Genomic DNA, 57671 nt, shown 5'->3' with positions numbered 1-57671 from the left:
CTTTACCGCCGCAGCCGAAGACCGCCAGGAGAAGGACCCGTCGAGCAGCCCGCTCGCGGTGCGGATGCGTCCGCGCACGCTGGACGAGGTCGTCGGGCAGCGACACCTGCTCAAGCCGGGGTCGCCGCTGCGCCGGCTGGTCGGCGAGGGCGCGGGCGGACCGGCCGGGGCCTCGTCCGTGATCCTGTGGGGTCCGCCGGGCATCGGCAAGACGACCCTGGCGTACGTGGTGTCCAAGGCCACCAACAAGCGCTTCGTGGAGCTGTCCGCGATCACGGCCGGGGTCAAGGAGGTCCGCGCGGTCATCGACGGCGCCCGCCGGGCGGCCGGCGGCTTCGGCAAGGAGACCGTCCTGTTCCTGGACGAGATCCACCGCTTCAGCAAGGCCCAGCAGGACTCGCTGCTGCCGGCCGTCGAGAACCGCTGGGTCACGCTCATCGCGGCGACGACGGAGAACCCGTACTTCTCGGTGATCTCCCCGCTGCTCTCCCGCTCCCTGCTGCTGACGCTGGAGCCGCTCACCGACGACGACCTGCGCGGGCTGCTGGCGCGCGCGCTGACCGAGGAGCGCGGCCTGGCCGGCGCGGTCACCCTGCCCGAGGACGCGGAGGCGCACCTGCTGCGCATCGCCGGCGGTGACGCGCGGCGGGCGCTGACGGCGCTGGAGGCGGCGGCCGGGGCGGCCATGGCGAAGGACGAGCCGGAGATCACGCTCGCCACGCTGGAGGAGACCGTGGCCCGGGCCGCGGTCACCTACGACCGGGACGGCGACCAGCACTACGACGTGGCGAGTGCGCTGATCAAGTCGATCCGGGGCTCGGACGTGGACGCGGCGCTGCACTACCTGGCGCGGATGATCGAGGCGGGGGAGGACCCGCGGTTCATCGCCCGCCGGCTGATGATCTCCGCGAGCGAGGACATCGGGCTCGCGGACCCGACGGCGCTGCCCACGGCGGTGGCGGCGGCCCAGGCGGTCGCGATGATCGGCTTCCCCGAGGCGGCGCTGACGCTCGGCCACGCCACGATCGCGCTGGCCCTGGCGCCGAAGTCCAACGCGGCGACGCTGGCCGTCCAGGCCGCTCAGGCCGATGTGCGGGCGGGGCTCGCCGGACCGGTGCCGGCGCACCTGCGCGACGGCCACTACAAGGGCGCGGCCAAGCTGGGGCACGCGCAGGGGTACGTCTACCCGCACGACGTCCCGGGCGGGATCGCCGCCCAGCAGTACGCCCCGGACGCCGTGCAGGGGCGGCGCTACTACCAGCCGACCCGCTACGGCGCGGAGGCGCGGTACGCGGACGTGGTGGAGAAGGTGCGGGAGCGGCTGCGCGGGGACGGGACGGGCACGTCGCAGCAGCCGTCCTAGGGCCGGTGGTCGTCGGCCGCCTCGAAGAGGGCGTGCAGGGCGCGCCGCAGCCCGTGGACGTCCCGCACGGGCCGGGGGAAGTCGAAGCGCGCGTCGAACGTGCGGCGCTCGGCGCCTTGGCACCGCACCCGCAGCCCGAAGCGGTCCAGGGCCAGCGGCGCCACGTGGCGCACGGCGGTGGGGCCGGTGCCGGCGCGGTCGCCGAGCAGGGCGGTGAGGGCGAGCACCTGGGTCTCGTGGGCGGCCGCCAGGTGCTGGAGCAGCTCGGTCTCGTACCCGCGCAGCGGATCCGGCTCGGCCCGCGCGAACTCCTCGGGGTCGACGGGGCCGGCGCCCCACAGGTCGTCGACGTACAGGTCCCCGACCTCCAGCCGGAGCAGGGTGTGGCCGGCCTCGGCGACGGCGGGGGAGACGGTGAGCCAGCCGGAGACCCAGGCGCGGCCGCGGATGCGGTGGGGGACGGAGACGGGGGCGACGTCGGTGAGCTCCAGCACGGCCGGCAGTTCGTCGTCGTGGGCGGGGGCGGCGGCGCGCACGGCCGGGGAGTCGGAGGGGTACAGGAGCAGGATCTCGCCGTCGGGCCCCACGACGCGGGCGTCGGGGGAGAGCTGCTCGGGGCGGGGGGCGGCCGCTCCGGGAATCAGCAGGGCCGCGGAGCATGTACCCTGTACGAGAGTTCGTGTGCGCTCGGCTGCTGACGGCATCCGGGCGGTTTCCAGCCCGTCGGGACGCGGCTGACCATGAGCTGATCGGACCTCCGTCACATCGATGCTCTGTTGAGAGGCATCGTTCTTTGTGCTGCTGTCTGTGATGCGCGTGGTGTTCCCAGGGCGAGACATGCGATCTCCTTGAGTAAGGTGAGCCTAACCTAACCTATTTCGGAGGTCTGGAGAACGTGCCTAACCAGTCGCGTCCCAAGGTCAAGAAGTCCCGTGCGCTCGGCATCGCCCTGACGCCGAAGGCCGTCAAGTACTTCGAGGCCCGCCCGTACCCGCCGGGTGAGCACGGTCGTGGCCGCAAGCAGAACTCGGACTACAAGGTCCGTCTGCTCGAGAAGCAGCGTCTGCGCGCCCAGTACGACATCAGCGAGCGCCAGATGGCCCGTGCCTACGACCGCGCGAAGAAGGCCGAGGGCAAGACGGGCGAGGCGCTGGTCGTCGAGCTCGAGCGCCGCCTCGACGCCCTGGTCCTGCGTTCGGGCATCGCCCGCACCATCTACCAGGCCCGCCAGATGGTCGTCCACGGCCACATCGAGGTCAACGGCCAGAAGGTCGACAAGCCGTCCTTCCGCGTCCGCCCCGACGACGTCGTGATGGTCCGCGAGCGCTCCCGCAGCAAGACGCTGTTCCAGGTCGCCCGCGAGGGTGGCTTCGCCCCCGACGGCGAGACCCCGCGCTACCTGCAGGTCAACCTGAAGGCCCTGGCCTTCCGCCTCGACCGCGAGCCGAACCGCAAGGAGATCCCGGTCATCTGCGACGAGCAGCTCGTCGTCGAGTACTACGCCCGCTGACCCGGGCGCGGTACCCACACCACCGCGGTCCTCAGCCCGCCGCCTCCCCGCCCTTCCCGGTGGGGGAGCCGGCGGGCTTCCGCGTTCCCGGGGCCGGCGCCGACCCGTCGCGCGGCCGGTCCGCCGGCGCCGCGGACGCGCCCCCCGCCCGGCCAGCCAGCGCCCGCGCCACCGCCGCGTCCACCGACAGCCGGCCGCCCTCCGCCACGTACGCCCCGAACCGCTCCCCGCCCAGCACCTCACGCGCCCGGCGCTCGCACAGCGCCCTCGGCGCGCCGAAGTACGCCGAGCCGAACAGCGGCGGCCCCACCGCCTCCCACAGGGAGCCCGCCGCCCCCTGCAGCACCGCCGCCTCCGCCGGGTCGCCCTCGCTCGCCGTCACCAGCGCCAGCAGCTCGATCGCCAGCACCAGCCCCACCAGGTCGTGGAAGGCGTGGTCGATCCCCACGCACTCGGCCAGCAGGTCCCGCGCCTCCCCGTGGTCCCCGCGCGTCCACGCCGCGTACGCCAGCACGTACAGCGCGTACGCCCGCGTCCACCGCTCGCCGCGCTCCTCGCAGACCTCCCGGACGTCCTCGCACAGCGCGACGGCCGACTCCAGGTCCCCCCGGAACACCTTCGCCATCGCCAGCTCCACCTGCGCCATCAGCACCTGGCTGTTCAGCTCGCCCAGCTCCCGGTACGACGCCAGGGCCCCGTCCAGCAGCTCCTCCGCGCGCGGCACCTCGTCCGACAGCAGGGCCAGGCAGCCCAGGCGGTGCGTCGTGTACGCCAGCGCCAGCGCGTTGCGGCCGCGCGCGGCCCGCTCCCCGCACTCGTGCAGCGCCCGCACCGCGGCCGTCGCGTCGCCCTGCAGGATCGCCACGTAACCCAGCACCCACAGCGCCTTCAGCCGCGCCTCCTCGTGGCCCGGCCCCGACCCCGGCGCCAGCGCCCGGTCCAGCCAGTGCCGCCCCTCCGCGAGCCGGCCGCAGCCCACCCAGTAGAACCACAGCGTCCCCGCCATGTGCTGCGCCAGGTGCGCCTCGTCCGGCGTCTCCAGGCACAGCTCCAGCGCCGCCCGGAGGTTCGGCAGCGCGCCGTCCGCGCACGCCGCCACCTCCGCCTGCCGGGGGCTGAACCACTCCAGCTCGCACCAGGTCGCGAGCCCCATGTACCAGTCCCGGTGCCGCCGCCGCACCCGCTCCGCGTCCCCCAGGGCCGCCAGCCACTCCGCGCCGTACGCCGCCACCGTGTCCAGCATCCGGTACCGCGACCCCGCCGCGTCCGCCTCCCGCAGCACCACCGACTGGGCGATCAGCCCGCCGAGCACGTCCAGCACCCGGTCCGCCGGCAGCTGCGGACCGCCGCACACGTACTCCGCCGCGTCCAGGTCGAACGGGCCCGCGAACACCGACAGCCGCGCCCACAGCAACCGCTCCTGCGGCGTGCACAGCTCGTGGCTCCAGCCGATCGCCGTCCGCAGCGTCCGGTGGCGCGCCGGCGCCCCCCGCGTCCCGTGCGTCAGCAGCCGGAACCGGTCGTCCAGCCGGCTCAGCACCTGCTCCACGGTCAGCGCGGGCAGCCGCCCCGCCGCCAGCTCCAGCGCCAGCGGGATCCCGTCCAGCCGCCGGCACAGCTCCCGCACCGGCTCCCCCTCCTCCTCGGCGCGGAACCCCGGCCGCGCCGCCACCGCCCGGTCCGTGAACAGCCGTACGGCGTCCTCGTCCGACAGCGGCGGCAGCGGCAGCACCGCCTCGCCGTCCAGGCGCAGGGGCCGGCGCCCCGCCGCCAGCACCGTCAGCCCCGGCGCGCCGCACAGCAACCGCCGCACCAGGTCCGCACACGCGTCCACGAGGTGTTCGAACCCGTCGAGGACCAGCAGCAGGGTCCGGTCCGCGAGGTGGTCGACCAGCACCTCGCGCGGCGGCCTGCTCGTCTGGTCCGTCAGTCCCAGCGCCTCCACCAGCGCGTGCTCCACCAGCCCCGGGTCCCGCAGCCTCGCGAGGTCCGCCAGCCGCACCCCGTCGCAGTAGCGTTTCTGCGACGCGCGTGCGACGTTCACCGCCAGCCGGGACTTCCCCACCCCTCCCACGCCCACCACCGTGACGAGCCGGAACTCGGCCAGCAGTCCGTCCAGTTCCGCACGTTCCGCGTCGCGCCCGACGAACCGGTTCAGCTCGGCCGGGAGATTGCTCCGTCGCATGGGACACGGAGCGTACCGATGGCGCTGCTCTCCGTACAATCGGCCGGTACCGTGGCCGCCGGGCGGCGACAAATCCTGTTCGGGGAGTCATCACGGGCGCGATAGGCTCGGAGGACGACTTTCAGGTGCTGAAAATCAACGGGCTTCGACGAGCAGAGAGCGGTGCGCAGTGACCGGTGGAGAGGTTGCCGGGATCCTGGTGGCCGTCTTCTGGGCGATCCTGGTGTCCTTCCTGGCCGTGGTGCTGGTGAGGCTGGCCCAGACGCTCAGGGCGACCACCCGGCTCGTGGCGGACGTGACCGAGCAGGCGGTGCCCCTGCTGGCCGACGCCTCCGCGACCGTGCGCTCCGCGCAGACCCAGCTCGACCGGGTCGACGCCATCGCCTCGGACGTCCAGGAGGTCACCTCCAACGCGTCCGCGCTCTCCACGACCGTCGCCTCCACCTTCGGCGGTCCCCTCGTCAAGGTCGCGGCGTTCGGCTACGGCGTACGCCGGGCACTGAGCCGCGACAAGACCGAGCGGCCCGCCGAGCGGCAGCGGTCGCGGCGCACCGTCATCGTCGGCCGCACGGTGCCCAAGGCGCGCGGCGGCCGGAACCGGAAAGGCTGACGCGACACATGTTCCGCCGGGCATTCTGGTTCACCGCCGGCGCGGCAGCCGGTGTGTGGGCCACCACCAAGGTCAACCGCAAGCTCAAGCAGCTCACCCCCGAGAGCCTCGCCGCCCAGGCCGCCGACAAGGCGATCGAGACGGGCCACCGGCTCAAGGAATTCGCCCTCGACGTCCGCGCGGGAATGCTCCAGCGCGAGGCGGAGCTGGAAGAGGCACTGGGGCTGGACGCGCCGGCCGACCCGGCCCTCCCCGGACCCCGCCGCACGGCGCTCGGCCCGGCCGCCCCCGACCGCCGCGTCCCCCCGCACCCGTACCCCACCCACCCGCACAACCGGAATGAGGACCACTGATGGAGTCGGCTGAAATCCGCCGCCGCTGGCTGAGCTTCTTCGAGGAGCGCGGGCACACCGTCGTGCCTTCGGCGTCGCTCATCGCGGACGACCCGACTCTGCTCCTCGTCCCCGCCGGCATGGTCCCCTTCAAGCCGTACTTCCTCGGCGAGGTCAAGCCGCCCTTCCCGCGCGCCGCGAGCGTCCAGAAGTGCGTGCGCACGCCCGACATCGAAGAGGTCGGCAAGACCACCCGCCACGGCACGTTCTTCCAGATGTGCGGCAACTTCTCCTTCGGCGACTACTTCAAGGAAGGCGCCATCAAGCTCGCCTGGGAGCTGCTGACCTCCCCGGTGGAGCACGGCGGCTACGGGCTGGACCCGGAGAAGCTCTGGATCACCGTCTACGAGCAGGACGACGAGGCCGAGCGCATCTGGCGCGACGTCGTCGGCGTCCCCGCCGAGCGCATCCAGCGCCTGGGCATGGGCCCGAACTTCTGGTCCATGGGCGTCCCCGGCCCCTGCGGCCCCTGCTCCGAGATCAACTACGACCGCGGCCCCGAGTTCGGCGTCGAGGGCGGCCCGGCCGTCAACGACGAGCGGTACGTGGAGATCTGGAACCTCGTCTTCATGCAGTACGAGCGCGGCGCGGGCTCCGGCAAGGAGGACTTCCCGATCCTGGGCGACCTCCCCGCCAAGAACATCGACACGGGCCTCGGCCTGGAGCGCCTGGCGATGATCCTCCAGGGCGTGCGGAACATGTACGAGACCGACACCCTGAAGGTCGTCATCGACCAGGCCACCGAGCTGACCGGCGTCCGGTACGGCCAGGCCCACGACAGCGACGTCTCCCTGCGCGTGGTCGCCGACCACATGCGCACCTCCGTCATGCTCATCGGCGACGGCGTCACCCCCGGCAACGAGGGCCGCGGCTACGTCCTGCGCCGCATCATGCGCCGCGCCATCCGCAACATGCGCCTGCTCGGCGCCACCGGCCCGGTCGTCGGCCGGCTCGTCGACACGGTCATCCGCACGATGGGCGAGCAGTACCCCGAGCTGGAGACCGACCGCAAGCGCATCGAGACGGTCGCCCTCGCCGAGGAGGCCGCCTTCCTCAAGACGCTGAAGGCCGGCACCAACATCCTCGACACCGCCGTCACCGAGACCAAGGCCGGCGGGGGCAAGGTCCTCCCCGGCGACAAGGCGTTCCTCCTCCACGACACGTGGGGCTTCCCCATCGACCTCACCCTGGAGATGGCCGCCGAGCAGGGCCTGTCCGTGGACGAGGACGGCTTCCGGCGCCTGATGAAGGAGCAGCGGGAGCGCGCCAAGGCCGACGCCAAGGCCAAGAAGACCGGCCACGCCGACGTCACCGCGTACCGCGAGATCGCCGACACCGCCGGCGCCACCGAGTTCACCGGCTACACCAACACCGAGGGCGAGAGCACGGTCGTCGGCCTCCTCGTCAACGGCGTCCCCTCGCCGGCCGCCTCCGAGGGCGACGAGGTCGAGGTCGTCCTCGACCGCACGCCGTTCTACGCCGAGGGCGGCGGCCAGATCGGCGACCAGGGCCGCATCAAGCTGCACAGCGGCGCCGTCATCGACGTGCGCGACGTGCAGCAGCCGGTCCCGGGCGTGTCCGTGCACAAGGGCTCCGTCCAGGTCGGCGAGGTGACGGTCGGCGCCACCGCCTACGCCGCCATCGACGTCCGGCGCCGCCGCGCCATCGCCCGCGCCCACAGCGCCACCCACCTCACCCACCAGGCGCTGCGCGACGCCCTCGGCCCGACGGCCGCCCAGGCCGGTTCGGAGAACCAGCCCGGCCGCTTCCGCTTCGACTTCGGCTCCCCGTCCGCCGTGCCGCAGACGGTCATGACGGACGTCGAGCAGAAGATCAACGAGGTGCTGGCCCGTGAGCTCGACGTGCACGCCGAGGTCATGCCGATCGACGAGGCCAAGCGGCAGGGCGCCATCGCCGAGTTCGGCGAGAAGTACGGCGAGCGGGTCCGCGTCGTGACCATCGGCGACTTCTCCAAGGAGCTCTGCGGCGGCACGCACGTCCACAACACCGCCCAGCTCGGCCTGGTGAAGCTGCTCGGCGAGTCGTCGATCGGTTCCGGCGTGCGCCGCATCGAGGCCCTCGTCGGCGTCGACGCCTACCACTTCCTCGCCCGGGAGCACACGGTCGTCGCCCAGCTCCAGGAGCTGGTCAAGGGCCGTCCCGAGGAGCTGCCCGAGAAGATCTCCGGCATGCTCGCCAAGCTGAAGGACGCCGAGAAGGAGATCGAGAGGTTCCGCGCGGAGAAGGTCCTCCAGGCCGCCGCCGGACTCGCCGAGTCCGCCAAGGACGTCCGCGGCGTCGCCCTGGTCACCGGTCAGGTCCCGGACGGCACCGGCGCCGACGACCTGCGCAAGCTGGTCCTCGACGTGCGCGGCCGCATCCCGGGTGACCGCCCGGCCGTCGTCGCCCTGTTCGCCACGTCGGGCGGCCGCCCGCTGACCGTGATCGCCACCAACGAGGCCGCCCGCGAGCGCGGCCTCAAGGCCGGCGACCTGGTCCGCACCGCCGCCAAGACCCTCGGTGGAGGCGGCGGCGGCAAGCCGGACGTCGCCCAGGGCGGCGGCCAGGACCCGGAGGCCGTCGGCGCCGCCGTCGAGGCCGTCGAGCGCCTGGTCGCCGAGACCGCCTGATGAGCGGGATGCGACGCGGACGCCGGCTGGCGGTCGACGTCGGGGACGCCCGGATCGGGGTCGCCTCGTGCGACCCCGACGGGGTCCTCGCCACGCCGGTGGAGACCGTGCCGGGACGTGACGTCCCGGCCGCCCACCGGCGGCTGCGCCGACTGGTCGAGGAGTACGAGCCGATCGAGGTCGTCATCGGGCTGCCCCGCTCCCTCAACGGGGGCGAGGGGCCGGCGGCCGCGAAGGTCCGTGCCTTCGCCCGAGAGCTGGCCGGGGGCATCGCCCCCGTGCCGGTCCGGCTGGTCGACGAACGGATGACCACCGTCTCCGCGACGCAGGGGCTGCGCGCCTCGGGCGTGAAGGCGAAGAAGGGCCGGGCGGTCATCGACCAGGCGGCCGCCGTGATCATCCTTCAAAACGCTCTTGAGACCGAACGGGTATCGGGTGATCCGCCCGGCGAGGGCGTCGAAGTGGTCATCTGATCGCGATACGGTAACGTTCCGCGCGATGCGGTGGCATTCGAACAGCCGCCGTACGACGTAGAGGCGGACGTCCCGGAAGCCTCACGGCTGTTTGGGGATCGATGACTGAGTACGGCCGGAGCCCCGGCTCCCAGCCCTGGCACCCCGAGGACCCCTTGTACGGGGACCAGGGATGGGGAGGCCAGCAGGCCGGAGACGCCTACCACCAGCAGCAGCCGCAGTACGGCAGCGGTCACCACGACCCCTACCAGCAGGGGTACGACGGCGGGCAGTACGCGGCGGGCGGCCAGGAGTACGGCGCCGGGGCGACGGGTCAGGAGTGCGGCGCCGGGGCCCCCGGTCAGGGGTACGGCGGCGGGGCACCGGGCCAGGAGTACGGCGGCGGCTGGGACACCGGGACCGGGCAGCAGGCCGCCATGCCGTACGGGACGCCGCCGCCCGCCGACCCGTACGGAACGGGCCAGGGCGCCGACCCCTACAGCACCCCCGAGGCGTACCCGCCGCCGCAGCCCCCCGGCCGGCGCCACCAGGACCCGCACGGCCATGACCCGCACGGTCAGAACCAGCACGGCCATGACCCGCACGGTCAGAACCAGCACGGCCATGACCCGCACGGCCGGGTCCCGCACCCCGGCCACGGCCCCGACGAAGACCGCGGCCAGGGCGGGCAGTGGCAGGCCGAGGCCCCGGGCGACGAGCCCCACCCGTTCTTCGACGACTCCGCCGACGCCCCGCGCCCCGCCGACCGGGAGCAGCCCCCCGGTGACGACCGCGGACGCGGCGACCGCGCACCGCGCGGCGGCTCCCGGCGGCGCGGGGGCGACGACGGGTACGACGACGCGCAGGACGACGGGTACGACGACGAACCGGCCGAGTCGCGGCGCGACGCCGGGAACCGCCGCGGCAAGGCCAAGAAGCGCAAGAGCCGCAACGGCGTGGCCTGCCTCTTCGTCGCCCTGGTCCTCGCCGGCGGCCTGGGCGGTGTCGGCTACGTCGGATACCAGTTCTGGCAGGACCGTTTCGGCCCCGCCCCCGACTTCACCGGTTCCGGCACCGGCGAGACCGTCACCGTCGAGGTCCCCAAGGACGCGGTCGGCGCCGAGATCGGCGGCATCCTCGTCAAGGCCGGGATCGTCAAGAGCGTCGACGCCTTCGTCACCGCCCAGGAGAAGAACCCCAAGGGCCTCTCCATCCAGCCCGGCTTCTACACCCTGAGCAAGGAGATGTCCGGAGCCGCCGCCGTCGAGGCCATGCTCAGCCCCAAGAGCCGCAACGTCCTCATCATCCCCGAGGGACGCCGCAACGCCTGGGTGTACGAGCAGATCGACAAGCGCCTCGAACTGGCCCCCGGCACCACCCGCAAGGTCGCCGAGGCCGAGGCGAAGAACCTCGGCCTGCCCGCCTGGGCCACCGGCCACCCGGACGTGAAGGACCCGCTGGAGGGCTTCCTCTTCCCGGCCGACTACCCGGTCGCCAAGGGCAACAAGCCCGAGGACGTCCTGAGGAGGATGGTCACCCGCGCCAACGCCGAGTACGGCAAGCTCGACCTGGAGTCCAAGGCCCAGTCCCTCGGCCTGGAGGGCCCCTGGGAACTGGTCACCGTCGCCAGCCTCGTCCAGGCGGAGGGCAAGACCGAGGACGACTTCCGCAAGATGAGCGAGGTCGTCTACAACCGGCTCAAGCCCACCAACACCGAGACGAACCAGCTCCTCCAGTTCGACTCGGCCTTCAACTACCTGAAGGGCCAGAGCGAGATCCAGATCAGCGAGTCCGAGATCAACAAGAACCAGGACCCGTACAACACGTACACCCAGAGGGGCCTCACCCCCGGCCCGATCGGCAACCCCGGCAAGCAGGCGCTCGCGGCCGCGCTCGCCCCCACCTCGGACGGCTGGATGTACTTCGTGGCGACCGACGGCATGAACAAGACGGAGTTCGCCAAGACGCACGACGACTTCCTCAAGCTCAAGGACAAGTTCAATGACAACCAGGGGGGCTGACGCCCGCAGGGCCGCGGTCCTGGGCTCGCCGATCGCCCACTCGCTCTCCCCGGTCCTGCACCGGGCCGCCTACGCCGAGCTGGGCCTCACCGGCTGGACGTACGACCGGTTCGAGGTCGACGAGGACCGGCTGCCCGCCTTCCTCGACACCCTCGACGCGTCCTGGGCGGGGCTGTCCCTCACCATGCCGCTCAAGCGCGCGGTCATCCCGCTGCTCGACGGGATCAGCGACACCGCCCGCCGCGTCGAGGCCGTCAACACCGTCGTCCTCACCGGCGACGGCCGCCGCGTCGGCGACAACACCGACATCCCCGGCATGGTCGCCGCCCTGCGGGAGCGCGGCGTGGAGAAGGTCGACGCCGCGGCGGTCCTCGGTGCCGGCGCCACCGCCTCGTCCGCGCTCGCGGCCCTGGCCCGGATCTGCTCCGGGCCCGTCACCGCGTACGTGCGCAGCGAGGCGCGGGCCGAGGAGATGCGCGGCTGGGGCGAGCGCCTGGGCGTCGACCTGCGCACTGCCGACTGGGCCGACGCCGCCCGCGCCTTCGACGCGCCCCTGGTCGTCGCCACCACGCCGGCCGGGGCCACCGACGCCCTCGCCCCGTACGTGCCGAAGGACCCCGCCACGCTGTTCGACGTGCTGTACGACCCGTGGCCCACGCCCCTCGCGGCCGCCTGGTCGGGCCGCGGCGGCGCGGTCGTCGGCGGCCTCGACCTCCTCGTCCACCAGGCCGTCCTCCAGGTCGAGCAGATGACCGGCCGCTCCCCGGCGCCGCTCGCGGCGATGCGCGCCGCGGGGGAGGGCGCCCTCGGCTCCGCCGGCGCCTGACCCGCTCCCGCCGCCCCCGGCGTCCGGACCGCTGTCCGACAGCTGGGACGGCGGCCGGGCGAGCGTCCGGCCGTGGGAGGATCGGGGGTGAGGTCGGTCCGGACCGCGTACCGGGCCCGGCCGTCCGCAGAACCGGCCCCAGGAGAAGGAGCACCGTTGAGCAGGTTGCGCTGGCTTACGGCGGGGGAGTCCCATGGTCCCGCGCTGGTGGCGACGCTGGAGGGTCTTCCCGCCGGCGTCCCGGTCACCACGGAGATGGTGGCGGACCACCTCGCCCGGCGGCGCCTGGGCTATGGGCGTGGTGCGCGGATGAAGTTCGAACGGGACGAGGTCACCTTCCTCGGCGGCGTCCGGCACGGCCTCACCCTCGGCTCCCCGGTCGCCGTCATGGTCGGCAACACCGAGTGGCCCAAGTGGGAGAAGGTCATGGCGGCCGACCCGGTCGACCCGGCCGAGCTCGCCGAACTCGCCCGCAACGCGCCGCTGACCAGGCCGCGCCCCGGCCACGCGGACCTCGCCGGCATGCAGAAGTACGGCTTCGACGAGGCCCGGCCGATCCTGGAGCGGGCCAGCGCCCGCGAGACCGCCGCCCGCGTCGCCCTCGGCGCCATCGCCCGGTCGTACCTGAAGGAGACCGCCGGCATCGAGGTCGTCTCGCACGTCGTGGAGCTGGCCGCCGCCAAGGCGCCGTACGGGGTCCTCCCGACGCCCGCCGACGTGGAGCGGCTCGACGCCGATCCGGTGCGCTGCCTGGACGCCGACGCGTCGAAGGCGATGGTCGCCGAGATCGACCAGGCCCACAAGGACGGCGACACGCTCGGCGGCGTGGTCGAGGTCCTCGCCTACGGCGTGCCCGTCGGCCTCGGCTCGCACGTCCACTGGGACCGGCGCCTCGACGCCCGGCTCGCCGCCGCCCTCATGGGCATCCAGGCCATCAAGGGCGTCGAGGTCGGCGACGGCTTCGACCTGGCGCGCGTCCCCGGCTCCCGGGCCCACGACGAGATCGTCACCACCGACGAGGGCATCCGCCGCACCTCCGGCCGTTCCGGCGGTACCGAAGGGGGCCTGACCACCGGCGAACTGCTGCGGGTGCGGGCCGCGATGAAGCCGATCGCCACCGTGCCGCGCGCGCTGCGCACCGTCGACGTGGTGACGGGCGAGCCGGCGCAGGCGCACCACCAGCGCTCCGACGTGTGCGCGGTGCCCGCGGCCGGGATCGTCGCCGAGGCGATGGTCGCGCTCGTCCTGGCGGATGCCGTCGCGGAGAAGTTCGGCGGCGACAGCGTCGCCGAGACCCGCCGCAACGTCCGGTCCTACCTCGACCACCTGCACATCCGGTGAGCAGCGGTCCGCTGGTCGTCCTCGTCGGGCCGATGGGCTCCGGCAAGTCCACCGTGGGCGCGCTCCTCGCCGAGCGCCTGGGCGTGCCCTACCGGGACACGGACGCCGACATCGTCGCCGCCGAGGGCCGGGAGGTCTCCGACATCTTCGTCGAGGACGGCGAGCCGCGCTTCCGCGAACTGGAGCGGGCCGCCGTCCGCGCCGCCCTCGCCGAGCACACCGGCGTCCTCGCCCTCGGCGGGGGTGCCGTCCTCGACGACGGCACCCGCGCCCTGCTCGCCGGGCTGCCCGTCGCCTACCTGTCGATGGACGTCGAGGAGGCCGTCCGGCGCGTCGGCCTGGGCGCGGCCCGGCCGCTGCTGGCCGTCAACCCGCGCCGCCGGTGGCGCGAGCTGATGGAGGCCCGCCGCCACCTGTACACCGAAGTCGCGCGCGTCGTCGTCGCCACCGACGACCGCACCCCCGAAGAGGTCGCCGACGCGGTCCTCGACGCACTCGAGCTCTCGCATTCCCCGGGCCCCGGGCCCTCGGCGGCCGACGCCGCCGGCTCCCGGGAGCCCGGCCAGGAGGACACGTGACCGACATGCCCGTTACCCGTATCCACGTCGGCGCCAGTGCCGGCTCGGAGCCGTACGACGTCCTGGTCGGCCGGCAGCTGCTCGGCGAGCTGGCCGGACTCGTCGGCGACCGGGCCAAGCGCGTCGCCGTGATCCACCCCGAGGCGCTCGCCGAGACCGGCGAGGCGCTGCGCGCGGACCTCGCCGGCCAGGGCTACGAGGCCGTCGCCATCCAGGTGCCGAACGCGGAGGAGGCGAAGACCGTCGAGGTCGCCGCGTACTGCTGGAAGGCGCTCGGCCAGACCGGCTTCACCCGCACCGACGTGATCGTCGGCGTGGGCGGCGGCGCCACCACGGACCTCGCCGGGTTCGTCGCGGCGACCTGGCTGCGCGGAGTGCGCTGGATCGCCGTGCCGACGACCGTCCTCGCCATGGTCGACGCGGCGGTCGGCGGGAAGACCGGCATCAACACCGCCGAGGGCAAGAACCTCGTCGGCGCGTTCCACCCGCCCGCCGGCGTCCTGTGCGACCTGGCCGCGCTGGACTCGCTGCCCGTCCACGACTACGTCAGCGGCCTCGCCGAGGTCATCAAGGCCGGTTTCATCGCCGACCCGGTGATCCTCGACCTCGTCGAGTCCGACCCGGCCGCCGCCCGCACGCCCGCCGGGCCGCACACGGCCGAGCTGATCGTCCGCTCCATCAAGGTCAAGGCGGAGGTCGTCTCCTCCGACCTGAAGGAGTCCGGGCTCCGCGAGATCCTCAACTACGGGCACACCCTCGCCCACGCCATCGAGAAGAACGAGCGGTACAAGTGGCGGCACGGCGCGGCCGTGTCCGTCGGCATGGTCTTCGCCGCCGAGCTGGGCCGGCTCGCCGGGCGCCTCGACGACGCGACCGCCGACCGCCATCGCTCGGTCCTGGAGTCGGTCGGGCTGCCGCTGACGTACCGCGGCGACCAGTGGCCGAAGCTGCTGGAGACGATGAAGGTCGACAAGAAGTCCCGCGGCGACCTGCTGCGCTTCATCGTCCTCGACGGCCTGGCCAAGCCGACCGTGCTGGAGGGCCCCGACCCGGCCGTCCTGCTCGCGGCGTACGGGGAGGTGTCGGCGTGAAGGACCGCACGCGCGGCGACGTCCGCACGGTGTACGTCCTGAACGGGCCGAACCTCGGCCGGCTCGGCTCGCGCGAGCCCGACGTGTACGGCGCCACGTCCTACGCCGGCCTGGTGGAGACCTGCCGGACGCTCGGCAAGGGCCTCGGCTTCGACGTCGACGTGCGGGAGACGAACGACGAGGGCGAGCTGGTCCGCTGGCTGCACGAGGCGGCCGACCGCTCGATTCCGGTCGTTCTGAACCCGGGCGCCTTCACGCACTACTCGTACGCGCTGCGGGACGCGGCCGCCCAGCGGACGGCGCCGCTGATCGAGGTGCACATCTCGAACCCGTACGCCCGCGAGGAGTTCCGGCACACCTCGGTCGTCGCGGCGGTCGCCACGGGGACGGTCGCGGGCTTCGGCATCGGGTCGTACCGGCTCGCGCTGCGCGCCCTGGCCGACGAGTTGACGGACTGACGGACGTTCCGGAACCCTCCCGGCGCGTTCACCGTCCGACGGGCCGGGAGGGTACGGTTCGGTAGCGGCGCGCCGTCGAACGGCCGCCCGATCAGCGTCAGTCGTACGAGACGGAGTGGCACCGGATGCAGCACGCAGTGGGGGCCCCGCTGCCGCCGCCCCACCAGCCGGGGAACACGGCGGCCGGGTGGCCCCAGCAGGCACACCACCCCGGCCCGCCCCCGCACGCCCCGGCGCCGCAGGGCCCGCCCCCGCACGCGCCCGGGGGACAGGCGCCGCACCGGCAGCCGATGCCGCCGCAGGCCCCGCCGCCCGTGCCGCAGACGTCCGGCCCCGCCTGGCCGGCCCCGCACCACCCCCCGGCGGCGCCCCCCGCGCGCGACACGACGGGCCACATCCACCTGCCGCCGGTGGCCCCGGTCACGCCGCCGCCGGCCGCGGAGCCGGGGGCGGGACCGTCCCCGGGCACGGGCACCGCCACCCTGGCCGTCCTCCTCATAGGCCCCGCGGGAGCCGGGAAGACGACCGTCGCCCGGCACTGGGCGCGGCACCGCCGGGTGCCGACCGCCCACATCAGCCTCGACGACGTGCGCGAATGGGTGTGCGCCGGGTTCGCCGACCCGCAGTCGGGGTGGAACGACCAGTCCGAGGCCCAGTACCGGCTGGCCCGCCGCACCTGCGGCTTCGCCGCGCGCAACTTCCTGGCGAACGGCATCTCCTGCATCCTCGACGACGCGGTCTTCCCCGACCGCCCGGTCGTGGGCCTCGGCGGCTGGAAGCGGCACGTCGGCCCGGGCCTGCTGCCCGTGGTCCTGCTGCCCGGCCTGGAGATCGTCCTGGAGCGCAACGCCGAGCGCAGCGGCAACCGGCGCCTGTCCGACGAGGAGGTCGCGGGCATCCACGGCCGCATGGCCGGCTGGCACGCCTCGGGCCTGCCGATCATCGACAACTCGAACTACGACGTGGAGACGACGGCCCGGGTCCTCGACGAGGTGCTGGCCCGTTCCCTGACGAGCCCGCCGAGCTGGTGAGCGGCGGCGGCCCCCGCGGCGGGGCCGCCCGCCACACCGGCCGCCCGGCCTCCCGCACCACGGTCGGCCGTGCTGGAACTGCCGGGGCGCGCGTTCGCTCGTACGCTCGGGACATGTCCCAGGTGCATGCGGACCGCCGAGGGCGGCTGCGCGACCGGTGCGCGGCGGCCGGATCTGCGGCGGCGCTGGTCTCCCGCCCCGCCAACGTCCGCTACCTCACGGGCGCTTCACCGCCCGGTGCCGTGCTGCTGCTCGGCGGGGACGCGGACGGGGACGCGCTGTTGTGCCCCCAGCCCCCCACCGGCGACCCCGTCGAGGGGCGCGTCGACGAGGCGCTGCGGCTCACGGTCCTCCCGCCCTCCGGCGGCGACCCCGCCGTCACCGCCGCCGACCTCGCCCGCCGGGCGGACGCCGACGTCCTCGCGGTGGAGGAGCGGCACCTGAGCGTCGCCCGGTACCGCGCCATCGGCTCCGCCGCCCCGCGGCTGCGCCTGGAGGACCTCGGGACCTGCGTCGAGCAGGAGCGGCTCGTCAAGGACGACGAGGAGATCACCTGCCTGCGCATCGCCGCCGAGATCACCGACCAGGCCCTCGGCGAGCTCCTGGAGTCCATCCTCGTCGGCCGCACCGAACGCCACCTCGCCCTGGAGCTGGAGCGGCGCCTCGTCGACCACGGCGCCGACGGCCCCGCCTTCCCCACCTCGGTGGCCACCGGCCCCCACTCCGGCCGCGGTCGCCACCGCCCCTCCGACCGCCGCGTCGAGGAGGGCGACTTCCTCTCCGTCTGCCTGGGCGCCAACTACCGCGGGTACCGCTGCGAGATCGGCCGCACGTTCGTCATCGGCACGGCCCCCGCCGACTGGCAGATCGAGCTGTACGACCTCGTCTTCACCGCGCAGCGCGCCGCGCGCGAGGCGCTCGCGCCCGGCACCGCCTACCGGGACGTCGACCGGGCCGCCCGCCAGCTCCTGGACTCCGCGGGCTACGGCGACGGCCTCGCGCCGTCCCTCGGGCACGGCGTCGGCCTCGAAATCGAGGAGGACCCGCAGCTGTCCCCCTCGGCCATGGGTAAACTGGACGCTTGCGTGCCGGTCACCGTCGAACCGGGGGTCCACCTCCCGGGACGGGGCGGAGTCCGGATCGATGACACGCTCGTCGTACGCCAGGAGGCGGACGGCGGACCCGAGCTACTCACCATCACGACCAAGGAGCTGCTCGCGCTCTAGCGCGTACCGTGCCTTCCTCGGTCGTCCACCAGCGTCAGTCCAGGAGATTCCGCAACCGTGGCCACCACGAACGACCTCAAGAACGGCATGGTGCTCAAGCTCGACAACGACCAGCTGTGGTCCGTCGTCGAGTTCCAGCACGTCAAGCCCGGCAAGGGCCCGGCCTTCGTGCGCACCAAGCTCAAGAACGTGCTCTCCGGGAAGATCGTCGACAAGACCTTCAACGCCGGTGTCAAGGTCGAGACGGCCACCGTCGACCGCCGTGACATGCAGTTCTCGTACATGGACGGCGACTACTTCGTCTTCATGGACATGCAGACGTACGACCAGCTGCACGTCTCCCGCCCCGCCGTCGGCGACGCCGCGAACTTCCTGATCGAGGGCTTCACCGCCACCGTCGCCACCCACGAGGGCGAGGTGCTGTACGTCGAGCTGCCCGCCGCCGTCGAGCTGACGATCCAGGAGACCGAGCCGGGCGTCCAGGGCGACCGCTCCACCGGCGGCACCAAGCCCGCCACGCTGGAGACCGGCCACCAGATCCAGGTCCCGCTCTTCATCACCACCGGTGAGAAGATCAAGGTCGACACCCGCACGAGCGACTACCTCGGCCGGGTGAACAGCTAACCGTGGCTGCCCGCAACAAGGCCCGCAAGCGCGCCTTCCAGATCCTCTTCGAGGCCGACCAGCGCGGTGCGTCCGTGCAGGAGGTGCTCGCGGACTGGATCCGGCACGCCCGGTCCGACGACCGGCAGCCGCCGGTCAACGAGTACACGATGGAGCTCGTGGAGGGGTACGCGCAGTACTCCGAGCGCATCGACGAGCTCATCGCCACCTACGCGGTGGGCTGGACACTCGACCGGATGCCGGTCGTCGACCGGAACATCCTGCGCCTCGGCGCGTACGAGCTGCTCTGGGTCGACGCCACGCCCGACGCGGTGGCCATCGACGAGGCGGTCCAGCTCGCCAAGGAGTTCTCCACGGACGACTCGCCGTCGTTCGTCAACGGTCTGCTGGCCCGCTTCAAGGACCTGAAGCCGAGCCTCCGCCGGAACTGACGAGGAAAGGGCCCGCAGCATCCGCTGCGGGCCCTTCCTTCTGCGCGCTCCCGGCCGCCGGCGCGGACCGTGTCCTCGCCCCGCCGGCGCGGACGGGTGGGAGGGCGGCCCCGGCCGGCGGGACCGCCCTCCGGCGGCAACGTTTCTGCGGGGGTCAGCCCTCCTCGTGGGCGACCGCGCGGCGGGCGTCGGCGTCCAGGACGCCCCAGCTGATCAGCTGCTCGGTCAGGACCGAGGGGGACTGGTCGTAGATGACCGCCAGCGTGCGCAGGTCGTCCTGGCGGATCGACAGCACCTTGCCGTTGTAGTCGCCGCGCTGCGACTGGATCGTCGCCGCGTAGCGCTGCAGCGGGCCCGCCTTCTCCTGCGGGACGTGGGCCAGGCGCTCCAGGTCCAGGACCAGCTTCGGCGGCGGCTCGGCGGCGCCGCCCGGCGTGGTCCCCGGCAGCAGCTCCTGCACCGGGACGCCGTAGAAGTCGGCCAGCTCGGCGAGACGCTGCACGGTCACGGCACGGTCGCCGCGCTCGTACGAACCGACCACGACGGCCTTCCAGCGGCCCTGGGACTTCTCCTCCACACCGTGGAGGGACAGGCCCTGCTGGGTGCGGATGGCACGGAGCTTGGCCCCGAGCTGTTTTGCGTATTCGCTGGACATATAGCTCCCTGGACACTGTTACAACGTGCGGCTCCGCCGCGTGGCTGGTAACTCACTGTGAGGTTACGCAGCGTTACGGGGGTGCGTCAAGCCGAACGGTCCGTACCGGGCCCCCTCCGGACCCTGGTACGGTTGAAGACGCAATTCCGACGTCCTTTAAGATCCGTCCCGTGAGGCGGAGAAGGAGGTCCGTTCCGTATGGACGCCCCTCAGCAGTCCGATGCCCGCCCCGTCCTCGAGGGTCCGGACATCGCGCGGGTCCTGACCCGCATCGCCCACGAGATCGTCGAACGCGCCAAGGGCGCCGACGACGTCGTCCTCCTCGGCATCCCCACGCGCGGCGTGTTCCTCGCCCGGCGCCTGGCCGAGAAGCTGGAGCAGATCACCGGCCGCGCCACGCCGGTCGGCTCCCTCGACATCACGATGTACCGCGACGACCTGCGCCTGCGCCCGGCACGCGCCCTGGCCCGCACCGACATCCCCGGTGACGGCATCGACCGCTGCCTGGTGGTCCTCGTCGACGACGTGCTGTTCTCCGGCCGCACCATCCGCGCCGCGCTCGACGCGCTCGGCGACCTCGGCCGCCCCCGCGCCGTACAGCTCGCCGTCCTGGTCGACCGCGGCCACCGGGAGCTGCCCATCCGCGCCGACTACGTCGGCAAGAACCTCCCCACGTCGCTGCGCGAGACGGTCAAGGTCCAGCTCTCCGAGGAGGACGGCCGCGACGCCGTGCTGCTCGGCGTCCGCGAGCCCGCCCCGACCGGCGAGAAGTAGCCACCGGCGCGGCCCGCCCGCGTGTCCCGCGCCCCCGCGGCCCGTCCCGCGGTACGGGCTCCGGCGCCCGCGCGGGCCCCGGGCCGCCCGCGGCACGGCGGCGCACCGGCCCCCGGCCGGCGCCCGCCCGCGCCCGGCCGCCCGGCACGCCGCGCCCCCGCCCGGCACGCCCGGAACCGACCTCCACACCCCACGGAGAACACCCAGATGAAGCGCCACCTCATCTCGGCCGCCGACCTCACCAGGGACGACGCCGTCCTCGTCCTCGACACCGCCGAGGAAATGGCCCGCATGGCCGACCGGCCGATCAAGAAGCTGCCCACCCTCCGCGGCCGGACGATCTGCAACCTCTTCTTCGAGGACTCGACCCGTACCCGGATCTCCTTCGAGGCCGCCGAGAAGCGCCTCTCCGCCGACGTCATCAACTTCTCCGCCAAGGGCTCCAGCGTCTCCAAGGGGGAGTCCCTCAAGGACACCGCCCAGACCCTCGCCGCCATGGGCGTCGACGCCGTCGTCATCCGGCACAGCGCCTCCGGCGCCCCCTACCGGCTCGCCAACTCCGGCTGGATCGACGCCCCCGTGATCAACGCCGGCGACGGCACCCACCAGCACCCCACCCAGGCCCTCCTCGACGCCTTCACCCTGCGCCGCCGCCTCGTCGGCCACGACGCCGGCATCGGCCAGGACCTGTCCGGCCGGCGCGTCACCATCGTCGGCGACGTCCTCCACAGCCGCGTCGCCCGCTCCAACGTCGACCTGCTCCACACCCTGGGGGCCGAGGTCACCCTCGTCGCCCCGCCCACCCTGGTGCCCGTCGGCGTCGACAGCTGGCCCTGCGAGGTGTCGTACGACCTCGACAGCGCCCTGCCCAAGTGCGACGCCGTCATGATGCTGCGCGTCCAGCGCGAGCGGATGAACGCCGCGTTCTTCCCCACCGAGCGCGAGTACTCCCGCCGCTACGGCCTCGACGCCGAGCGCATGGCGAGGATCCCCGAGCACGCCGTCGTCATGCACCCCGGCCCCATGGTCCGCGGCATGGAGATCACCGCCGAGGTCGCCGACTCCCCCCGCTGCACCGTCGTCGAGCAGGTCGCCAACGGCGTCTTCACCCGCATGGCCGTCCTCTACCTGCTGCTCGGTGGCAACGAACCCGCCGTCACCCAGCCGTCGTCCCGTACCGAGGAGAAGTAACCCAGCATGAGCAAGACCCTGATCCGTGGTGCGAAGGTCCTCGGCGGCGAGGTCCGCGACGTCCTCGTCGACGGCGAGACGATCGCCGAGGTCGGCACCGGCCTGAGCGCCGAGGGCGCCACCGTCGTCGAGGCCGAGGGACTGATCCTGCTGCCCGGCCTCGTCGACCTCCACACCCACCTGCGCGAGCCCGGCCGTGAGGACTCCGAGACCGTCCTCACCGGCACCCGCGCCGCCGCGAGCGGCGGCTACACGGCCGTCTTCGCCATGGCCAACACCTTCCCCGTCGCCGACACCGCCGGCGTCGTCGAGCAGGTCTGGCGCCTCGGCCGCGAGCACGGCTACTGCGACGTGCAGCCCATCGGCGCCGTCACCGTCGGCCTGGAGGGCAGGAAGCTCGCCGAGCTCGGCGCCATGCACGAGTCCGCCGCCGGCGTCACCGTCTTCTCCGACGACGGCAAGTGCGTCGACGACGCCGTGATCATGCGCCGGGCCCTGGAGTACGTGAAGGCGTTCGGCGGCGTCGTCGCCCAGCACGCCCAGGAGCCCCGGCTCACCGAGGGCGCCCAGATGAACGAGGGCGTCGTCTCCGCCGAGCTCGGCCTCGGCGGCTGGCCCGCCGTCGCCGAGGAGTCGATCATCGCCCGCGACGTCCTCCTCGCCGAGCACGTCGGCTCCCGCGTCCACATCTGCCACCTGTCGACCGCCGGCTCCGTCGAGATCGTCCGCTGGGCCAAGTCCCGCGGCATCGACGTCACCGCCGAGGTCACCCCGCACCACCTCCTCCTCACCGACGAGATGGTCCGCACGTACGACCCGGTCTACAAGGTCAACCCGCCGCTGCGCACCGAGCGCGACGTGACGGCCCTGCGCGAGGCGCTCGCCGACGGCACGATCGACATCGTCGCCACCGACCACGCCCCGCACCCGCACGAGGACAAGGACTGCGAGTGGGCCGCCGCCGCCATGGGCATGGTCGGCCTGGAGACCGCGCTGTCCGTGGTCCAGCACACGATGGTCGACACCGGCCTCCTCGACTGGGCGGCCGTCGCCGACCGCATGTCCTTCGCCCCCGCCCGGATCGGCGGCGCCACCGGCCACGGCCGCCCCGTCTCGGCAGGCGAGCCCGCGAACCTGACGCTGGTCGATCCGGCATACCGTGGGACCGTGGACCCCGCGGACTTCGCCTCCCGCAGCCGCAACACCCCCTACGAGGGCCGCGAGCTGCCGGGACGCGTCACCCACACCTTCCTGCGGGGCAGGGCAACGCTCATGGACGGGAAGCTCGCGTGACAACTCTGATCCCCCTCGCCGCCGAACCCCGGTCGGCCGAGGTGACCGACTGGACCGCCCGCCTCGGCTGGGTCGGCGTACTGCTCCTCTTCGTGGCCCTCGCCTACTGGCTGATGCGCCAGGGCTGGAAGTGGCGCGTCAGCCTGCAGTCCGCCCTGCCCGAGCTGCCCACCGCGCCCGAGAACCCCGGTGAGACGCGCCTCACCCTCAGCGGCCGCTACCACGGGTCCACCGTGGCCGGGCAGTGGCTGGAGCGGATCGTGGCGCACGGCCTCGGCACCCGCAGCCACGCCGAGCTCACCCTGACGGACGCGGGCCTGGAGGTCGTACGCCCCGGGGCCACCGACTTCTTCGTCCCGGCCGACCGGCTGCGCGGGGCACGGCTCGACAAGGGCATCGCCGGCAAGGTCCTCACCGAAGGCGGCCTGCTGGTCGTCACCTGGGCCCACGGCGACCAGCTGATCGACTCCGGCTTCCGCTCCGACCGGGCAGCCGAGCACCCCGCATGGGTCACCGCCCTCACCTCACTCAGCACCGAGAACACCACGACGGAAGGCGCCGCACGATGACGACCTCCACCCGGGGAACCAGGGTTCCCGCCGTCCTCGTCCTGGAGGACGGCCGCAGCTTCCGCGGCCGCGCCTACGGGGCCGTGGGGGAGACGTTCGGCGAGGCCGTCTTCTCCACCGGCATGACCGGGTACCAGGAGACCCTGACCGACCCCTCCTACCACCGCCAGGTCGTCGTCATGACGGCCCCGCACGTCGGCAACACCGGCGTCAACGACGAGGACCACGAGTCCGCCCGCATCTGGGTCTCCGGGTACGTCGTCCGCGACCCCGCCCGCACCCCCTCCAACTGGCGCTCCCGGCGCTCCCTCGACGAGGAGCTGGAGCGCCAGGGCGTCGTCGGCATCAGCGGCATCGACACCCGCGCCCTCACCCGCCACCTGCGCGAGAGCGGCGCCATGCGTGTCGGCGTCTTCTCCGGCGACGCCGTCACCGGGGACGCCGACATGCTCGCCAAGGTCCGGGCGCAGCCGCAGATGAAGGGCGCCGACCTCTCCGCCGAGGTCGCCACCAAGGAGCCGTACGTCGTCCCCGCGATCGGCGAGAAGAAGTTCACCGTCGCCGCCGTCGACCTCGGCATCAAGGGCATGACCCCGCAGCGGATGGCCGAGCGCGGCATCGAGGTGCACGTCCTGCCCGCCACCGCCACCGCCGACGACGTGTACGCCGTCGCCCCCGACGGCGTGTTCTTCTCCAACGGCCCCGGCGACCCCGCCACCGCCGACCACCCGGTCGCCGTCATGCGCGCCGTCCTGGAGCGCAGGACGCCCCTGTTCGGCATCTGCTTCGGCAACCAGATCCTCGGCCGCGCCCTCGGCTTCGGCACCTACAAGCTGAAGTACGGCCACCGCGGCATCAACCAGCCCGTGCAGGACCGTACGACCGGCAAGGTCGAGGTCACCGCGCACAACCACGGCTTCGCCGTCGACGCCCCGCTCGACCAGGTGTCCGACACCCCCTACGGCCGCGCCGAGGTCTCCCACGTCTGCCTCAACGACAACGTGGTGGAGGGCCTCCAGCTGCTCGACCAGCCGGCCTTCAGCGTCCAGTACCACCCCGAAGCGGCCGCGGGTCCCCACGACGCCGCGTACCTGTTCGACCGCTTCGTTTCCCTGATGGAGGCCGAGCGTGCCTAAGCGCACCGACATCCAGTCCGTCCTGGTGATCGGCTCCGGCCCGATCGTCATCGGCCAGGCCGCCGAGTTCGACTACTCCGGCACCCAGGCGTGCCGCGTCCTCAAGTCCGAGGGCCTGCGGGTCATCCTGGTGAACTCCAACCCGGCCACGATCATGACCGACCCGGAGATCGCCGACGCCACGTACGTCGAGCCGATCACCCCCGAGTTCGTCGAGAAGATCATCGCCAAGGAGCGCCCCGACGCCCTCCTGCCCACCCTCGGCGGCCAGACCGCGCTCAACACCGCGATCTCCATGCACGAGCAGGGTGTCCTGGAGAAGTACGGCGTGGAGCTGATCGGCGCCAACGTCGAGGCGATCCACAAGGGCGAGGACCGCGACCTGTTCAAGGGCGTCGTGGAGGCCGTCCGCGCCAGGATCGGCCACGGCGAGTCCGCCCGCTCGGTGATCTGCCACTCCATGGACGACGTCCTCGCGGGCGTCGAGACGCTCGGCGGCTACCCCGTCGTCGTCCGCCCCTCCTTCACCATGGGCGGCGCCGGCTCCGGCTTCGCCCACGACGAGGAGGAGCTGCGCCGCATCGCCGGCCAGGGCCTCACGCTGTCGCCGACCACCGAGGTGCTCCTGGAGGAGTCCATCCTCGGCTGGAAGGAGTACGAGCTGGAGCTGATGCGCGACAAGCACGACAACGTCGTGGTCGTCTGCTCCATCGAGAACTTCGACCCCATGGGCGTCCACACCGGCGACTCCATCACCGTGGCGCCCGCGATGACCCTCACCGACCGCGAGTACCAGATCCTCCGGGACGTCGGTATCGCGATCATCCGCGAGGTCGGCGTCGACACCGGCGGCTGCAACATCCAGTTCGCCGTCAACCCCGAGGACGGCCGGGTCATCGTCATCGAGATGAACCCGCGCGTCTCCCGCTCCTCCGCCCTGGCGTCGAAGGCGACCGGCTTCCCCATCGCCAAGATCGCCGCCAAGCTCGCCGTCGGCTACACGCTCGACGAGATCCCCAACGACATCACCCAGGAGACCCCGGCGTCCTTCGAGCCCACGCTCGACTACGTCGTGGTCAAGGCGCCCCGCTTCGCCTTCGAGAAGTTCCCGTCCGCCGACTCCACCCTCACCACGACCATGAAGTCGGTCGGCGAGGCCATGGCGATCGGCCGCAACTTCACCGAGGCGCTGCAGAAGGCCCTGCGCTCCCTGGAGAAGAAGGGCAGCCAGTTCACCTTCGTCGGCGACCCCGGCGACAAGGCCGAGCTGCTGCGCGAGGCGGTCCGCCCCACCGACGGCCGGATCAACGCCGTCATGCAGGCCATCCGCGCCGGCGCCACCCCCGAGGAGGTCTTCGACGCCACGAAGATCGACCCGTGGTTCGTCGACCAGATGTTCCTGATCAAGGAGATCGCCGACGAGCTGGCCGCCGCCGAGAAGCTCCACCCCGAGCTGCTCGCCGAGGCCAAGCGCCACGGCTTCTCCGACCAGCAGATCGCGGAGATCCGCGGCCTGCGCGAGGACGTCGTCCGCGAGGTCCGGCACGCCCTCGGTGTCCGTCCCGTCTACAAGACGGTCGACACCTGCGCCGCCGAGTTCGCCGCGAAGACCCCGTACTTCTACTCCTCGTACGACGAGGAGACCGAGGTCGCCCGCCGCGACAAGCCCGCCGTGATCATCCTCGGCTCCGGGCCCAACCGGATCGGCCAGGGCATCGAGTTCGACTACTCCTGCGTCCACGCCTCCTTCGCGCTGAGCGACGCCGGCTACGAGACCGTGATGGTCAACTGCAACCCGGAGACCGTCTCCACGGACTACGACACCTCCGACCGCCTGTACTTCGAGCCGCTCACGCTCGAGGACGTGCTGGAGATCGTCCACGCCGAGCAGCAGGCGGGCCCCCTCGCCGGCGTGGTCGTCCAGCTCGGCGGCCAGACCCCGCTCGGCCTCGCCCAGGCGCTCAAGGACAACGGCGTACCGGTCGTCGGCACCCCGCCGGAGGCCATCCACGCCGCCGAGGACCGCGGCGCCTTCGGCCGCGTCCTGAAGGAGGCCGGCCTCCCGGCGCCCAAGCACGGCACCGCGACCACCTTCGCCGAGGCCAAGGAGATCGCCGACGAGATCGGCTACCCGGTCCTCGTCCGCCCGTCCTACGTGCTCGGCGGCCGCGGCATGGAGATCGTCTACGACGAGGCGCGCCTCGAGACGTACATCGCCGAGTCCACCGAGATCAGCCCCACCCGGCCGGTCCTCGTCGACCGCTTCCTCGACGACGCCATCGAGATCGACGTCGACGCCCTCTACGACGGCGAGGAGCTGTACCTCGGCGGCGTCATGGAGCACATCGAGGAGGCCGGCATCCACTCCGGCGACTCGGCGTGCGCCCTGCCCCCGATCACCCTCGGCGGCTTCGACGTCAAGCGCCTGCGCGCCTCCACCGAGGCCATCGCCAAGGGCGTCGGCGTCCGCGGCCTGATCAACATCCAGTTCGCCATGGCCGGGGACATCCTCTACGTCCTGGAGGCCAACCCGCGCGCCTCCCGCACGGTCCCCTTCACCTCCAAGGCGACCGCCGTCCCGCTGGCGAAGGCCGCCGCCCGCATCTCGCTCGGCGCCACCGTCGCCGAGCTGCGCGCCGAGGGCCTGCTGCCCGCGCGCGGCGACGGCGGCGAGCTCCCGCTCGACGCGCCGATCTCCGTCAAGGAGGCCGTCATGCCGTGGTCGCGCTTCCGCGACATCCACGGCCGCGGCGTCGACACCGTCCTCGGCCCGGAGATGCGCTCCACCGGCGAGGTCATGGGCATCGACTCGGTCTTCGGCACGGCGTACGCCAAGTCGCAGGCCGGCGCGTACGGCCCGTTGCCCACCAAGGGCCGCGCGTTCATCTCGGTCGCCAACCGCGACAAGCGCTCGATGATCTTCCCGGCGCGCGAGCTGGTCGCCCACGGCTTCGAGCTGCTCGCCACCTCCGGCACCGCCGAGGTCCTCAAGCGCAACGGCATCAACGCCACCGTCGTGCGCAAGCAGTCCGAGGGCGAGGGCCCCGGCGGCGAGAAGACCATCGTCCAGCTGATCCACGCCGGCGAGGTCGACCTCATCGTCAACACCCCGTACGGCACCGGTGGCCGCCTCGACGGCTACGAGATCCGCACCGCCGCCGTGGCGCGCGGCGTCCCCTGCCTCACCACGGTCCAGGCGCTCGCCGCGGCCGTCCAGGGCATCGACGCCCTCACCCACGGAGGGGTCGGCGTCCGCTCCCTCCAGGAACACGCCGAACACCTGATCGCGGCCCGCGACTAGCAGCCCACGAGGGGGACACCGCCACCGCGGTGTCCCCCTCCTCATGAGGACACCCACCGAGATGTACGAACTCTTCTTCCACCTCGTCTTCAAGCGGATGGACCCGGAGCGCGCCCACCACGCGGCCGTCCGCTGGATCCGCCTCCTGGCCGGCGTCCCCGTGCTGCGCACCCTCGCCGCCGCCGTCCTCGCGCCCCGCCCCAGGGAGCTGCGCACCGAGGCCCTCGGCCTGCGCATGCACGGCCCCTTCGGGCTGGCCGCCGGCTTCGACAAGAACGCCGTCGCGATCGACGGCATGGCGATGCTGGGCTTCGACCACGTCGAGATCGGCACCGTCACCGGCGAGCCGCAGCCCGGCAACCCCAAGAAGCGCCTCTTCCGCCTGGTTCCGGACCGCGCCCTGATCAACCGCATGGGCTTCAACAACGAGGGCTCCGCCGCCGTGGCGCGGCGGCTGCGCGAGCGCGTGCCGGTCTTCAGGACGGCCGTCGGCGTCAACATCGGCAAGACCAAGGCCGTCCCCGAGGCCGAGGCCGTCGCGGACTACGTGAAGTCCACCGAGCGCCTGGCCGGCCACGCCGACTACCTCGTCGTCAACGTCTCCTCGCCCAACACGCCCGGCCTGCGCGACCTCCAGGCCACCGAGGCGCTCCGGCCGCTGCTCACCGCCGTCCGGGAGGCCGCCGACCGCACGGTCACCGACCGCCGAGTCCCGCTCCTGGTGAAGATCGCCCCCGACCTGGCCGACGAGGACGTCGACGCCGTCGCCGACCTCGCCGTGGAGCTGGGCCTGGACGGGATCATCGCCACCAACACCACCATCGCCCGCGACGGCCTGGGCCTCGTCTCCGACCCGGCGCTCGTCGCGGAGACCGGCGGCCTGTCCGGCGCCCCCCTCAAGGAGCGGTCCCTGGAGGTCCTGCGCCGCCTCTACGCGCGCGTGGGCGACCGGCTCGTCCTCGTGGGCGTCGGCGGCGTCGAGAACGCCGAGGACGCCTGGCGGCGCATCCTCGCCGGCGCCACCCTCGTACAGGGCTACAGCGCCTTCATCTACGAGGGCCCCTTCTACGCCCGCGCCGTCCGCAAGGGCCTCGCGGCCCGGCTGAAGGCCTCCCCGTACGCCACCCTCGCCGACGCCGTCGGCGCGGACACCCGAAAGGCCGTCCAGTGACCCCCGCACCCTTCGGCGCCCGCCTGCGCGAGGCCATGGACGCACGCGGCCCGCTCTGCGTCGGCATCGACCCGCACGCCTCCCTGCTCTCCGCCTGGGGCCTCGCGGACGACGTCGGCGGCCTGGAGACCTTCACCCGCACCGTGGTGGAGGCGCTGGCCGGCACCGTGGCCGTCTTCAAGCCGCAGAGCGCCTTCTTCGAGCGGTTCGGCTCGCGCGGCGTCGCGGTCCTGGAGAGGGCCGTCGCCGACCTGCGGGAGGCGGGCGCCCTCGTCGTCATGGACGCCAAGCGCGGTGACATCGGCTCCACCATGGCCGCGTACGCCGAGACGTTCCTGCGCGAGGACTCGCCGCTGTTCTCGGACGCGCTGACCGTCTCCCCGTACCTGGGCTACGGCTCCCTGAAGCCGGCCGTCGACCTCGCGCGCGAGAGCGGCGCCGGCCTGTTCGTCCTCGCCCTGACCTCCAACCCGGAGGGCGCCGAGGTCCAGCGGGCCGTGCGCGAGGACGGGCGGACCGTCGGGGCGACCGTGCTGGCGCACCTCGCCGAGGAGAACGCGGGGGAGACCCCCATGGGCTCCTTCGGCGCGGTCGTCGGCGCCACCCTCGGCGACCTGTCCTCCTTCGACCTGGACGTCAACGGCCCCCTCCTGGCGCCGGGCATCGGCGCCCAGGGCGCCACCCCGGCGGACCTGCCGGGCGTCTTCGGCGCCGCCGTGCGCAACGTCGTCCCGAACGTCAGCCGCGGCGTCCTGCGGCAGGGCCCGGACGCGGCGGCCCTGCGGGACGCGGCGCAGCGGTACGCGGACGAGGTGCGCGCCGCCGTCGGCGGCTGAGCCCGCGGATACTGTGATGTACCTCACGGGTGCCCGTCCCGCCAGGCGGGCGCCCGGTCCCGCCCCGCGCGGCGCCCGCGGAACGGCCCGTGGCGGTTGTTGACGGATTCGGGCCCCAAACGGGGGCGTTATGTCGCGTTTGTCGGGCAGGATCGATGCTGACCAGGACTTTTCCGCTGTTCTCGCTGACTCGGGCGGCCTTGGCCGCTAGTCTCCGACGAGAGTCAGCGTTCGCAGCGTCACTGCGTTGCTCGTTGCTCCCTTGGTGTGGGCCGACTAGGTTCCTCACCGGTCCGTATCCGACAGTTCGACATCCGAGGTGACGTAGGCGTGGCTCTTCCGCCCCTTACCCCTGAACAGCGCGCAGCCGCGCTCGAAAAGGCCGCCGCGGCTCGCCGGGAGCGGGCCGAGGTCAAGAATCGACTCAAGCACTCCGGCGCCTCGCTCCACGAGGTCATCAAGCAGGGCCAGGAGAACGACGTCATCGGCAAGATGAAGGTCTCCGCCCTCCTGGAGTCCCTGCCGGGCGTGGGCAAGGTCCGCGCCAAGCAGATCATGGAGCGGCTGGGCATCTCCGAGAGCCGCCGCGTGCGCGGGCTCGGCTCCAACCAGATCGCGTCCCTGGAGCGTGAATTCGGCGGCTCCAAGGCCTGACGGCCGATACCTGGCGTCCGGGACACTCCCGGAAGCTGGAATAATCGCCCCATGGCTGCAACATCCCGGGGGACGACCCCCGAGCCCCCGGTCGTACGTCCGCGGCTGACCGTGCTCTCCGGCCCCTCCGGGGTCGGCAAGAGCACGGTCGTCGCCCATATGCGCAAGGTCCACCCGGAGGTCTGGCTCTCGGTGTCGGCCACGACCCGCACGCCGCGTCCCGGCGAGCAGGACGGCGTGCAGTACCACTTCGTCACGGACGACGAGTTCGACAAGCTCATCGCCAACGGCGAACTGCTGGAGTGGGCCGAGTTCGCCGGCAACCGCTACGGCACGCCGCGCCGGGCCGTCCAGGACCGGCTGGAGGCCGGCGAGCCCGTCCTCCTGGAGATCGACCTCCAGGGCGCCCGGCTGGTGCGCGAGTCCATGCCCGACGCGCAGCTGGTCTTCCTGGCCCCGCCGAGCTGGGACGAGCTGGTCCGCCGGCTCACCGGCCGCGGCACCGAGTCGCCCGAGGTCATCGAGCGGCGCCTGGAGGCGGCCAAGGTCGAGCTCGCGGCCGAGTCCGAGTTCGACGTCACCCTGGTCAACACCTCCGTCGAGGACGTGGCACGTGAGCTGCTAGCCTTGATGGACGTTGTCTGATTCTCTTTGTCCACTTTTTCGGAAGGTAGAGCGTGTCCTCTTCCATCACCGCGCCCGAGGGCATCATCAACCCGCCGATCGACGAGCTGCTCGAGGCCACTGACTCGAAGTACAGCCTCGTGATCTACGCGGCCAAGCGCGCGCGGCAGATCAACGCGTACTACTCGCAGCTCGGTGAGGGCCTGCTCGAGTACGTCGGTCCGCTGGTGGACACCCACGTCCACGAGAAGCCCCTCTCGATCGCCCTGCGGGAGATCAACGCGGGCCTGCTGACCTCCGAGGCCGTCGAGGGCCCGGCGCAGTAAGCGCGTCCTTACGTCATCACCAGGCCCGGCGGGCGTCCGCCGGGCCTGCGGTGTGTCCCGGAAGGCGCGACGTCCGGTGGCCGTGCGGTCCCGGAGGCCGTGCGGCCCCGAAGCCGGGACGCCGTACCAACCCTCAGAGCGGGAGGCGCAGTGTCCGAGCCCAAGCCCAAGGTCGTCCTCGGAGTCAGCGGCGGCATCGCCGCCTACAAGGCGTGCGAGCTGCTGCGCCGGCTGACCGAGTCGGGCCATGACGTACGGGTCGTCCCGACCGCGTCCGCCCTCCACTTCGTCGGCGCCGCGACCTGGTCCGCGCTCTCCGGCAACCCGGTCTCCGACCAGGTCTGGGAGGACGTCCACGAGGTCCCCCACGTCCGCATCGGGCAGGCGGCCGACCTCGTCGTCGTCGCCCCCTGCACCGCCGACATGCTCGCCAAGGCCGCCCACGGCCTCGCCGACGACCTCCTCACCAACACGCTGCTCACCGCCCGCTGCCCGGTCGTCTTCGCCCCCGCCATGCACACCGAGATGTGGGAGCACCCGGCCACCCGGGAGAACGTCGCCACGCTGCGCCGCCGCGGCGCCGTGGTCATCGAGCCCGCCGTCGGCCGCCTCACCGGCGTCGACACGGGCAAGGGCCGCCTCCCCGACCCCGCCGAGATCTTCGAGGTCTGCCGCCGGGTCCTCGCCCGCGGCGCCGCCGAGCCCGACCTCGCCGGCCGCCACGTGGTGGTCAGCGCCGGCGGCACCCGCGAGCCGCTCGACCCCGTCCGGTACCTGGGGAACCGTTCCTCCGGCAAGCAGGGCTACGCCCTCGCCCGCACCGCCGCCGCGCGCGGCGCCCGCGTCACCCTCGTCGAGGCCAACACCGGCATGCCCGACCCGGCCGGCGTCGACGTCGTCCGCGTCGGCACCGCCCTCCAGCTGCGCGAGGCCGTCCTGAAGGCCGCCGCCGACGCCGACGTGGTCGTCATGGCCGCGGCCGTGGCGGACTTCCGGCCCGCCGCGTACGCCGAAGGCAAGATCAAGAAGCGGGAGGGCGAGGAGCCCGCGCCCGTCGCCCTCGTCCGCAACCCGGACGTCCTCGCGGAGCTCTCCGCCGACCGCGCCCGCCCCGGCCAGGTCGTCGTCGGCTTCGCCGCCGAGACCGACGACGTCCTCGCGAACGGCCGCGACAAGCTCCGCCGCAAGGGCTGCGACCTGCTCGTCGTCAACGAGGTGGGGGAGCGCAGGACCTTCGGTTCCGAGGAGAACGAGGCCGTCGTCCTCGGCTCCGACGGCACCGAGACCCCCGTCCCGCACGGCCCCAAGGAGGACCTCGCGGACACCGTGTGGGACCTGGTGGTGCCCCGTCTGCCATGAGGGTGAATCCCGTGATTCCCCTCACAGCCCGCCGACCCCCGGCGGCGGGGCAACTCCCCCCGTACGGAAAGGTGATCTTGCCTTCGGCGGTGGGAACGATGTGGCCAATCAGGCTTCCGCTGTGCGAGACGCCTGGTCCCCTGCCCGAGAGGGCCCGATAAACTGTTCCCGGAACGACGCGGGGCGCAGCCCCCTGCCGGTCCACAAACGATCAGCCAGCAGCCGCTGCAAACCCAGGGAGCGTTGTGTCCCGTCGTCTTTTCACCTCGGAGTCCGTGACCGAGGGGCATCCCGACAAGATCGCTGACCAGATCAGTGACACCATTCTCGACGCGTTGCTGCGGGAGGACCCGTCCTCTCGTGTGGCGGTGGAGACGCTGATCACCACCGGGTTGGTGCATGTGGCCGGTGAGGTGACCACCCAGGCGTACGCGGACATTCCCACGTTGGTGCGCGAGAAGATCCTGGAGATCGGTTACGACTCGTCGAAGAAGGGTTTCGACGGTGCTTCGTGTGGGGTGTCGGTGTCGATCGGTGCGCAGTCGCCGGACATCGCGCAGGGGGTCGACGCGGCCTACGAGCAGCGGGTGGAGGGTGACCAGGACGAGCTGGACCAGCAGGGTGCCGGTGACCAGGGGTTGATGTTCGGCTACGCGTCGGACGAGACGCCGGAGCTGATGCCGCTGCCGATCCATCTGGCGCACCGGTTGTCGCGGCGTCTGACGGAGGTGCGCAAGAACGGGACGATCCCGTATCTGCGTCCGGACGGCAAGACGCAGGTGACGATCGAGTACGACGGGGACAAGGCGGTCCGTCTGGACACGGTGGTGGTCTCCTCGCAGCACGCCAGTGACATCGACCTGGAGTCGCTGCTGGCGCCCGACATCCGTGAGTTCGTCGTGGAGCACGTGCTGGGGCAGTTGCTGGACGACGGGATCAAGCTGGAGACGGAGGGCTACCGGCTGCTGGTGAACCCGACGGGGCGTTTTGAGATCGGTGGTCCGATGGGGGACGCGGGTCTGACCGGTCGGAAGATCATCATCGACACGTACGGGGGCATGGCCCGTCATGGCGGGGGTGCCTTCTCGGGCAAGGACCCGTCCAAGGTGGACCGTTCGGCGGCCTACGCGATGCGGTGGGTGGCCAAGAACGTGGTGGCGGCCGGGCTGGCCTCGCGGTGTGAGGTCCAGGTCGCCTACGCGATCGGCAAGGCCGAGCCGGTGGGCCTGTTCGTGGAGACCTTCGGCACGGCCAAGGTCGAGGTGGAGCGGATCGAGAACGCGATCGCGGAGGTCTTCGACCTGCGTCCGGCCGCGATCATCCGTGATCTGGACCTGCTGCGTCCGATCTACTCCCAGACCGCGGCCTACGGCCACTTCGGCCGCGAGCTGCCCGACTTCACCTGGGAGCGCACCGACCGCGTCGACGCCCTGCGCAAGGCCGCGGGCCTGTAGCACCCACCCCGCGCGTACCGGAAGTCCGGCCCCGTCCCGTACGGAGCCGGACTCCGGCGTTTGCGGGTGCCCGTCCGCACCCCGCGGCCGGAGCGGTGTTGTCGGTGGTGTCTGGTAGGCATGGGGCTGTGAGCAGCGGGAGCGGGAATCGGGAAGGGCGGCCGGGCGAGGGGCCGGAGCAGCTCGCGCTCATCCGGGAGTCCGTGCGGAAGGCGAAGGCGCCGCGGGCCAGGCCGCGGACGTGGCGGGGGGCCGCGCTGGCGAAGGAGCTGCCCGTCGCGCGGGTCGTCGTCAACAAGGGCGTGCTCCACCTCGACCAGTTCTTCGACTACGCGGTCCCCGAGGAGCTCGACGCCGCGGCCCGGCCCGGGGTGCGGGTGCGGGTGCGGTTCGGCGCGGGCGCGCACCAGGTGCGGGACGGGCGGCGCGAGGGCGGGCGGCTCATCGACGGGTTCCTCGTCGAGCGGCGCGCCGACACGGACTACACGGGGCCGCTGGCCGCGCTCGCCGACGTGGTGTCCCCCGAACCCGTCCTGAGCCCCGAACTGCTGGGGCTGGCGCGGGCGGTCGCCGACCGGTACGCGGGCAGCCTCGCCGACGTCCTGCAACTCGCCGTGCCGCCGCGCAGCGCCCGCGCGGAGGGCAGGCCGTCGCCCGAGCCGCTGCCGCCGCCGCCCGTGCCCGAGGCCGGCACGTGGACGCGGTACGCGCACGGGGAGGCGTTCCTGAGCGCCCTCGCGCGCGGGGGGGCGCCCCGTGCCGTGTGGAACGCCCTGCCCGGCCCGCACTGGGCGCAGGAACTGGCGCGGGCGGTGGGCGCGACGCTCGCCTCCGGGCGCGGCGCCCTCGTCGTCGTCCCCGACGGGCGGGCCGCCGCGCGCGTGGACGCCGCCCTGACGGCCGTCCTCGGGGAGGGGCGGCACGCGCTGCTGACCGCCGAGGCCGGGCCCGAGCGGCGGTACCGGCAGTGGCTGGCGGTGCGGCGCGGCTCGGTGCGCGCGGTCGTCGGGACACGGGCCGCCATGTTCGCGCCCGTGCGGGACCTGGGGCTCGTCGCCGTCTGGGACGACGGCGACGGCAGCCACAGCGAACCGCACGCCCCGCAGCCGCACGCGCGCGACGTGCTGCTGCTGCGCGCCGCGCACGACGGGTGCGGCTTCCTGCTGGGCGGTACGAGCTGCACGGTGGAGGCCGCCCAGCTCGTCCAGAGCGGCTGGGCGCGGCCCCTGGTGGCGCCGCGCGAGCGGGTGCGGGCCGCCGCGCCGCTCGTACGGACCGTCGGCGACGGGGAGCTGGCGCGCGACGAGGCGGCGCGGGCCGCGCGGCTGCCGTCCCTCGCGTGGCAGGCCGTACGGGACGGGCTGAAGTCCGGGCCGGTGCTGGTGCAGGTGCCCCGGCGCGGCTACGTGCCCCGGCTGGCGTGCGAGCGGTGCCGCGCACCGGCCCGGTGCCGGCACTGCGCCGGGCCCCTGGAGGCCCCCGAGCAGCGGGAGTTGAGGTGCGGCTGGTGCGGGCGCGGCGAGCCGGACTGGCGGTGCGTCGAGTGCGGCTCCCCCCGGCTGCGCGCGCGGGTCGTCGGCGCCCGGCGCACGGCGGAGGAGCTGGGGCGGGCCTTCCCCGCCGTGCCGGTACGCACCTCCGGGCGGGACCACGTCCTGGACTCCGTGCCGGGCCGGCCCGCGCTGGTGGTGAGCACCCCGGGCGCCGAGCCGGTCGCCGAGGGCGGGTACGCGGCCGCGCTGCTCCTGGACGGCTGGGCCCTCCTGGCCAGGCCCGACCTGCGGGCCGGCGAGGAGGCGCTGCGCCGCTGGATCGACGCCGCGTCGCTGGTGCGGGGCCAGGACGAGGGCGGCACGGTGGTGGTCGTCGCCGAGCCGACGCTGCGGCCCGTGCAGGCGCTGGTGCGGTGGGACCCGGTGGGCCACGCCCAGCGGGAGCTGGCCGAGCGCGCGGAGCTGGGCTTCCCGCCGGTCTCCCGCATGGCCGCGGTGGCGGGCCGCCCGGGAGCCGTCGCCGAGTTCCTGGCGGCGGCCGGGCTCCCGCCGGACGCGGAGGTCCTGGGGCCGGTGCCGGTTCCCCCCGCGCCCCCCGGCGGGCCGCGCCGCCCGGGCGACCCGCCCGCCGGCGAGCCGTGGGAACGCGCCCTGGTGCGGGTCCCGCCGGGCACCGGCGCGGCCCTGGCGTCCGCCCTCAAGGAGGCCCAGGCCGCCCGCCTGGCCAAGGGGGGCGCGTCGCCGGTCCGCGTCAGGATGGACCCGCCGGACATCGGCTGAGCGGGGCGGGAGGGCCGTGGGAGGTCGGTCCGCCCCGGGGTGTTCCGCCCGGGGCGGGCCCGTCCTGAGCCGGTCCGCCCCGGGGGCCGGCCCGTGCCGAGAAGACGTTTCGTCGTACGGGCCCGGGCGGGCCGGACATCGAGGTCTTCTCGGCCTGCGGGCACCACGTCCCGCCGTACGGGCCCGGAGGGGGGCGTGCGGGGTGGCCCGGCTTCCGGCGGCGGTTCGAGCGGCGGCGGGGGAGCGGTACCGACTTCCCGGCCTGACCCGGGGAAGGCCGCCACCGGCGGGCGGGATGCACGGCGCGGGCGGCGCGGCGACGTGGGCGGGATGCGCGGCGCGGCCGGTGTACGCGGCGCGGGCGGGGGGACGGAGCCGCCCCGCCTGCCGGGGGAGGAGGGCGGGCGGGGCGGCCGGGAGGGGGGAGGGGTCAGCCGTTGCGCGGGGCGGGGAAGGCGCTCGGGCGGACCTCCTCCCGGTGGGGCTGGTCCCTGAACGCCTGCGCGGTCGGCTGCGGCGCCACCGACCGCGCGGGCGGGACCGACGCCGCCTGCGCCGGGCGCTCCGCCGCGGCCGGCGGCTGGGCGGCCGCGCGGCGCGCCCCGTACCGGCGGTGCACGGCCTGTTTGGTGACCCCCAGCGCCGAGCCGACCGCGTCCCACGAGAAGCCCAGCGAGCGGTCGAAGTCGACGGCCGCGGTGACCAGGGTCTCGACGCTGTCCCGCAGCTCCTGCGCGAGCCGGACGGTGGGGGCCGGGGCCCTGCCGTAGACGACGAAGCCCGTCGACGGGCCGGAGCGACGCGGGCGGTAGACGTTGCCCAGCTGGGCGGTGAGCGTGCGCAGGGCGTCCACCTGCCGGCGGACCCGCTCGATGTCCCGCACCAACAGGTGCAGGCTCGCCCGGGCTTGGGCGTCGTGGGTTGCGTGGTCGGCCATTGACAAGCCTCTCGAACCGGCGTTGGAAAGGGGCGGGCCGCATCCGAGTGCGGCCCGATACGGTCAATCTCCTTTGACAACGCGCCACCCGCGGCCGGGGTCACGCAGCAGAGGCGTATCCGCATATGCGCGAGGCGCGCGGGCACGCGTACGCCCCCCGGGGCCCCGGGCCCTAGACTGGTGCGCCGCCCGGCCGCCCCGCGGACCGCCCCGGCAGGGCCCTCCCGCCGCGACTCCGGCGCATCCGACGAACAAGCGAGGTAACACGGAGTGAAGCTCGTCTTCGCAGGCACCCCCGAGGTCGCCGTCCCCGCCCTGGACGCCCTGCTCGCCTCCGGCCGGCACGAGGTGGCCGCCGTCGTCACGCGGCCCGACGCCCCGGCCGGACGGGGCCGGCGCCTGGTCGCGAGCCCCGTCGCGGAGCGGGCCGCCGAGGCGGGCATCGAGGTCCTCAAGCCCGCGAAGCCGCGCGACGAGGAGTTCCTCGCCCGGCTCCGCGAGATCGCGCCGGACTGCTGCCCCGTCGTCGCCTACGGGGCGCTCCTGCCGAAGGCCGCGCTGGACGTCCCGGCCCGCGGCTGGGTGAACCTGCACTTCTCGCTGCTGCCCGCGTGGCGCGGCGCCGCGCCCGTCCAGCACGCGCTGATGGCCGGGGACGAGGTGACCGGGGCGTCGACCTTCCTGATCGAGGAGGGCCTGGACTCGGGGCCCGTCTACGGCGTCGTCACCGAGGAGGTCCGCCCCACCGACACCAGCGGCGACCTGCTCACCCGGCTCGCCTTCGCGGGCGCCGGGCTGCTCGCGGCGACGATGGACGGCATCGAGGACGGCACGCTCCAGGCGGTGCCGCAGCCCGCGGAGGGCGTCACCCTCGCCCCGAAGATCACCGTCGAGGACGCCCGCGTCGACTGGACGGCGCCGGCGCTGCGCGTCGACCGGGTGGTGCGGGGCTGCACGCCCGCCCCCGGGGCGTGGACCGTGTTCCGCGGCGAGCGCCTGAAGCTCGTCCAGGCGGCGCCGGCACCGGACCGTACGGACCTGGCGCCGGGCGAGCTGTCGGCCGGCAAGAACCACGTGCACGTCGGCACCGGCTCCCACGCGGTGGAGCTGATCTGGGTCCAGGCCCAGGGCAAGAAGCCCATGCGCGCGGCGGACTGGGCCCGCGGCGTCCGCATCGCGGCGGGCGAGCGCCTCGGCGCCTGACGCCACGCGCCGGCCCCCGACACCGGGCGCCGGCCCCCGGCGGGCCGGTCCGCCCCGCCGCGGACCGGCGCCCGGCACCCCGCGGCCGCGAGGCGCCGGCCGTGCCGGGGCCGTCCCGCGCGGGCGGCCGCGGCCGGGGGCGGGGGACTACCCTGGGAGGGTTCGACCCCTCTGGAAGCGGAGCACCTTTTGAGCGAGCAAGGCCGTCGCCGTCCCTCCAAGCCGTACCGGCGCCCCCGGAAGGACCCGGTGCGCGTCCTGGCCTTCGAGGCGCTGCGCGCCGTGGACGAGCGGGACGCGTACGCGAACCTCGTGCTGCCCCCGCTGCTGAGGAAGGCCCGCGAGCAGGAGGGCTTCGACGCGCGGGACGCCGCGCTCGCGACGGAGCTGGTGTACGGCACGCTGCGCCGGCAGGGCACGTACGACGCGATCGTCGCCGCCTGCGTCGACCGGCCGCTGCGCGAGGTCGACCCGCCGGTGCTGGACGTGCTGGCGCTCGGCGCGCACCAGCTGCTCGGCACGCGCATCCCGACGCACGCCGCCGTGTCGGCGAGCGTCGAGCTCGCCCGCGTCGTGCTGGGCGACGGACGGGCCAAGTTCGTCAACGCCGTCCTGCGCCGCGTCGCCCAGCGCGACCTGGAGGGCTGGCTGGCGGAGGTCGCGCCGCCCTACGACGAGGACCCCGAGGACCACCTCGCCGTCGTGCACGCGCACCCCCGCTGGATCGTCTCCGCCCTGTGGGACGCCCTCGGCGGCGGCCGCGCCGGCATCGAGGACCTGCTGGAGGCCGACAACGAGCGCCCCGAGGTGACCCTCGTGGCCCGCCCCGGCCGCGCCACCCGGGCCGAGCTGCTGGACGTGCTGGGCGAGGGCGCCGGGGAGCCCGGGCGCTGGTCCCCGTACGCCGTGCGGCTCGCGGAGGGCGGCGAGCCGGGCGCCCTCGACGCCGTACGGGAGGGCCGCGCGGGCGTCCAGGACGAGGGCAGCCAGCTGGTGGCCATGGCCCTGGCCGACGCCCCCCTCGACGGCCCCGACGCGCGGTGGCTCGACGGCTGCGCGGGACCCGGCGGCAAGGCCGCCCTGCTGGGCGCCCTCGCGGCCCGGCGCGGTGCCGCCCTGCTCGCCGCCGAGAAGCAGCCCCACCGCGCCCGCCTCGTCCAGCGCGCCCTCGCCGGGAACCCCGGCCCGTACGAGGTCGTCACCGCCGACGGCACCCGTCCGCCGTGGCGCCCCGGCTCGTTCGACCGCGTCCTCGTCGACGTGCCCTGCTCCGGCCTCGGTGCTCTGCGGCGCCGCCCCGAGGCGCGCTGGCGCCGCAGGCCGGAGGACCTGGAGGGCTTCGCGCCGCTCCAGCGCTCCCTGCTGGCCGAGGCGCTGAAGTCCGCGCGGGTCGGCGGCGTCGTCGGCTACGCGACCTGCTCGCCGCACCTCGCCGAGACCCGCGCCGTCGTGGACGACGTGCTCAAGGGGCACGGGGGAGCGCAGGAGGTGACCGCCGAGTGGATCGACGCGCGCCCGCTGATGCCCGGCGTCCCCGCGCTCGGCGACGGGCCGGACGTCCAGCTCTGGCCCCACCTGCACGGCACCGACGCCATGTACCTGGCGCTGCTCCGCCGTACCGCCTGACCGAGCCGGCCCCGGGGCGGCCGACGCGCCGCCCCGGGCCCCGGACGGCGGTCCGGACGGCGACGGTCCGCACGGGGTTTGCGGGGGTTCGGGCGGACTGTCCCGCCCCCGGCGCGACCGCGCCGGGGGATCGGGGCGAGGAAGGGCCGCGTGGCATGGCAGGCTTGGCACATGGCCCAGATCAACCCCAGCATCCTGTCCGCCGACTTCGCCCGCCTCGCCGAGGAGGCCCGGGCCGTCGAAGGCGCCGACTGGCTCCACGTCGACGTCATGGACAACCACTTCGTGCCCAACCTCACGCTGGGCGTGCCGGTCGTCGAGTCGCTCAGCCGGGCGACGGACACGCCGCTGGACTGCCACCTCATGATCGAGGACCCCGACCGCTGGGCCCCGCAGTACGTGGAGGCCGGCGCCGGGTCCGTCACGTTCCACGTGGAGGCGGCCGCCGCGCCGGTACGGCTGGCGAGGGAGATCCGGGCCAAGGGCGCGCGCGCCTCCATGGCGCTCAGGCCCGCCACGCCCATCGAGCCGTTCGAGGACCTGCTGCCCGAGCTGGACATGCTGCTGATCATGACCGTCGAGCCGGGGTTCGGCGGGCAGGCCTTCCTCGACGTCATGCTGCCGAAGATCCGCCGCACCCGTGAGCTGATCTCCAAGCACGGCCTGGAGCTGTGGCTCCAGGTCGACGGCGGCGTCTCGGCGTCCACGATCGAGCGCTGCGCCGAGGCCGGCGCGGACGTCTTCGTCGCCGGGTCCGCCGTGTACGGGGCCGACGACCCGGCCGAGGCCGTGCGGGTGCTGCGCGACAAGGCCGACCGGGCGACGGCCTCCGCCGCCTGGGCGTGCGGACACTGAGCCACCGGTGGGTCACCGGGAGATGAACGCAAACCAACAGGACTGATCAAGGGCCGTCGGATCTGCAAGGATGGCGACCCGGAGTGTGAACAGCAGTGAGGAGAACGCGGTGTCTGCAATGTCGGCGGGACGTCCAGCCCTGCGGATGGGACCCGCGGAGCTGGTGCAGGCGGCGGCCATGGCCCGCCGCTTCTACCTCGAGGGCAAGTCCAAGATCCAGATCGCCGAGGAGTTCGGCGTCAGCCGCTTCAAGGTCGCCCGCGTCCTGGAGACGGCCCTGGAGCGGGACCTCGTACGGATCGAGATCCGCGTGCCGGCGGAGCTGGACGCGGAGCGGTCCGACGCGCTCCGGGCCCGCTACGGCCTGCGCCACGCCGTCGTCGTCGAGTCCCCCGCCGAGGCCGAGGACGAGTCGCCCGACCCGGAGAACCTGGGCGAGGTCGCGGCCGACCTGCTCGGCGAGCTGGTGACCGAGGGCGACGTCCTCGGACTGGCCTGGGGCCGGTCCACCATCCACATGGCCGCCGCCCTCGACCGGCTGCCGCCGTGCACGGTCGTCCAGCTGACCGGCGTGTACGACGCGGGGACCGCCGAGCGCGGTTCGGTCGAGGCCGTCCGCCGCGCCGCCCAGGTCTCCGGCGGCGAGGCGCACCCGATCTACGCGCCGATGCTCCTGCCCGACCCGGCCACCGCCGCCGCGCTGCGCAACCAGACCGGCATCGCCCGCGCCTTCGACTACTTCGACAAGGTCACCGTCGCCGCGGTGTCCATCGGTTCGTGGGAGCCGGGCATCTCCACCGTCCACGACATGCTCAGCGACGAGGAGCGCGCCCACTACGCGTCCCTCGGCGTCGCCGCCGAGATGTCCGCCCACCTCTTCGACGCCTCCGGCCGCCGCGTCGGACGCGACCTGGGCGAGCGGTGCATCACCGTCGAGGCCGACCGGCTACGCCGCATCCCGGAGGTCGTCGCCATCGCGGGCGGCTCCCGCAAGGCCGCGGCCATCGGCGCCGTGCTCCGCTCCGGGCTGGTCACCAGCCTCGTCACGGACACGTCCGCCGCCGACTACCTGCTGACCGAGTCCGAGCCGGGCCCGCGCCCCGCCCTGGAGCGCTTCGACCCGGACAACTGAACCGCGCTCCCCCCGGTTGGAGGAACCTACCAGGTCACCCCGTGTGACCTGGAGGTTTCACCCGGGGTCCGAACGGATGTCGGCATGGGACAATGAAGTACGTGCGTTTTCCCCCCGGCTGAGATGCCCGGGGGCCAACTCCGAACGACTGGGATGTTCAGCACGTGCGTTTCCTCAATGACCTGAAGCCGCCGTACGACCTCACGTACGACGATGTGTTCATGGTGCCTAGCCGCTCGGCCGTGGGCTCCCGCCAGGGCGTCGACCTCACCACCCCCGACGGCACCGGGACCACCATCCCGCTGGTCGTGGCCAACATGACCGCCATCGCCGGCCGCCGGATGGCCGAGACCGTCGCCCGCCGCGGCGGCCTGGTCGTCATCCCCCAGGACATCCCGATCGAGGTCGTCACCGACGTCGTCTCCTGGGTCAAGAGCCGCCACCACGTCCTCGACACGCCGATCGTCCTGGAGCCCGCCCAGACCGTCGCCGACGCCCTGTCGCTGCTGACCAAGCGGGCCCACAACGCCGGCGTCGTCGTCGACGCCGACCACAAGCCCGTCGGCGTCGTCACCGACCGGGACCTGACCGGCGTCGACCGCTTCACCCAGCTGTCCGAGGTCATGTCGAAGGACCTCCTGCTCCTCGACGCGGACATCGACCCGATCGAGGCGTTCGACACCCTCGACCACCACAACCGGCGCTACGCCCCGGCGGTCGACGGCGACGGGCGGCTCGCCGGCATCCTCACCCGCAAGGGCGCCCTGCGCGCCACCCTGTACACCCCCGCCGTCGACGACCGCGGCCGGCTGCGCGTCGCCGCCGCCGTCGGCATCAACGGCGACGTGGCGGGCAAGGCCAAGCAGCTCCTCGACGCGGGCGTCGACACGCTCGTCATCGACACGGCGCACGGCCACCAGGAGTCGATGATCAACGCGATCCGCGTGGTCCGCGGCCTCGACCCGCAGGTCCCGATCGTCGCCGGCAACATCGTCGCCGCCGAGGGCGTCCGCGACCTCGTCGAGGCCGGCGCGGACATCATCAAGGTCGGCGTGGGCCCCGGCGCCATGTGCACCACCCGCATGATGACCGGCGTGGGCCGCCCGCAGTTCTCGGCGGTCCTGGAGTGCGCCGCCGAGGCGAGGAAGTACGGCAAGCACGTCTGGGCGGACGGCGGTGTCCGGCACCCGCGCGACGTGGCCATGGCGCTCGCCGCCGGCGCGTCCAACGTCATGATCGGCTCCTGGTTCGCCGGTACGTACGAGTCGCCCGGCGACCTCCAGCAGGACGCGGACGGCCGCCTGTACAAGGAGTCCTTCGGCATGGCCTCCGCGCGCGCCGTGCGCAACCGCACCAGCGAGGAGTCCGCGTACGACCGGGCCCGCAAGGCGCTGTTCGAGGAGGGCATCTCCACCTCGCGGATGTACCTCGACCGGGCCCGCCCGGGCGTCGAGGACCTGATCGACTCGATCATCGCCGGCGTCCGCTCCTCCTGCACCTACGCGGGCGCCGCCTCGCTGGAGGAGTTCGCCGAGAAGGCCGTCGTCGGCGTGCAGAGCGCCGCCGGCTACGCCGAGGGCAAGCCGCTCCACGCCAGCTGGAACTGACCCGCCGCGGCCGACGGGCCGTCCCCGCGCGCAGGCGCGGGGAGGGCCCGTCCCCGTCCCTCCCGCACGGCCGGCGCGGGACCCGCCGGAGAAAAACGGAATCCGGAGGAGTGTTTCGCGTGCGGGGGGGTAGACGCGCCTCCGGCAGTGTCGAGACGAAGGGAGGGCAACGTGCCCACGGCGACCACGACCCCGACGGAGACGACGGCGCCCGCGATGCCCCTGCCGCGGGTCCCAGAGCCCGCCGAGGTCGCCCCCCGGGATGCCAAGGAACTCTCGAAGCAGTTCTTCGCGCGGCTCGCGGTCCTCGAGGAGGGGACCGAGGAGTACCAGTACGTCCGCAACACGCTGATCGAGCTGAACCTGTCGCTGGTCAAGTACGCGGCCACCCGCTTCCGCAGCCGCGCCGACCAGATGGAGGACATCGTCCAGGTCGGCACCATCGGGCTGATCAAGGCCATCGACCGGTTCGAGCTCAGCCGGCAGGTCGAGTTCGCGACGTTCGCCATGCCGTGCGTGATCGGCGAGATCAAGCGCTTCTTCCGGGACACGAGCTGGTCGGTGCACGTGCCCCGCAGGCTCCAGGAACTGCGCATCGACATCGCCCGGGCGACCGACGACCTCTTCCAGGAGCTGGACCGCTCCCCGACCGCGGCCGAACTCGCCGACCGCCTCGGCCTGGAGGAGGACGAGGTGATCGAGGGACTGGTGGCGGCCAACGGGTACACGGCCGCCTCGCTGGACATGCCGCTCGACGAGTCGGGGGAGCCGGCGTCGGCGACCCTCGCGGACCTCATCGGCGAGGAGGACCGCGACATGCAGCTCACGGAGGACGTCCAGGCCCTCAAGCCGATCGTCGAGCAGCTCGACGAGCGCGACCGGGCGATCCTGCGGATGCGCTTCGCCGAGGAGATGACCCAGGCGGAGATCGGGGAACGGCTCGGCGTGTCGCAGATGCACGTGTCCCGGCTGCTGGCGCGGATGACGGCGCGGATGCGCGAGGGGCTGCTGAGCGAGGGCTGACCGGCGGGCCGCGGGAGGGAGCCGCGGGCCGCGCCGGGCCGGGGCAGGGTCAGGACGCGGCGGACCCGGCGTATTGCATCAGCCGCGACCCGGACCCCGGCGCGTCGGGACGCACCGGCCGGTGGCCCCCCCGCCCCCTGGTGCCCGCCTCCGCCCGGCGCTCCGCCGGGACCCACCACTCGGCGCGCACGGTCTTGCCGGTCGGGCCCGGGCGCACGTCGACCCGGTCGGTGAGCTGCTGCACCAGCCGCCAACCGAAGCCGCCGCCGCCCTCGAAGTCGGGCTGCCGCGTGGTGGGCGGGGCGGGACTGGTGTCCTCCATTTCCAGGATGAGCCGCTGCTCCTGGGCGCGTAGACGCAGGCACCAGGCCCCGTCGGTGTGGTGCAGCGCGTTCGCCAGGAGTTCGGTGACCACCAGGCGCACGGCGGCCAGGTCCGCCCAGGGGCAGCGGTCGGCGACGAAGCCGGTGACGGTCTCCCTCACCTCGGCGCTGTCGACGGTACGTGAGTCCAGAACAAGCACGGGCGCCTCCTTCCTCGTTCCGCGTACCCCCTCTGCGCCGACTTCAGTACCCCTCCTCCACGCGCCGGACGGTCAGGGCCACCGTGTCGTCCGGATGCAGGATCACGGTGTGCATCTCCTCCGCGAGGGCGCCGGGCACCTCCGCCATGGGCAGGTCCCGGTGGCGCCGGGCCGCCTCCGCGAGGCGCTGCTCGCCCTCGCGGGGGTCGCGGCGGCTCTCGGTCAGCCCGTCCGTGTACAGGACCAGCAGGTCACCCGGGTCCATCCGGTCCCGCAGGAGCGTCTCGCTGCCCGGCAGCGGGAAGCCGACACCCCGGCCGGCCGCCTCCAGGAACCGGGTGGCGCCGTCACGGCGCACCAGCAGCGCCGGCGGGTGGCTGCCGTTCGCCAGGCACAGCTCGCCCGTCCGCGGGTCGATGCGCACCACCTGCACCGTCGCCATCAGCTCCTGGTCGAAGGCGGCCAGCGCGTCGGCGGCCCGGGCGACCAGCGTCCCGAGCGGGTGGCCCTCCAGCGCCAGGGTGCGGACGGCGTGGGTGACGTTGAGGGCGCTGCGGGTGCTGGTCAGCCCGTGGCCGAGCGCGTCCACGATGGTGATGTGCACCGTGCCGTCGGGCAACGCGAACCAGTCGTACAGGTCGCCGCCGGTCGGCGCGTGCTTCTCGGCCGGCTCGTACCGCACCGCCATCTCCAGCCCCGGCACCTCGACCGGCGGCGGGCGCAGCGCGTCCTCCAGCTGGCGCAGCATCCGGCCGTGCGCCTGGCGCAGCTGCTCGTCGCGCTCCTCCAGCTGCACGTAGAGGGCGAGGACGCCGCTGTTGGTCTCGGCCAGTTCGTCCTTGAGCCGCCGGTGCTCGCGGTCCAGGCGGTCCAGGCGCTCCGTGAGGAAGGCCGCCTCCTCCTCCAGCAGCGCCACCGGGTCCGGCCGTCCGCCGTCGGCCGGCGCGGCGAGGCCGCGGGCCGCCTCGGGGTCCGGCAGGGGCAGTGTCCAGGCGGCCCCCGCGGGCGCCGGCAGGGCGGGCAGGGGCAGGGTGTCCAGGGCGGGTGGGTCCGTGCGGTCCGGCAGCGACAGGCGCACCGTCAGGGCCGTCCCGGTGTCCCGCGGGGGTGGCAGGACCTCCAGCGAGACGGCCCGCCCGGCGGCCAGCTCCGCCGCCGCGAGCCGGCTCGCCGACAGCACCAGCCGGGAGCGCAGGTCCGGGCCGATGCCGGCCCGGTGCGCCACCCGGCGCAGGGTCGTGCGCAGTTCGTCCAGGGAGTGGTGGGTGGTGGACTGGGCTCTCATGGGGATCTCCGGGCCGGGGCCACGGCCAGCACGGTGACGTCGTCCCGTGCCGCCCGGTGCCCGTGGGCCAGTACGACGGGGAGCAGGGGGACGGGGAGGCGGGTCAGGCCCGGTCCGGGCGACCACGCCCAGCCGCCGTCGACGCCGTCGCTGTGCAGCAGCAGCGTGCCGCCGTGCGCGTCCGGCAGCCGCTGCGCGGTCGGGGCCGGCATGTTCCAGCCGACGACGCCGGGCTGCGCGCCGAACCGGTGCCGCACGCCGTCGTGGCCGACGACGTACGCCCGGACGTTGCCGACGGCGCAGTGCCCGACCGCGCCGTCCGGTGTCCGCCGCAGCAGCCCCACCGCCGCGCCGCGGGTGTTCCGCAGCGCCTCGTGCACCGCGCGCATCAGCTGCGGCAGCGGCAGGCCGGGGGAGCTGCGGAACGCCCCCACGGCGCGCTCCGCGGCCTCGGCGGCGGCCGGGCCGTGCCCCAGGCCGTCCGCGACCAGGGCGGTCACCGTCCCGTCGCCGGGCGCGACCTCCAGGGCCCAGGCGTCGCCGCACGACGACTCGCCGTCGACGGGCAGCCGCAGCACGCCGACGTCCGGCACGGCGGCCTCCCGCGCGCCACCCGGCACCCCCGGGGCGGGGCCGCGCAGCCGGGCGCACACCGCCGTCCCGCGCCCCGGCACGGCGCGCAGCACGAAGTCGTCGGCCAGGTGCCGCAGGGCCTCCAGGTCGGGCAGGGGCCCCGGGCCGTGCGGCGCGGCCGCCTCCGGGGACGCGCCGGACGGCCACCGCCCCGCCCCGTCCGCGTCCGCCCCGTCGCCGGGGGCGGGGTCCGTGCCGACCGCGACGATGTCCAGCCCCGGGCGCAGCGCCGACGGCTGCAGGTACACCGCGCCCCGTACCGAGTGCCGGGCGAGGACGCGGGCCAGCTCGCCGGCGCACGCGGCGGCCCGCTCCGGCAACTCCCCGGTCAGCCCCCGTTCCACGGCCGTACGGCGCGCGGCGCGGGCCGCCGCCCGGGCGGCGCCGTCGTCGTCGACGGGGACGCGCGCGGTCACCGCGGTCACCGGTCGTTCCACCGCGTCACCACCACCGTCGTGCCCCGGCCCGGGGCGGTGCGGACCTGGAAGTCGTGCATGAGCCTGCGGGCCCCGCCCAGGCCGTGGCCGAGGCCGCTGCCGGTGGTGAAGCCGTCCTGGAGCGCGGTCTCCACGTCCGGGATGCCGGGGCCCTCGTCGCGGACCGTCAGCCGCAGGCCGCGCCGCCCTCCCGGGGCCAGCAGCCGCACCTCCAGGGTTCCGCCGCCGCCGTGGACGTAGGCGTTGCGGGCCAGCTCGCTGGCGGCGGTGACGACACGGGTCTGGTCGACGATCCCGAACCCGGCCCGGACGGTGGCCTCCCGCACGGCGTGCCGGACGGTCAGCAGGTCCTCCTCGCAGCGCACTTCGTACCGGGAGGACCGCTCGGCGTCGGCGTCGGGCCCGGCGCCCGCCTCCCCGTACACCGGGGCGTGCGCCGAGGACGGCGCGGCCGCCTCCGCGCCCCCGCGTGCCCGGACGCCGGGCCGTCCCACCTGAGCGCCCGCCGTCAGGGCGTCGCCCGGCATCATGGCCTGGCCTTTCCGGGAGGGCCGGGCGGGTGCGGCATCCGCTGCCAGCCGAGGGCGGTCAGCCCCTGCTCGGCGTTGAGCGCCGTCTCCACGCCGGTCAGCCGCAGTCCGAGCTCGACCAGCGTGATCGCCACGGCCGGGCGCATCCCGGCGACGATGACCCGCGCGCCGAGGAGCCGCGCCATGGTGGTCAGCTCCGTGAGCGTCCGCGCGACGAACGAGTCGATGATCTCCAGCCGGGAGATGTCGATGAGCACGCCGCGCGCGCCGTCGGACACGATGCGCTCGGTCAGTTCGGCGGTGAACGCCAGCGCCGAGGTGTCGTCCAGCTCGTTCAGCAGGCCGGTCACCAGCACGTCGCCCAGCCGCAGGATGGGCACGCCCGTGGGGCGGGGCGGCGTCACTCGGTCACCGGCCGGTCGGGGGAGGCGGACGCGCCGGAGCCTACGGCGGGCTGGTCGGTGAGGCGGATGGCGGCGGCCAGGGCGTCCGCCAGGGTCGCCCGTGTCAGGATCGTCGACAGGTCGATGCCCAGTTGGGCGATGGTCTGCGCGATCGGCGGGCGGATGCCGCTGATGACGCAGTCGGCGCCCATCAGCCGCACCGCGTTGACCGTGTGCATCAGGTGCTGGGCCACCGCCGTGTCGACGGCCGGGACGCCGGTGATGTCGATGATCGCGACCTGCGCCTCGTTGTCCTGGATCGCCTGGAGGAGGCTCTCCATGACCACCTGCGTGCGCGCCGTGTCCAGCGTCCCGATGAGCGGTACGGCCAGGACGTGCCGCCACAGCCGCACCACCGGGGTGGACACCTCCAGCAGCTGCCGGCTCTGCCGCTGGATGACCTCCTCCCGGCCCTCCACATACGTCTCGAAGGACAGCACGCCCGCCGCGTCGAGGAGCCGGTTGATCAGGATCGCGGCGGAGAACAGCTCGGCGGAGTCGCGGGTGGTGTACTGGACCGCCGTCAGCAGCGCCTCCTTCAGCGACAGCACGGCGAGCGAGGTCGCCGTCGGCGACGCCCCCGCGCGGGCGCGGCGCAGCGAGAGCTCTATCACCGTGCGCCGCAGGTCGTTCCGCGAGGTCACCAGCCGCTCCACGGGCACGTCGCTGGCGAGCCCGGCGGCCAGCGCGGAGATCAGCAGGTCGGCCTCCTCGCGAACCTCGTGCTCGCTCATGTCCGTGCTGAGCACGGCCTGTTCCAGCTGGAGCCGGACCCAGCGGTCCGCGATCTCCTCCTCGCGGTCGCGCAGCGCCTCGCAGAGGCGGTCCCGCACACTCGATTCGCTGGTATTCACATGTACCTCTCGCACTCGACGGATGGCACCCCGGCCGCAAGTCGTGAACACGCCCGTGACGCGCGGGACTCGGCCGGTTCCCTCCTGCCTTCGTACAACACGGTCGGAGGCGCGGGGCCCGTCGGGTCGCGGGCGCGAACCGCCGTGCGTCACGCCCGCCGCGACACTCCGGTGCGCCCCTACCCCCGTGAGGAGAGCCCATGCCGGGTTGTCGCCCGGTCGACGTACGCGGGGTCCGCGCCGCCGGCCGGGACGAGGCCGTGCGCGCGCACCGCGTCCGCGACCGCCGCCGCGAGCCGCGCGTGGCCCGCGTCGTCGGGGTGCAGGCCGTCCCACAGGTGCTCCGGGCGCAGCAGCGGGCGCCCCGGCAGCAGGACCAGGCGCGGGTCGCCGGCCGCCCGCAGCTCCCGTACGGCCTCCTCCATCGCCGTGCGCAGCTCCGCCAGCGTCGCGCCGGAGGCGTTCGCCGTCGTCTCGGCGTCCGGGCGCAGCAGCGGCGACACGACGAGCAGCGGCGTGTCCGGGTGGCCCTCCCGGACCGTGGCGACGAAGGCGCGGGTCAGCTCGTACAGGAAGGGCGGGGTCGTCGGCACGGGGCCCCAGCAGTTCGTGCCGAAGGCGAGCGTGAGCAGCGCGGCGGGCAGCGCGGCCAGCTGTCGCGCGATGGGCAGCTCGCCGCGCGCCGAACCCGCGTAGCCGAGGTTCACCGGGTCCAGGCCGAGGGCCCGTCCGGCGGCGGCGGGCCAGGCGTGCGCGGGCCGCGTGGCCCACCAGCCCTCGGTGATCGAGTCGCCGTACACGACCCAGCGCGGGCGGCGCGGCGCCGCCGCGACCGCGCCGCCCACCGCGCGCAGGCCGAGCACCACCGGCGCCGCGCCCTCCGGCGGGTACACGGTGAACACGGCGCCCCCGTCCACCGGCGGCAGCGTCAGGGTCACCGTCGCCTCCGCCGCGGACGGCGCGCCGTACGCCTCCCCGACGCACCGCCCGCCCCGCCACAGGCCGAAGCAGTGCGCCGGCACGGGCGGCCCGCCGTCCCGCCCGGGCACCCGCGCCCGGTAGCGCACCTGCACCGCCCGCGTCCCCGGCGCGGCGGCGAACTCCAGGCGCACGCCGACCGGCAGCGCGGCCCGCTCGACCAGTTCCCACGGCAGCACGCCCACCACCGACGGGTCCACCCGCACCGGCCGCGGGCCGTCCCACCACGCCGTGCCCCGCAGGAACGGCGCCGGCTCCAGCCACTGCCCGCCACCCGCCCGTGTCATCCGCGCCCCCTCGCTCGCCTCCGCGGGGCTCCGCGCCCGCCCTCGCGCCTTCTGCCGATACTGCCCCGATGTGTCGATTCATGCGGCAGCGCGCAATGTTTCCCCGTCCGTGCCCGAAGAGCGCAATGATCATCCGTCGATGCGCAACAACACTGCATTTCAGAATGCGAAGGTCTCCCCGTAGGCTCGGGGCCCGTACCTGGAGTGGCGGTGTCCGCCGGCTCGGCGGTTCCCCCCTTCCCCCGTGGGTTCCCTGTGGGCTCTCCCCGCCCGCGCGCCGCCGTCGGTCCCCGTCGTACCCCCGACCGCAGCGATGAAGGAGCCCCCGCAGTGCTCGATCAAGGCGCAGCCCCACCGGCCACCGAGCCCTCTGCCCCGAAGACCGCCGGTGTCTCCGCGTTCTCCCTCCTCGGCCGTCGCAAGCCGGTGGAAGACCTGGTCGCGGAGGGTGGTCAGGGGGAGGGCGGCTCGCTCCGCCGCTCGCTGTCCATGTGGCAGCTGACCATGATCAGCATCGGTGCCACGCTCGGCACCGGCATCTTCGTCGTCCTCGGCGAGGCCGTCCCCGCGGCGGGCCCGGCCGTCACCCTCGCGTTCGTCTTCGCGGGCCTGACGGCGCTCTTCTCGGCGCTCTCCTACGCCGAGCTGGCCGGCACCATCCCGGTCGCCGGCTCCTCGTACTCGTACGCGTACGCAACGATGGGCGAACTCGTCGCCTGGGTCTGCGGCTGGTGCCTGCTCCTGGAGTACGGCGTGTCCGTCGCCGCCGTGGCGGTCGGCTGGGGCGACTACCTCAACGAGCTCCTCAGCGGCACGATCGGCGTCACCCTCCCCGAGGCGCTCACCGCGCCCCCCGGCGACGGCGGCATATTCAACCTGCCCGCGCTGATCGTCGTCATGCTGGCGATGGTCTTCCTGCTCGGCGGCGCCAAGGAGTCCGCCCGCGCCAACACGATCATGGTCATCGTGAAGATCGCCGCGCTCGTCCTCTTCTGCGCCATCGGCTTCACGGGCTTCCAGTCCGGCAACTACGCCGACTTCATGCCGCTCGGCGTCTCCAGCGTCGGCGCGGCCGGCGCCATCCTGTTCTTCTCGTACATCGGCTTCGACGCCGCCTCCACGGCCGGCGAGGAGGCCAAGGACCCCAAGCGCGACCTGCCCCGCGCGATCATGCTGTCGCTGGTCATCGTCACCGCGCTGTACGTCCTCGTCGCGGCCGTCGCGGTGGGCGCCTGGGACTGGAAGAAGTTCGAGGGCTCCGAGGCCTCGCTCGCCACGATCATGAACGACGTCACCGGCCAGAGCTTCTGGGGCACCCTGCTCGCGGCCGGCGCGGTCATCTCCATCGCCAGCGTCGTCCTGACCGTGCTCTACGGCCAGACCCGCATCCTCTTCGCGATGTCCCGCGACGGCCTCGTGCCCAAGGTCTTCGCCAAGGTCGACCCGAAGACCGGCACCCCCCGCGCCAACACCGTGATCGTCTCGCTGTTCTGCGGCGTCCTCGCCGCCGCCGTCCCGCTCGGCGAGCTCGTCAACGCCACCAGCATCGGCACGCTGTTCGCGTTCGCGCTGGTCAACATCGCGGTCGTGGTCCTGCGCCGCACCCGCCCGGAGCTGCAGCGCAGCTTCAAGGTGCCGTTCGGCCCGCTCTTCCCGATCCTGGGCTTCCTGTTCTGCGGCTACAGCATGTACAGCCTCGACATGATCACCTGGGTGGTCTTCGGACTCTGGATGGCCGCCGGCCTCGTGTTCTACTTCCTGTACGGCATGCGCCGCTCCCGATTGGCCACCGCAGAGAAGTGATCCACCCCCCGTGCGACTCAACGACCTCGACGAACGCATCGTCCACGCCCTAGCCGAAGACGCCCGCCGCAGCTACGCCGACATCGGCTCGCTGGTCGGACTGTCCGCGCCGGCCGTGAAGCGGCGCGTCGACCGGCTCCGGGCCGAGGGGGCCATCACCGGCTTCACCGTCCGGGTGGACCCGGCGGCGCTCGGCTGGGAGACCGAGGGGTTCATCGAGATCTACGCACGGGGCAACACCTCGCCCGAGACGATCCAGCGCGGTCTCGAGCGCTACCCGGAGATCGCGTCCGCCTCCACCGTGACGGGGGAGGCGGACGCGATCGTCCAGGTCTTCGCCTCCGACATGCGCCACTTCGAACGCGTGCTGGAACGCATCGCGGGCGAGCCGTTCGTGGAGCGCACCAAGTCGGTCCTGGTGCTCTCCCCGCTGTTGCGGCGGTTCTCCTCCGGCTCGCCCGCCTGAGCCCCCTCCCGGGCGGCTACGAGAGCCGGGGCTGCCAGGGCACGACCCGGAAGTCGCCCGTCCGCCCGTCGACCTTCTCGAAGGGCGCCGAGCTGGTGCACGGCGGCACGTCCCCCTGCCCCGGGTCCTGCGTCATCCAGCTGTAGCCGAGCCGGTCGTGCCGGCCGTGGTCGTGGACGGTGACCCCGACCCGCCGCCCCCGGGGCCACCGGTCGCTCTCCTCCACGACACCCGTCACCACGGCCACCCTGCCGCCCGTGACCAGGCAGTCCACCCGGGCCCGGGCCCAGCCCGACGAACCGTCGGGGAAGACGTGGCGCAGCCGGAACGTGCCGGTCGCCGCCATCGGGTCCATGAGGTCCTCCGCGGCGAGGTGGGCGTCGAAGGCGAAGTCGATGTCGTGGCCGGGCCGGTACAGCTTCGCGTTCCCGGTGAGCGCGGCGGCCTCCTTCGGCGCGGCCGCCCCCCGTGGCGCGGCCCCCTGCGGCGCGGCCGTCCCCGTCGCCGCCTGCTCCGCCGCCGTCCCGTGCCGCGCGGTCCCCTCCGGCCCGCCGGCGACCGCCCCGGCGGAACCCGCCGCCCCGGCGGTGAGCAGCAGCGCGGCACCGAGCGCGGCGATCTTCGTACGACGTTCCATGGTGGTCGTCCCTCCCGTGTGGCTTCCCTTGACCGGACGCCCACCACTCTTCCGGGACGGCCCCGCCGGCACATCGCCCCCCGGTCGCGTCCCGCCTCCCCCGCGCGGCGGGGCGCCCCTCCGCCCCCGGTCGGAGCGGTGCGCAACGAATCGCCGCCGAGCCCGGCAAGCGCGCAACGGTTCGGCGGTCGGTCCGCAACGGTCACGCCTTGTCCGGGGAGAAGTCCGGACCGTACCTTTCTTGGGTCTCCCTCCGCTTTCCGCACCCCGACGAGGTCCGCCCATGCCGCCGCTGCGCACCGCCCTGCTCCAGAGCTCCGGACGGCTCGGCGACGTGACCGCCAACCTCCACGCCCTGGACGAGGCCGCCGCCCGCGCGGCGGCCGCCGGCGCGGGACTGCTGGTCGCCCCGGAGCTGTTCCTCACCGGGTACGCGATCGGCGCGGACATCGCCCGGCTCGCCGAGCCCGCCGACGGGCCCTCCGCCCGCGAGGCCGCCGCCGTCGCCGCGCGCCACGGCCTGGCGATCGCCTACGGCTACCCGGAGCGCGACGGGGACGCGGTGTACAACTCCGCGCGGCTCGTCGGCGCCGACGGCGCGCTCCTGGCGAACTACCGCAAGACCCACCTCTACGGCGGCTTCGAGCAGGACTGGTTCACCCCCGGTGACCAGCCCGTCGTCCAGGCCGAGGTCGGCGGCCTCCGGGTCGGCCTGATGATCTGCTACGACGTGGAGTTCCCGGAGAACGTCCGGGCGCACGCCCTGGCCGGCACGGACCTCCTCCTCGTGCCGACCGCGCTGATGCACCCCGCGGAGATCGTCGCCGAATCCGTCGTGCCGGTCCGCGCCTTCGAGAACCAGCTGTACATCGCGTACGCCAACCGGACCGGCCCCGAGGGCGACTTCGAGTTCGTCGGCCTGTCCGCGCTCGCCGGCCCCGACGGCACCGCCCGGGCCCGCGCCGGCCGGGGCGAGGACCTGGTCACCGGCGACGTCGACGCCGGACTGCTTCGGCGGTCGCGCGACGGGAACCCGTACCTCCGGGACCGCCGCCCCGCCCTCTACACCACCCTCGTCTGAGCGCCCTCCCCCCGCCCAGCACCCCCCTCGTCTTCACCCGTGCAAGGAGTCCGTACCCCATGACGTCCACGGTGCCCACCGCCGTCCAGCACACCGACGCGCAGCCGCCGATCACCATGTTCGGCCCGGACTTCCCGTACGCGTACGACGACTTCCTGGCCCACCCGGCCGGCCTCGGCCAGGTGCCCGCCACCGAGCACGGCACCGAGGTCGCCGTCATCGGCGGCGGCCTGTCCGGCGTCGTCGCCGCGTACGAGCTGATGAAGATGGGGCTCAAGCCCGTCGTGTACGAGGCCGACCAGCTCGGCGGCCGGCTGCGCACCGTCGGTTTCGACGGCTGCGACCCGGAGCTCAACTGCGAGCTGGGCGCGATGCGCTTCCCGCCGTCCTCCACCGCCCTGCAGCACTACATCGACCTGGTCGGCCTGGAGACCGCGCCGTTCCCGAACCCGCTCGCCGAGTCGACCCCGTCCACCGTCGTGGACCTCAAGGGCGAGACGCACTACGCGGAGACGGTCGACGACCTGCCGCAGGTGTACCGCGACGTCGCCAAGGCGTGGAACGACTGCCTGGAGGAGGGCGCGGACTTCTCCGACATGAACCGCGCCATGCGGGAGCGCGACGTGCCCCGCATCCGGGAGATCTGGGCGAAGCTCGTCGAGAAGCTCGACAACCAGACCTTCTACGGCTTCCTGTGCGAGTCCGAGGCGTTCAAGTCCTTCCGCCACCGCGAGATCTTCGGCCAGGTCGGCTTCGGCACCGGGGGCTGGGACACCGACTTCCCCAACTCCATCCTGGAGATCCTGCGCGTCGTCTACACCGAGGCCGACGACCACCACCGCGGCATCGTCGGCGGCAGCCAGCAGCTGCCGGTGCGGCTGTGGGAGCGCGAGCCGCGGAAGATCGTCCACTGGCCGCTGGGCACCTCGCTGAAGTCCCTCCACGGCGGCGACCCCAGGCCGGCCGTGACCCGGCTGCACCGCACCGCCGGCAACCGCATCACGGTCACCGACGCCAACGGCGACATCCGCACCTACCGCGCGGCGATCTTCACCGCCCAGTCGTGGATGCTGCTGTCGAAGATCGAGTGCGACGACTCGCTGTTCCCGATCGACCACTGGACGGCGATCGAGCGCACCCACTACATGGAGTCGTCGAAGCTGTTCGTCCCCGTCGACCGGCCGTTCTGGCTGGACAAGGACGAGGAGACCGGCCGCGACGTCATGTCGATGACGCTGACCGACCGGATGACCCGCGGCACGTACCTGCTGGACAACGGCCCCGACAAGCCGGCCGTCATCTGCCTGTCGTACACCTGGTGCGACGACAGCCTGAAGTGGCTGCCGCTGTCCGCGAACGAGCGGATGGAGGTCATGCTGAAGTCGCTCGGCGAGATCTACCCGAAGGTCGACATCCGCAAGCACATCATCGGCAACCCGGTGACCGTCTCCTGGGAGAACGAGCCCTACTTCATGGGCGCGTTCAAGGCCAACCTGCCGGGTCACTACCGCTACCAGCGCCGCCTGTACACCCACTTCATGCAGGACCGGCTCCCCGAGGACAAGCGCGGCATCTTCCTCGCCGGCGACGACATCTCGTGGACGGCCGGCTGGGCCGAGGGCGCCGTGCAGACCGCGCTGAACGCCGTGTGGGGCGTCATGCACCACCTGGGCGGCGCGACCGACCCGACCAACCCGGGTCCGGGCGACGTCTACGACGAGATCGCCCCGGTGGAGCTGCCGGAGGACTGACGCCCCAGCGGCGTCAGCAGCATCCGGCCCACCAGTCCCACGGAGCGGTCGAGGCGTTCGGTGAACTCCTCGGCCAGCTCCGGCCCCCACGGACCGGGCGCCCGGCCCAGCTGCCACAGCGACCGGGCGGCGAGCCACGCCCCGTCGCGCGCCCGGTCCAGGCTCCAGCAGCCCAGCAGGTGCGTCAGCGGGTCCGCGACCTCCAGGAGGTCCGGGCCCGGCACCAGCTCCTCGCGGATCCGCTCCTCCAGCAGGACGAGGACCTCGCCCACCCGCTCGAACCCGCCCTCCAGCCGCGACGGGCCGCACCCGAGCGCCCGGCAGGTGTCCACGACGGCGAGCGCCAGGTCGTGCCCGACGTGCGCGTTGATCCCGGCCAGCGCGAACTGCAGCGGCCGCACCCCGGGATGGCGCCGGTACGCGAACAGCGGCCGCCAGCACGCCGGGGCCCGCCCGCCCGCCCCGACCGCGTCCACCGCCGCCACGTACCGCTGCGCGAACCGCACGGCCAGCGCGGTGACGTCCCGGCGGTCGCCGGCCCCGCCCTCCCCGGCGCGCCGCCCCAGCTCCCCGGTGACCGTCAGGTACACCCGGTTGAACACCGCGACGCCGTCCCCCGCCGGCCACAGGGCGCCGAAGGCGCGCATCCGGGCCGCCACCGCGTCCAGCGCGGCCGCGCCGTCCGGCGCGTCCGCCGTACCTCCGTCCGGCGCCGCGTCCGCCGCGCCCGGCGCCGCGCCCACGGCCGGCGGTTCGGCGCGGGCGCTCAGGGTGGACTCGTCGATCTGCCCCATGCGGGCAGGGTCCCAGCCGCCGCACCCCCCGCGGAAGGCGTCGGGCGGCGCGTCCCCGGAACGGGGGACGGACCCGCGGACGGCGGGGGAGCGCGCCGATGCGCCCGCGCCCGCGGTCCGGTCGTGCGCCTAGGTCGTGTCTTCAAAGTCCCGTCTGCCTGCCGACGCCTGGCACGCACTCCCCCGAGCTCTCGGCTGCGCTCGAGCAGGGGGGACCCCCAGCCGCGTCGTCGTCGGTCACCCATGCTCCGCAGTGGCTCCCTCCTCCGCCTTGCGATCGCACGCACCAGACGCCGCCCGGCCCGCCCTGCGGGCGAACGACGCCACTTCGAAGACACTCCCTAGGCCGTGTCCGGAAAGTCGATCGCTCGTTGCTCTGTTCGTGGTGCGTCGACATGAAC

53 protein-coding genes (1 of these 53 running past the window's edge) are annotated in these 57671 nt (G+C 73.9%); 40 read left to right on the top strand and 13 right to left on the bottom strand.

Going from position 1 to position 57671, the window contains the following annotated elements; genetic code table 11:
• On the top strand, positions 1-1363 hold the 3' portion of the coding sequence (locus IE106_RS28615; RefSeq protein WP_189538141.1) for a replication-associated recombination protein A. 14 nt of this gene lie to the left of the window's left edge; the window shows 1363 of its 1377 coding nt (coding positions 15-1377); its start codon lies off the left edge, out of view; it ends in the stop codon at positions 1361-1363.
• Here the strand turns inward: IE106_RS28615 and IE106_RS28610 are convergent.
• Complete coding sequence (locus IE106_RS28610; protein ID WP_189538140.1) at positions 1360-2067, bottom strand: DUF2470 domain-containing protein; 708 nt, start codon at positions 2065-2067, stop codon at positions 1360-1362. The genes IE106_RS28615 and IE106_RS28610 overlap by 4 nt on opposite strands.
• A gap of 191 nt (positions 2068-2258) precedes the next feature.
• Between IE106_RS28610 and rpsD the strand changes: the two genes are divergently transcribed.
• Positions 2259-2873 (top strand): 30S ribosomal protein S4, encoded by a 615-nt coding sequence (gene rpsD / locus IE106_RS28605; RefSeq protein ID WP_010470463.1) that lies wholly within the window; start codon positions 2259-2261, stop codon positions 2871-2873.
• 31 nt (positions 2874-2904) lie between these two features.
• On the opposite strand, the gene IE106_RS28600 is transcribed toward rpsD, so the two are convergent.
• Positions 2905-5058, bottom strand: coding sequence for an ATP-binding protein (locus tag IE106_RS28600; protein WP_189538139.1), 2154 nt, complete (start codon positions 5056-5058; stop codon positions 2905-2907).
• Positions 5059-5227: 169 nt separating this feature from the next.
• On the opposite strand from IE106_RS28600, the gene IE106_RS28595 reads away from it, so the two are divergent.
• The 14 genes from IE106_RS28595 to nusB all read left to right on the top strand — a co-directional run bounded on the left by IE106_RS28595 (position 5228) and on the right by nusB (position 18769).
• Positions 5228-5668: a DUF948 domain-containing protein gene (locus IE106_RS28595; RefSeq protein WP_189538138.1), complete on the top strand. Its 441-nt coding sequence runs from the start codon at positions 5228-5230 to the stop codon at positions 5666-5668.
• Between the two features lie 8 nt (positions 5669-5676).
• Positions 5677-6021, top strand: a complete 345-nt coding sequence (locus IE106_RS28590; protein ID WP_189538137.1) for a DUF6167 family protein — start codon at positions 5677-5679, stop codon at positions 6019-6021.
• Complete coding sequence (gene alaS / locus IE106_RS28585) at positions 6021-8690, top strand: alanine--tRNA ligase (RefSeq protein WP_189538136.1); 2670 nt, start codon at positions 6021-6023, stop codon at positions 8688-8690. Before IE106_RS28590 ends, alaS begins: the two co-directional genes overlap by 1 nt.
• The gene (ruvX, locus tag IE106_RS28580) at positions 8690-9163 is read left to right on the top strand and encodes a Holliday junction resolvase RuvX (protein ID WP_189538135.1); all 474 of its coding nucleotides are present in this window, start codon (positions 8690-8692) and stop codon (positions 9161-9163) included. The genes alaS and ruvX overlap by 1 nt, the downstream gene beginning before the upstream one ends.
• 101 nt (positions 9164-9264) lie before the next feature.
• On the top strand, positions 9265-11163 hold the full coding sequence (mltG, locus tag IE106_RS28575) for an endolytic transglycosylase MltG (RefSeq protein WP_189538134.1): 1899 nt from the start codon (positions 9265-9267) through the stop codon (positions 11161-11163).
• The gene (locus IE106_RS28570) at positions 11144-11989 is read left to right on the top strand and encodes a shikimate dehydrogenase (protein WP_189538133.1); all 846 of its coding nucleotides are present in this window, start codon (positions 11144-11146) and stop codon (positions 11987-11989) included. Before mltG ends, IE106_RS28570 begins: the two co-directional genes overlap by 20 nt.
• Before the next feature lie 156 nt (positions 11990-12145).
• On the top strand, positions 12146-13330 hold the full coding sequence (aroC, locus tag IE106_RS28565; protein WP_189538132.1) for a chorismate synthase: 1185 nt from the start codon (positions 12146-12148) through the stop codon (positions 13328-13330).
• A complete protein-coding gene (locus tag IE106_RS28560) occupies positions 13327-13908 on the top strand; it encodes a shikimate kinase (RefSeq protein ID WP_189538131.1) in 582 nt (193 codons plus the stop codon). The genes aroC and IE106_RS28560 overlap by 4 nt, the downstream gene beginning before the upstream one ends.
• Positions 13905-14999 (top strand): 3-dehydroquinate synthase, encoded by a 1095-nt coding sequence (gene aroB / locus IE106_RS28555; protein ID WP_189538130.1) that lies wholly within the window; start codon positions 13905-13907, stop codon positions 14997-14999. Before IE106_RS28560 ends, aroB begins: the two co-directional genes overlap by 4 nt.
• Positions 14996-15457, top strand: coding sequence for a type II 3-dehydroquinate dehydratase (gene aroQ / locus IE106_RS28550; RefSeq protein ID WP_229840873.1), 462 nt, complete (start codon positions 14996-14998; stop codon positions 15455-15457). Before aroB ends, aroQ begins: the two co-directional genes overlap by 4 nt.
• A gap of 125 nt (positions 15458-15582) precedes the next feature.
• Positions 15583-16488, top strand: coding sequence for a Pro-rich N-terminal domain-containing protein (locus IE106_RS28545; protein WP_189538129.1), 906 nt, complete (start codon positions 15583-15585; stop codon positions 16486-16488).
• Positions 16489-16601: 113 nt separating this feature from the next.
• A complete protein-coding gene (locus IE106_RS28540) occupies positions 16602-17714 on the top strand; it encodes an aminopeptidase P family protein (RefSeq protein ID WP_189538128.1) in 1113 nt (370 codons plus the stop codon).
• 57 nt (positions 17715-17771) lie between these two features.
• The gene (efp, locus tag IE106_RS28535) at positions 17772-18338 is read left to right on the top strand and encodes an elongation factor P (RefSeq protein ID WP_189538127.1); all 567 of its coding nucleotides are present in this window, start codon (positions 17772-17774) and stop codon (positions 18336-18338) included.
• A 2-nt stretch (positions 18339-18340) separates the two neighbouring features.
• Positions 18341-18769, top strand: coding sequence for a transcription antitermination factor NusB (nusB, locus tag IE106_RS28530; protein WP_189538126.1), 429 nt, complete (start codon positions 18341-18343; stop codon positions 18767-18769).
• Positions 18770-18923: 154 nt separating this feature from the next.
• Here nusB and bldD read toward each other — a convergent pair whose 3' ends face one another.
• Positions 18924-19424 (bottom strand): transcriptional regulator BldD, encoded by a 501-nt coding sequence (gene bldD, locus IE106_RS28525; RefSeq protein ID WP_030355502.1) that lies wholly within the window; start codon positions 19422-19424, stop codon positions 18924-18926.
• A 198-nt stretch (positions 19425-19622) separates the two neighbouring features.
• On the opposite strand from bldD, the gene pyrR reads away from it, so the two are divergent.
• The 14 genes from pyrR (at position 19623) to IE106_RS28455 (ending at position 36385) form a co-directional block, all read left to right on the top strand.
• Positions 19623-20198, top strand: a complete 576-nt coding sequence (gene pyrR / locus IE106_RS28520; protein WP_189538125.1) for a bifunctional pyr operon transcriptional regulator/uracil phosphoribosyltransferase PyrR — start codon at positions 19623-19625, stop codon at positions 20196-20198.
• Positions 20199-20405: 207 nt separating this feature from the next.
• Positions 20406-21389 (top strand): aspartate carbamoyltransferase catalytic subunit, encoded by a 984-nt coding sequence (locus tag IE106_RS28515; RefSeq protein ID WP_189538124.1) that lies wholly within the window; start codon positions 20406-20408, stop codon positions 21387-21389.
• A gap of 6 nt (positions 21390-21395) precedes the next feature.
• Positions 21396-22682: a dihydroorotase gene (locus IE106_RS28510; RefSeq protein WP_189538123.1), complete on the top strand. Its 1287-nt coding sequence runs from the start codon at positions 21396-21398 to the stop codon at positions 22680-22682.
• On the top strand, positions 22679-23251 hold the full coding sequence (locus IE106_RS28505) for a PH-like domain-containing protein (protein ID WP_189538122.1): 573 nt from the start codon (positions 22679-22681) through the stop codon (positions 23249-23251). The genes IE106_RS28510 and IE106_RS28505 overlap by 4 nt, the downstream gene beginning before the upstream one ends.
• Positions 23248-24387: a glutamine-hydrolyzing carbamoyl-phosphate synthase small subunit gene (gene carA, locus IE106_RS28500; RefSeq protein WP_189538121.1), complete on the top strand. Its 1140-nt coding sequence runs from the start codon at positions 23248-23250 to the stop codon at positions 24385-24387. Before IE106_RS28505 ends, carA begins: the two co-directional genes overlap by 4 nt.
• The gene (gene carB / locus IE106_RS28495) at positions 24380-27688 is read left to right on the top strand and encodes a carbamoyl-phosphate synthase large subunit (RefSeq protein WP_189538120.1); all 3309 of its coding nucleotides are present in this window, start codon (positions 24380-24382) and stop codon (positions 27686-27688) included. Before carA ends, carB begins: the two co-directional genes overlap by 8 nt.
• A 61-nt stretch (positions 27689-27749) precedes the next feature.
• Positions 27750-28859: a quinone-dependent dihydroorotate dehydrogenase gene (locus IE106_RS28490; protein ID WP_189538163.1), complete on the top strand. Its 1110-nt coding sequence runs from the start codon at positions 27750-27752 to the stop codon at positions 28857-28859.
• A complete protein-coding gene (pyrF, locus tag IE106_RS28485) occupies positions 28856-29695 on the top strand; it encodes an orotidine-5'-phosphate decarboxylase (RefSeq protein WP_189538119.1) in 840 nt (279 codons plus the stop codon). Before IE106_RS28490 ends, pyrF begins: the two co-directional genes overlap by 4 nt.
• A gap of 330 nt (positions 29696-30025) precedes the next feature.
• The gene (locus tag IE106_RS28480; RefSeq protein ID WP_010470436.1) at positions 30026-30349 is read left to right on the top strand and encodes an integration host factor; all 324 of its coding nucleotides are present in this window, start codon (positions 30026-30028) and stop codon (positions 30347-30349) included.
• A gap of 51 nt (positions 30350-30400) precedes the next feature.
• Positions 30401-30994 (top strand): guanylate kinase, encoded by a 594-nt coding sequence (gene gmk, locus IE106_RS28475; RefSeq protein ID WP_189538118.1) that lies wholly within the window; start codon positions 30401-30403, stop codon positions 30992-30994.
• 32 nt (positions 30995-31026) lie between these two features.
• Positions 31027-31299 carry a DNA-directed RNA polymerase subunit omega gene (gene rpoZ, locus IE106_RS28470; RefSeq protein WP_003982715.1) on the top strand — a complete coding sequence of 91 codons (273 nt, stop codon included), beginning with the start codon at positions 31027-31029 and terminating at the stop codon, positions 31297-31299.
• Positions 31300-31449: 150 nt separating this feature from the next.
• Positions 31450-32658, top strand: coding sequence for a bifunctional phosphopantothenoylcysteine decarboxylase/phosphopantothenate--cysteine ligase CoaBC (coaBC, locus tag IE106_RS28465; protein ID WP_189538117.1), 1209 nt, complete (start codon positions 31450-31452; stop codon positions 32656-32658).
• Between the two features lie 245 nt (positions 32659-32903).
• Positions 32904-34112 carry a methionine adenosyltransferase gene (gene metK, locus IE106_RS28460; protein ID WP_189538116.1) on the top strand — a complete coding sequence of 403 codons (1209 nt, stop codon included), beginning with the start codon at positions 32904-32906 and terminating at the stop codon, positions 34110-34112.
• 128 nt (positions 34113-34240) lie between these two features.
• Positions 34241-36385 (top strand): primosomal protein N', encoded by a 2145-nt coding sequence (locus IE106_RS28455; protein ID WP_189538115.1) that lies wholly within the window; start codon positions 34241-34243, stop codon positions 36383-36385.
• Positions 36386-36815: 430 nt separating this feature from the next.
• Here the strand turns inward: IE106_RS28455 and IE106_RS28450 are convergent, their stop codons facing one another.
• The gene (locus IE106_RS28450; protein ID WP_189538114.1) at positions 36816-37322 is read right to left on the bottom strand and encodes a hypothetical protein; all 507 of its coding nucleotides are present in this window, start codon (positions 37320-37322) and stop codon (positions 36816-36818) included.
• Between the two features lie 270 nt (positions 37323-37592).
• Between IE106_RS28450 and fmt the strand changes: the two genes are divergently transcribed.
• From fmt to IE106_RS28420, 6 genes are all read left to right on the top strand, one after another.
• On the top strand, positions 37593-38525 hold the full coding sequence (gene fmt, locus IE106_RS28445) for a methionyl-tRNA formyltransferase (RefSeq protein WP_189538113.1): 933 nt from the start codon (positions 37593-37595) through the stop codon (positions 38523-38525).
• A 189-nt stretch (positions 38526-38714) separates the two neighbouring features.
• Positions 38715-40151, top strand: coding sequence for an RsmB/NOP family class I SAM-dependent RNA methyltransferase (locus IE106_RS28440; RefSeq protein ID WP_189538112.1), 1437 nt, complete (start codon positions 38715-38717; stop codon positions 40149-40151).
• 171 nt (positions 40152-40322) lie between these two features.
• Complete coding sequence (gene rpe, locus IE106_RS28435; RefSeq protein ID WP_189538162.1) at positions 40323-41006, top strand: ribulose-phosphate 3-epimerase; 684 nt, start codon at positions 40323-40325, stop codon at positions 41004-41006.
• Positions 41007-41124: 118 nt separating this feature from the next.
• A complete protein-coding gene (locus IE106_RS28430; RefSeq protein ID WP_444545534.1) occupies positions 41125-42138 on the top strand; it encodes a sugar-binding transcriptional regulator in 1014 nt (337 codons plus the stop codon).
• A 164-nt stretch (positions 42139-42302) separates the two neighbouring features.
• Positions 42303-43745, top strand: coding sequence for a GuaB1 family IMP dehydrogenase-related protein (locus tag IE106_RS28425; protein ID WP_189538110.1), 1443 nt, complete (start codon positions 42303-42305; stop codon positions 43743-43745).
• Between the two features lie 171 nt (positions 43746-43916).
• The gene (locus tag IE106_RS28420) at positions 43917-44768 is read left to right on the top strand and encodes an RNA polymerase sigma factor SigF (RefSeq protein WP_189538109.1); all 852 of its coding nucleotides are present in this window, start codon (positions 43917-43919) and stop codon (positions 44766-44768) included.
• Between the two features lie 49 nt (positions 44769-44817).
• Here IE106_RS28420 and IE106_RS28415 read toward each other — a convergent pair whose 3' ends face one another.
• The 7 genes from IE106_RS28415 to IE106_RS28385 all read right to left on the bottom strand — a co-directional run bounded on the left by IE106_RS28415 (position 44818) and on the right by IE106_RS28385 (position 50738).
• Entirely contained in the window at positions 44818-45291 is a 474-nt protein-coding gene (locus IE106_RS28415) for an ATP-binding protein (protein WP_189538108.1), read from the bottom strand.
• A gap of 43 nt (positions 45292-45334) precedes the next feature.
• Positions 45335-46576, bottom strand: a complete 1242-nt coding sequence (locus tag IE106_RS28410; RefSeq protein WP_189538107.1) for a PP2C family protein-serine/threonine phosphatase — start codon at positions 46574-46576, stop codon at positions 45335-45337.
• The gene (locus IE106_RS28405) at positions 46573-47634 is read right to left on the bottom strand and encodes a SpoIIE family protein phosphatase (protein ID WP_229840870.1); all 1062 of its coding nucleotides are present in this window, start codon (positions 47632-47634) and stop codon (positions 46573-46575) included. The genes IE106_RS28410 and IE106_RS28405 overlap by 4 nt, the downstream gene beginning before the upstream one ends.
• Positions 47631-48176 carry an anti-sigma regulatory factor gene (locus IE106_RS28400; protein ID WP_189538105.1) on the bottom strand — a complete coding sequence of 182 codons (546 nt, stop codon included), beginning with the start codon at positions 48174-48176 and terminating at the stop codon, positions 47631-47633. The genes IE106_RS28405 and IE106_RS28400 overlap by 4 nt, the downstream gene beginning before the upstream one ends.
• A complete protein-coding gene (locus tag IE106_RS28395) occupies positions 48173-48580 on the bottom strand; it encodes an STAS domain-containing protein (protein ID WP_189538104.1) in 408 nt (135 codons plus the stop codon). The genes IE106_RS28400 and IE106_RS28395 overlap by 4 nt, the downstream gene beginning before the upstream one ends.
• Positions 48577-49473: an STAS domain-containing protein gene (locus IE106_RS28390; protein WP_189538103.1), complete on the bottom strand. Its 897-nt coding sequence runs from the start codon at positions 49471-49473 to the stop codon at positions 48577-48579. The genes IE106_RS28395 and IE106_RS28390 overlap by 4 nt, the downstream gene beginning before the upstream one ends.
• Positions 49474-49652: 179 nt before the next feature.
• Positions 49653-50738, bottom strand: coding sequence for a GDSL-type esterase/lipase family protein (locus tag IE106_RS28385; protein ID WP_189538102.1), 1086 nt, complete (start codon positions 50736-50738; stop codon positions 49653-49655).
• A gap of 330 nt (positions 50739-51068) precedes the next feature.
• On the opposite strand from IE106_RS28385, the gene IE106_RS28380 reads away from it, so the two are divergent.
• Positions 51069-52541, top strand: a complete 1473-nt coding sequence (locus tag IE106_RS28380) for an amino acid permease (protein WP_189538101.1) — start codon at positions 51069-51071, stop codon at positions 52539-52541.
• 10 nt (positions 52542-52551) lie between these two features.
• A complete protein-coding gene (locus tag IE106_RS28375; protein WP_023589679.1) occupies positions 52552-53007 on the top strand; it encodes an Lrp/AsnC family transcriptional regulator in 456 nt (151 codons plus the stop codon).
• Between the two features lie 16 nt (positions 53008-53023).
• Here the strand turns inward: IE106_RS28375 and IE106_RS28370 are convergent, their stop codons facing one another.
• Positions 53024-53644: a Repetin gene (locus IE106_RS28370; protein ID WP_189538100.1), complete on the bottom strand. Its 621-nt coding sequence runs from the start codon at positions 53642-53644 to the stop codon at positions 53024-53026.
• A gap of 283 nt (positions 53645-53927) precedes the next feature.
• Here IE106_RS28370 and IE106_RS28365 point away from each other — a divergent pair, with 283 nt between their 5' ends.
• Complete coding sequence (locus tag IE106_RS28365; protein ID WP_189538099.1) at positions 53928-54725, top strand: carbon-nitrogen hydrolase family protein; 798 nt, start codon at positions 53928-53930, stop codon at positions 54723-54725.
• A gap of 59 nt (positions 54726-54784) precedes the next feature.
• A complete protein-coding gene (locus tag IE106_RS28360; RefSeq protein WP_189538098.1) occupies positions 54785-56476 on the top strand; it encodes a flavin monoamine oxidase family protein in 1692 nt (563 codons plus the stop codon).
• On the opposite strand, the gene IE106_RS28355 is transcribed toward IE106_RS28360, so the two are convergent.
• Complete coding sequence (locus IE106_RS28355; RefSeq protein ID WP_189538161.1) at positions 56437-57144, bottom strand: DUF5995 family protein; 708 nt, start codon at positions 57142-57144, stop codon at positions 56437-56439. The genes IE106_RS28360 and IE106_RS28355 overlap by 40 nt on opposite strands.
• Positions 57145-57671: the final 527 nt, after the last annotated feature.

The organism is Streptomyces roseolilacinus, assembly GCF_014649335.1.
In the GTDB taxonomy this organism is placed as follows: domain Bacteria; phylum Actinomycetota; class Actinomycetes; order Streptomycetales; family Streptomycetaceae; genus Streptomyces; species Streptomyces roseolilacinus.
This window is presented reverse-complemented; position numbering and strand designations above follow the sequence as displayed.

Bases quoted from the DNA above. Each gene is read 5' to 3' on its own strand.
- IE106_RS28430 (WP_444545534.1), top strand. From the start codon at position 41,125: ATGTCGGCGGGACGTCCAGCCCTGCGGATGGGACCCGCGGAGCTGGTG.
- IE106_RS28515 (WP_189538124.1), top strand. From the start codon at position 20,406: ATGAAGCGCCACCTCATCTCGGCCGCCGACCTCACCAGGGACGACGCC.
- IE106_RS28545 (WP_189538129.1), top strand. From the start codon at position 15,583: ATGCAGCACGCAGTGGGGGCCCCGCTGCCGCCGCCCCACCAGCCGGGG.
- IE106_RS28360 (WP_189538098.1), top strand. From the start codon at position 54,785: ATGACGTCCACGGTGCCCACCGCCGTCCAGCACACCGACGCGCAGCCG.
- IE106_RS28570 (WP_189538133.1), top strand. From the start codon at position 11,144: ATGACAACCAGGGGGGCTGACGCCCGCAGGGCCGCGGTCCTGGGCTCG.
- IE106_RS28365 (WP_189538099.1), top strand. From the start codon at position 53,928: ATGCCGCCGCTGCGCACCGCCCTGCTCCAGAGCTCCGGACGGCTCGGC.
- IE106_RS28385 (WP_189538102.1), bottom strand. From the start codon at position 50,738: ATGACACGGGCGGGTGGCGGGCAGTGGCTGGAGCCGGCGCCGTTCCTG.
- gmk (WP_189538118.1), top strand. From the start codon at position 30,401: ATGGCTGCAACATCCCGGGGGACGACCCCCGAGCCCCCGGTCGTACGT.
- rpe (WP_189538162.1), top strand. From the start codon at position 40,323: ATGGCCCAGATCAACCCCAGCATCCTGTCCGCCGACTTCGCCCGCCTC.
- carA (WP_189538121.1), top strand. From the start codon at position 23,248: ATGACGACCTCCACCCGGGGAACCAGGGTTCCCGCCGTCCTCGTCCTG.
- alaS (WP_189538136.1), top strand. From the start codon at position 6,021: ATGGAGTCGGCTGAAATCCGCCGCCGCTGGCTGAGCTTCTTCGAGGAG.
- bldD (WP_030355502.1), bottom strand. From the start codon at position 19,424: ATGTCCAGCGAATACGCAAAACAGCTCGGGGCCAAGCTCCGTGCCATC.
- IE106_RS28610 (WP_189538140.1), bottom strand. From the start codon at position 2,067: ATGCCGTCAGCAGCCGAGCGCACACGAACTCTCGTACAGGGTACATGC.
- IE106_RS28400 (WP_189538105.1), bottom strand. From the start codon at position 48,176: ATGATGCCGGGCGACGCCCTGACGGCGGGCGCTCAGGTGGGACGGCCC.
- IE106_RS28450 (WP_189538114.1), bottom strand. From the start codon at position 37,322: ATGGCCGACCACGCAACCCACGACGCCCAAGCCCGGGCGAGCCTGCAC.
- IE106_RS28370 (WP_189538100.1), bottom strand. From the start codon at position 53,644: ATGGAACGTCGTACGAAGATCGCCGCGCTCGGTGCCGCGCTGCTGCTC.
- IE106_RS28600 (WP_189538139.1), bottom strand. From the start codon at position 5,058: ATGCGACGGAGCAATCTCCCGGCCGAGCTGAACCGGTTCGTCGGGCGC.
- pyrR (WP_189538125.1), top strand. From the start codon at position 19,623: ATGGACGCCCCTCAGCAGTCCGATGCCCGCCCCGTCCTCGAGGGTCCG.
- IE106_RS28490 (WP_189538163.1), top strand. From the start codon at position 27,750: ATGTACGAACTCTTCTTCCACCTCGTCTTCAAGCGGATGGACCCGGAG.
- ruvX (WP_189538135.1), top strand. From the start codon at position 8,690: ATGAGCGGGATGCGACGCGGACGCCGGCTGGCGGTCGACGTCGGGGAC.
- IE106_RS28590 (WP_189538137.1), top strand. From the start codon at position 5,677: ATGTTCCGCCGGGCATTCTGGTTCACCGCCGGCGCGGCAGCCGGTGTG.
- IE106_RS28540 (WP_189538128.1), top strand. From the start codon at position 16,602: ATGTCCCAGGTGCATGCGGACCGCCGAGGGCGGCTGCGCGACCGGTGC.
- IE106_RS28410 (WP_189538107.1), bottom strand. From the start codon at position 46,576: ATGAGAGCCCAGTCCACCACCCACCACTCCCTGGACGAACTGCGCACG.
- mltG (WP_189538134.1), top strand. From the start codon at position 9,265: ATGACTGAGTACGGCCGGAGCCCCGGCTCCCAGCCCTGGCACCCCGAG.
- IE106_RS28510 (WP_189538123.1), top strand. From the start codon at position 21,396: ATGAGCAAGACCCTGATCCGTGGTGCGAAGGTCCTCGGCGGCGAGGTC.